The 57,671-nt window shown below is 70.7% G+C and carries 43 protein-coding genes (2 of these 43 only partly in view); 29 read left to right on the top strand and 14 right to left on the bottom strand.

Annotated features, from left to right (window positions below):
• From ACFO6V_RS27415 to ACFO6V_RS27390, 6 genes are all read left to right on the top strand, one after another.
• Nucleotides 1-1,010 carry the 3' portion of an N-acetylglucosamine-6-phosphate deacetylase gene (locus ACFO6V_RS27415; RefSeq protein ID WP_377142165.1) on the top strand. It extends 244 nt beyond the left edge of the window, so the window shows 1,010 of its 1,254 coding nt (coding positions 245-1,254); its start codon lies beyond the left edge, outside the window; the stop codon is at nucleotides 1,008-1,010.
• Between the two features lie 140 nt (nucleotides 1,011-1,150).
• Entirely contained in the window at nucleotides 1,151-1,966 is an 816-nt protein-coding gene (locus ACFO6V_RS27410) for an AAC(3) family N-acetyltransferase (RefSeq protein WP_377142162.1), read from the top strand.
• Nucleotides 1,967-1,990: 24 nt separating this feature from the next.
• Complete coding sequence (locus ACFO6V_RS27405) at nucleotides 1,991-2,608, top strand: ribonuclease FAU-1 family protein (protein ID WP_377142159.1); 618 nt, start codon at nucleotides 1,991-1,993, stop codon at nucleotides 2,606-2,608.
• Between the two features lie 88 nt (nucleotides 2,609-2,696).
• The gene (locus ACFO6V_RS27400; RefSeq protein WP_377142156.1) at nucleotides 2,697-3,287 is read left to right on the top strand and encodes a GNAT family N-acetyltransferase; all 591 of its coding nucleotides are present in this window, start codon (nucleotides 2,697-2,699) and stop codon (nucleotides 3,285-3,287) included.
• A gap of 193 nt (nucleotides 3,288-3,480) precedes the next feature.
• Nucleotides 3,481-6,003 (top strand): glycoside hydrolase family 3 C-terminal domain-containing protein, encoded by a 2,523-nt coding sequence (locus ACFO6V_RS27395; protein WP_377142153.1) that lies wholly within the window; start codon nucleotides 3,481-3,483, stop codon nucleotides 6,001-6,003.
• 30 nt (nucleotides 6,004-6,033) lie between these two features.
• On the top strand, nucleotides 6,034-6,681 hold the full coding sequence (locus ACFO6V_RS27390) for a DUF624 domain-containing protein (protein ID WP_377142150.1): 648 nt from the start codon (nucleotides 6,034-6,036) through the stop codon (nucleotides 6,679-6,681).
• Nucleotides 6,682-6,777: 96 nt separating this feature from the next.
• Here the strand turns inward: ACFO6V_RS27390 and ACFO6V_RS27385 are convergent, their stop codons facing one another.
• The 6 genes from ACFO6V_RS27385 to ACFO6V_RS27360 form a co-directional block, all read right to left on the bottom strand.
• Nucleotides 6,778-9,150 (bottom strand): xyloglucanase, encoded by a 2,373-nt coding sequence (locus tag ACFO6V_RS27385; RefSeq protein WP_377142147.1) that lies wholly within the window; start codon nucleotides 9,148-9,150, stop codon nucleotides 6,778-6,780.
• Between the two features lie 102 nt (nucleotides 9,151-9,252).
• Nucleotides 9,253-11,001, bottom strand: a complete 1,749-nt coding sequence (locus tag ACFO6V_RS27380) for a type 2 periplasmic-binding domain-containing protein (RefSeq protein WP_377142145.1) — start codon at nucleotides 10,999-11,001, stop codon at nucleotides 9,253-9,255.
• A gap of 50 nt (nucleotides 11,002-11,051) precedes the next feature.
• Nucleotides 11,052-12,803 carry a type 2 periplasmic-binding domain-containing protein gene (locus ACFO6V_RS27375; RefSeq protein WP_377142142.1) on the bottom strand — a complete coding sequence of 584 codons (1,752 nt, stop codon included), beginning with the start codon at nucleotides 12,801-12,803 and terminating at the stop codon, nucleotides 11,052-11,054.
• A gap of 60 nt (nucleotides 12,804-12,863) precedes the next feature.
• A complete protein-coding gene (locus tag ACFO6V_RS27370) occupies nucleotides 12,864-13,787 on the bottom strand; it encodes a carbohydrate ABC transporter permease (RefSeq protein WP_377142140.1) in 924 nt (307 codons plus the stop codon).
• Nucleotides 13,788-13,802: 15 nt separating this feature from the next.
• Nucleotides 13,803-14,819, bottom strand: a complete 1,017-nt coding sequence (locus tag ACFO6V_RS27365; protein WP_377142137.1) for an ABC transporter permease — start codon at nucleotides 14,817-14,819, stop codon at nucleotides 13,803-13,805.
• Nucleotides 14,820-15,032: 213 nt separating this feature from the next.
• Nucleotides 15,033-16,049 carry a LacI family DNA-binding transcriptional regulator gene (locus ACFO6V_RS27360; RefSeq protein WP_377142134.1) on the bottom strand — a complete coding sequence of 339 codons (1,017 nt, stop codon included), beginning with the start codon at nucleotides 16,047-16,049 and terminating at the stop codon, nucleotides 15,033-15,035.
• Nucleotides 16,050-16,453: 404 nt separating this feature from the next.
• Here ACFO6V_RS27360 and ACFO6V_RS27355 point away from each other — a divergent pair, with 404 nt between their 5' ends.
• The 9 genes from ACFO6V_RS27355 to nrdF all read left to right on the top strand — a co-directional run bounded on the left by ACFO6V_RS27355 (nucleotide 16,454) and on the right by nrdF (nucleotide 27,843).
• Nucleotides 16,454-17,758, top strand: a complete 1,305-nt coding sequence (locus tag ACFO6V_RS27355) for an ABC transporter substrate-binding protein (protein ID WP_377142131.1) — start codon at nucleotides 16,454-16,456, stop codon at nucleotides 17,756-17,758.
• Nucleotides 17,751-18,731, top strand: a complete 981-nt coding sequence (locus ACFO6V_RS27350) for a carbohydrate ABC transporter permease (RefSeq protein WP_377142128.1) — start codon at nucleotides 17,751-17,753, stop codon at nucleotides 18,729-18,731. The genes ACFO6V_RS27355 and ACFO6V_RS27350 overlap by 8 nt, the downstream gene beginning before the upstream one ends.
• 1 nt (nucleotide 18,732) lies before the next feature.
• The gene (locus tag ACFO6V_RS27345; RefSeq protein ID WP_377142125.1) at nucleotides 18,733-19,629 is read left to right on the top strand and encodes a carbohydrate ABC transporter permease; all 897 of its coding nucleotides are present in this window, start codon (nucleotides 18,733-18,735) and stop codon (nucleotides 19,627-19,629) included.
• Between the two features lie 55 nt (nucleotides 19,630-19,684).
• Entirely contained in the window at nucleotides 19,685-21,952 is a 2,268-nt protein-coding gene (gene yicI, locus ACFO6V_RS27340; protein WP_377142123.1) for an alpha-xylosidase, read from the top strand.
• Entirely contained in the window at nucleotides 21,949-23,385 is a 1,437-nt protein-coding gene (locus ACFO6V_RS27335; protein ID WP_377142120.1) for a GH1 family beta-glucosidase, read from the top strand. Before yicI ends, ACFO6V_RS27335 begins: the two co-directional genes overlap by 4 nt.
• A gap of 548 nt (nucleotides 23,386-23,933) precedes the next feature.
• On the top strand, nucleotides 23,934-24,176 hold the full coding sequence (nrdH, locus tag ACFO6V_RS27330; RefSeq protein WP_020017613.1) for a glutaredoxin-like protein NrdH: 243 nt from the start codon (nucleotides 23,934-23,936) through the stop codon (nucleotides 24,174-24,176).
• A 53-nt stretch (nucleotides 24,177-24,229) separates the two neighbouring features.
• Entirely contained in the window at nucleotides 24,230-24,664 is a 435-nt protein-coding gene (gene nrdI, locus ACFO6V_RS27325) for a class Ib ribonucleoside-diphosphate reductase assembly flavoprotein NrdI (RefSeq protein WP_377142117.1), read from the top strand.
• 41 nt (nucleotides 24,665-24,705) lie between these two features.
• A complete protein-coding gene (gene nrdE, locus ACFO6V_RS27320) occupies nucleotides 24,706-26,811 on the top strand; it encodes a class 1b ribonucleoside-diphosphate reductase subunit alpha (RefSeq protein WP_377142114.1) in 2,106 nt (701 codons plus the stop codon).
• Between the two features lie 51 nt (nucleotides 26,812-26,862).
• Nucleotides 26,863-27,843 carry a class 1b ribonucleoside-diphosphate reductase subunit beta gene (gene nrdF / locus ACFO6V_RS27315; RefSeq protein ID WP_357510839.1) on the top strand — a complete coding sequence of 327 codons (981 nt, stop codon included), beginning with the start codon at nucleotides 26,863-26,865 and terminating at the stop codon, nucleotides 27,841-27,843.
• Nucleotides 27,844-27,941: 98 nt separating this feature from the next.
• Here nrdF and ACFO6V_RS27310 read toward each other — a convergent pair whose 3' ends face one another.
• Nucleotides 27,942-28,469 (bottom strand): phosphoribosyltransferase, encoded by a 528-nt coding sequence (locus ACFO6V_RS27310; RefSeq protein ID WP_377142111.1) that lies wholly within the window; start codon nucleotides 28,467-28,469, stop codon nucleotides 27,942-27,944.
• A 128-nt stretch (nucleotides 28,470-28,597) separates the two neighbouring features.
• On the bottom strand, nucleotides 28,598-29,578 hold the full coding sequence (locus ACFO6V_RS27305; protein WP_377142108.1) for an FKBP-type peptidyl-prolyl cis-trans isomerase: 981 nt from the start codon (nucleotides 29,576-29,578) through the stop codon (nucleotides 28,598-28,600).
• A gap of 154 nt (nucleotides 29,579-29,732) precedes the next feature.
• On the opposite strand from ACFO6V_RS27305, the gene ACFO6V_RS27300 reads away from it, so the two are divergent.
• Genes ACFO6V_RS27300 through ACFO6V_RS27290 form a run of 3 tightly spaced genes read left to right on the top strand, consistent with a single transcriptional unit; the run spans nucleotide 29,733 to nucleotide 31,700 of the window.
• Nucleotides 29,733-30,032, top strand: a complete 300-nt coding sequence (locus tag ACFO6V_RS27300) for a hypothetical protein (RefSeq protein ID WP_377142105.1) — start codon at nucleotides 29,733-29,735, stop codon at nucleotides 30,030-30,032.
• A 35-nt stretch (nucleotides 30,033-30,067) separates the two neighbouring features.
• A complete protein-coding gene (locus ACFO6V_RS27295; protein ID WP_377142103.1) occupies nucleotides 30,068-30,841 on the top strand; it encodes an alpha/beta hydrolase in 774 nt (257 codons plus the stop codon).
• 40 nt (nucleotides 30,842-30,881) lie between these two features.
• Nucleotides 30,882-31,700 carry an alpha/beta fold hydrolase gene (locus ACFO6V_RS27290; RefSeq protein ID WP_377142100.1) on the top strand — a complete coding sequence of 273 codons (819 nt, stop codon included), beginning with the start codon at nucleotides 30,882-30,884 and terminating at the stop codon, nucleotides 31,698-31,700.
• Between the two features lie 106 nt (nucleotides 31,701-31,806).
• Here ACFO6V_RS27290 and ACFO6V_RS27285 read toward each other — a convergent pair whose 3' ends face one another.
• Nucleotides 31,807-33,336, bottom strand: a complete 1,530-nt coding sequence (locus ACFO6V_RS27285; protein ID WP_377142097.1) for a DivIVA domain-containing protein — start codon at nucleotides 33,334-33,336, stop codon at nucleotides 31,807-31,809.
• Nucleotides 33,337-33,696: 360 nt separating this feature from the next.
• On the opposite strand from ACFO6V_RS27285, the gene ACFO6V_RS27280 reads away from it, so the two are divergent.
• The 4 genes from ACFO6V_RS27280 (at nucleotide 33,697) to ACFO6V_RS27265 (ending at nucleotide 38,288) form a co-directional block, all read left to right on the top strand.
• A complete protein-coding gene (locus ACFO6V_RS27280; protein ID WP_377142094.1) occupies nucleotides 33,697-35,124 on the top strand; it encodes a hypothetical protein in 1,428 nt (475 codons plus the stop codon).
• Nucleotides 35,121-36,128, top strand: coding sequence for a DUF8094 domain-containing protein (locus tag ACFO6V_RS27275; RefSeq protein ID WP_377142091.1), 1,008 nt, complete (start codon nucleotides 35,121-35,123; stop codon nucleotides 36,126-36,128). Before ACFO6V_RS27280 ends, ACFO6V_RS27275 begins: the two co-directional genes overlap by 4 nt.
• Nucleotides 36,129-36,193: 65 nt before the next feature.
• Nucleotides 36,194-37,234, top strand: coding sequence for a DUF8094 domain-containing protein (locus tag ACFO6V_RS27270; RefSeq protein WP_377142088.1), 1,041 nt, complete (start codon nucleotides 36,194-36,196; stop codon nucleotides 37,232-37,234).
• A 91-nt stretch (nucleotides 37,235-37,325) separates the two neighbouring features.
• The gene (locus ACFO6V_RS27265; protein ID WP_377142085.1) at nucleotides 37,326-38,288 is read left to right on the top strand and encodes a tetratricopeptide repeat protein; all 963 of its coding nucleotides are present in this window, start codon (nucleotides 37,326-37,328) and stop codon (nucleotides 38,286-38,288) included.
• 96 nt (nucleotides 38,289-38,384) lie between these two features.
• Here ACFO6V_RS27265 and glgB read toward each other — a convergent pair whose 3' ends face one another.
• The 4 genes from glgB to ACFO6V_RS27245 form a co-directional block, all read right to left on the bottom strand.
• On the bottom strand, nucleotides 38,385-40,718 hold the full coding sequence (gene glgB, locus ACFO6V_RS27260; protein ID WP_377142082.1) for a 1,4-alpha-glucan branching protein GlgB: 2,334 nt from the start codon (nucleotides 40,716-40,718) through the stop codon (nucleotides 38,385-38,387).
• A gap of 56 nt (nucleotides 40,719-40,774) precedes the next feature.
• Entirely contained in the window at nucleotides 40,775-42,199 is a 1,425-nt protein-coding gene (locus ACFO6V_RS27255) for a maltokinase N-terminal cap-like domain-containing protein (protein ID WP_377142080.1), read from the bottom strand.
• Complete coding sequence (gene treS / locus ACFO6V_RS27250; RefSeq protein WP_377142346.1) at nucleotides 42,196-43,968, bottom strand: maltose alpha-D-glucosyltransferase; 1,773 nt, start codon at nucleotides 43,966-43,968, stop codon at nucleotides 42,196-42,198. The genes ACFO6V_RS27255 and treS overlap by 4 nt, the downstream gene beginning before the upstream one ends.
• Before the next feature lie 86 nt (nucleotides 43,969-44,054).
• Complete coding sequence (locus ACFO6V_RS27245) at nucleotides 44,055-46,160, bottom strand: alpha-1,4-glucan--maltose-1-phosphate maltosyltransferase (RefSeq protein ID WP_377142077.1); 2,106 nt, start codon at nucleotides 46,158-46,160, stop codon at nucleotides 44,055-44,057.
• Between the two features lie 206 nt (nucleotides 46,161-46,366).
• Between ACFO6V_RS27245 and glgP the strand changes: the two genes are divergently transcribed.
• Together glgP and ACFO6V_RS27235 are read left to right on the top strand one after the other, a co-directional pair.
• Nucleotides 46,367-48,949 (top strand): alpha-glucan family phosphorylase, encoded by a 2,583-nt coding sequence (glgP, locus tag ACFO6V_RS27240; protein WP_377142074.1) that lies wholly within the window; start codon nucleotides 46,367-46,369, stop codon nucleotides 48,947-48,949.
• Nucleotides 48,950-49,094: 145 nt separating this feature from the next.
• A complete protein-coding gene (locus ACFO6V_RS27235; protein ID WP_377142071.1) occupies nucleotides 49,095-49,292 on the top strand; it encodes a ferredoxin in 198 nt (65 codons plus the stop codon).
• On the opposite strand, the gene ACFO6V_RS27230 is transcribed toward ACFO6V_RS27235, so the two are convergent.
• Nucleotides 49,267-49,569, bottom strand: a complete 303-nt coding sequence (locus tag ACFO6V_RS27230) for a hypothetical protein (RefSeq protein WP_377142068.1) — start codon at nucleotides 49,567-49,569, stop codon at nucleotides 49,267-49,269. The two genes, ACFO6V_RS27235 and ACFO6V_RS27230, sit on opposite strands and share 26 nt — an antisense overlap.
• A gap of 139 nt (nucleotides 49,570-49,708) precedes the next feature.
• Between ACFO6V_RS27230 and fdxA the strand changes: the two genes are divergently transcribed.
• From fdxA to ACFO6V_RS27205, 5 genes are all read left to right on the top strand, one after another.
• Entirely contained in the window at nucleotides 49,709-50,026 is a 318-nt protein-coding gene (fdxA, locus tag ACFO6V_RS27225; RefSeq protein WP_020017584.1) for a ferredoxin, read from the top strand.
• 11 nt (nucleotides 50,027-50,037) lie between these two features.
• Nucleotides 50,038-51,156, top strand: a complete 1,119-nt coding sequence (gene dapC, locus ACFO6V_RS27220; RefSeq protein ID WP_377142065.1) for a succinyldiaminopimelate transaminase — start codon at nucleotides 50,038-50,040, stop codon at nucleotides 51,154-51,156.
• Nucleotides 51,157-51,280: 124 nt separating this feature from the next.
• Nucleotides 51,281-52,588, top strand: coding sequence for a citrate synthase (locus tag ACFO6V_RS27215; RefSeq protein WP_377142062.1), 1,308 nt, complete (start codon nucleotides 51,281-51,283; stop codon nucleotides 52,586-52,588).
• 135 nt (nucleotides 52,589-52,723) lie between these two features.
• The gene (locus ACFO6V_RS27210) at nucleotides 52,724-55,993 is read left to right on the top strand and encodes an FtsX-like permease family protein (protein WP_377142059.1); all 3,270 of its coding nucleotides are present in this window, start codon (nucleotides 52,724-52,726) and stop codon (nucleotides 55,991-55,993) included.
• Nucleotides 55,993-57,671 carry the 5' portion of an FtsX-like permease family protein gene (locus tag ACFO6V_RS27205; protein ID WP_377142058.1) on the top strand. The gene runs 1,120 nt beyond the window's last position, so 1,679 of the gene's 2,799 nt are visible here — the first part of the coding sequence; the start codon lies at nucleotides 55,993-55,995; the stop codon falls past the right edge of the window. The genes ACFO6V_RS27210 and ACFO6V_RS27205 overlap by 1 nt, the downstream gene beginning before the upstream one ends.

Below are 57,671 nucleotides of genomic sequence, written 5' to 3'. Positions count from 1 at the left end.
CCACTGCCTCCGAAGCACTGGCGGGCGTGCTGGAGCACCGTCGCCACGGCACCACCACCCTGCTCGCATCGCTCGTGACGGCCCGGCCGGAGGTCCTGCTGGAGCGCGCGTCGGTGCTGGCCGAGCTCGCCGTCGCGGGCGAGATCGAGGGCCTGCACGCGGAGGGGCCGTTTCTCTCGTACCACCGCAGGGGCGCACACAACCCGGCTGACCTGCAAGAAGGCAGCGTGGACCTGGTCAGGGACCTGGCCGAGGCCGCCCGCGGGTACCTGCGCACGATGACCATCGCCCCCGAGGTGCCCGGCGTGACCGGTCCCGGCGGCGTGGCCGAGGCGCTGGTCGAGGCGGGCGTGCTGCCCTCGCTCGGCCACACCGACGGGAGCACCGAGCAGGCTGAGGCGCTGATCGCGCAGGTGACTGCCGCGCTGGCCGCCGCGGGCAGCCCTCTCGGGCCCCTGACCGCGACGCACCTGTTCAACGGGATGCGGCCGCTGCACCATCGCCGGCCGGGCCCGATCGCGGCCTGCCTGGCGGCTGCCGCCCGCGGCGACATGGTCGTCGAGCTCATCGGCGACGGCGTGCACCTCGACCCGGCGACGGTCCGCTCGGTGTTCGACATGGTCGGACCGGACCAGGTGGTGCTGGTCACCGACGCGATGGCGGCGGCGGGCGTCGCCGACGGCCGCTACGAGCTGGGCCCGATGTCCGTGGAGGTGCTGGACGGCGTAGCGCGGGTCGTCCCGGAGGAGGGGAGCCCGGAGGCCGGGGGAGAGGGGCCGATCGCCGGCGGAACCGCGCACCTGATCGACGTCGTGCGGCTGGCCGTGGCCGGTGGCGTCCCCCTGGTCGACGCCGTGCGCTCCGCGACGGCCGTGCCCGCGCGCGTCCTGGGGCTGACCGGCGAGGTCGGCAGCCTGGAACCCGGCGCCCGCGCCGACGTCCTGGTCACGGACGCGACCCTGCGCCCCCTCCGGGTCCTGCGCCAGGGCATCGACGTAGCAGTCGCCTGACCCGTAAGGCGTTGAGCACAGCGGTTGCTGCCAAAAAGGGGGCCCGGATCTGGCAGCGGCTGCTGTGGTCAACTCCTGACGTGGCGGCGGCACCTGGAATTGTCGTGCGGGCGGATCGGTGGCGGGGCTACCGTCCCCGCATGGACCAAGCCCTGCCGCATACGACGGCGACATTGACGAGCGACCTGCTGGCGCTGGGCGTGGTCCCGGGGGACGTGCTCCTGGTGCACTCGTCGATGCGGAGCCTCGGTTTCGTGGCGGGCGGCGTGCAGGCGGTGGTGGACGCGTTGCTGACGGCCGTAGGCCCCGAGGGCACGATCGTCGTCCCGACCCACACGTCGGGGAACACCGACCCGGCAGGCTGGCAGAACCCGCCGGTCCCCGAGCGGTGGTGGCCCGTGCTCCGGTCCGAGACGCCAGGATTCGATCCCGCCCGCACCCCCAGCCGCTGGGTCGGCGTCCTGCCCGAGGCCGTCCGGACCTGGCCCGGTGCCGTGCGCAGCGGGCATCCGCACGTGTCCTGCGCCGCGCTCGGCGCACAGGCCCGGGACGTGGTCGCGGGGCACGACCTCGCCGAGTCCCACGGCGAGAGATCACCGATCGGCGCGGTCTACCGGTTCGGCGGCAAGGTCCTGCTCCTCGGTTGCGGCCATGACTCCAACACGTCCCTGCATCTCGCCGAGCGCCGTCAGGCGTCTCCACCGATGGCAGAGACAGGCGCGGCGATCAGCGCCGGCGACGGGACGAGCCGCTGGGTGACCTGGACGGACCTCGTCACGGGCGAGGACGACTTCGATCAGCTCGGCGCCGCGTTCGAGGAGACCGGCGCGGTCACCGTCGGGCAGGTGGGGTCCGCTGCCGCCCGGCTCATGGACCAGCGGACGCTCGTGGACTTCGGTGTGGACTGGATAGCGCGCAACCGCCACGGAGTTGACGCCGATGTCGCCGGGCCGTAACCGACCGCTGTTAACGTGCCGGGCATGACGCCAGTGTTCCAGCCCGGCCAGACAGTGGTGCGCCGCGAGATCATGCGCGGCGAACCGTGGATCGCGATACCCCAGGTGTGCGTCCAGGACGACGGCGACCTGCTCGTCACCTACACCCCCGGCGGCACCCCGATGGTGTATCCCGAGACCGGCGCGTTCCCGGTGGGGGAGCACCCCTGGAAGCTCGCGGGCAGCACGAGCTGGCGCGGCCACGGCCGGCTCGAGCTGCACTGGACAGGGGTCGAGCACTCCCTCTTCCTGTTCTGGGACGGACCCCAGCGCGCCTTCCAGGGCTGGTACTTCAACCTCGAGGACGCGCCCCGCCGCACGCCCATCGGGTTCGACACGCTCGACCACGAGCTCGACGTCTGGTGGGCCGCCGACGCCGAGACCTACGAGTTCAAGGACGTCCTCGAGTTCGAGGAGACCGGGCCCGCGCGTTATCCCGGCCGGATGGAGCAGATCCGCGCCGAGGGCGACCGGATCGCCGGCCTGCTCGACGCCGGCGAGCTCTGGTGGGACAAGGCCTGGGCCGACTGGACGCCCGACCCGTCGTGGCAGCCCCGCACCATGCCCGCCGGCTGGGCGACCGTGCCGTTCGAGGCGCGCTGAACCGCGACTCGCCGGAGCCGAGTCCGATCCGAAGATCACCGGGGTAAATACCGGTGGCACGGTTGTTGCCGCGCGCTACGGTCGGACCGTGCCCTCTTCGCTGCCTGTCCCCAGACCTGCCGTGCCCGGTCCCGCCGCCCCCGAGTGGCCACTGGTCACCGACCGCCTCCGGCTTCGCCCGGTAGCTCCCGCCGACGCCGAGGCGTTCCTCCGCTGGCGCTCGCGCACCGAGGTGGTGCGGTTCATGTACCAGCCGCCGTGGGACCTGCCCACGGCTCAGGCGAAGCTCAGCACCTGGTCGACGGCGCCGTTCGAGGAGGTCGGCGACGTGCTGGTGCTGGCGATCGAGGCCGACGGCGACGTCGTCGGCGAAGCGATGCTCAAGTGGGCGGCCGGCGCGCGGCAGGCCGAGCTCGGTTACGCCCTGCACCCCGACGTCAGCGGGCGGGGTCTCGCGACCGAGGCCGCCCGCGCCACCCTGGAGCTGGCCTTTGCCACGTACGGCTTCCACCGCGTGTACGCGCGGATCGACGAGGAGAACGTCGCCTCCGTCCGCGTCGCCGAGCGGCTCGGCATGCGCCTCGAGGCCCACCTCCTGGAGAACGACCAGCGCGACGGCGTCTGGTCCAACGAGGTGGTCTACGCGCTCCTCGACCGAGAGCACGCGGAGCTCGCATAGTCCGTCGACAACCCCTCGACGATCCCTCGGCGAGCACCGTCGGCGTTCCTGATTTCGCCGAGCGGGGTAGCGCTTGCCGCCCTCCGCCGGGTACCGTCCATCGAAGCGCTTCGACATTTTGTCGGCAGCGTTGCCCCACCGTGCCTCAGCTGCACACCTGGCCGCACCGCCGCGGCACCCTAAGGAGGAACCCATGGACGTGCCCCCCTTCCGCGACCCCGCGCTGCCCGTGTCCGCGCGCGCCCGCGACCTGCTGGACTCGCTCACCCCGGAAGAGCGGCTGGCGATGCTGCACCAGCACCAGCCGGTCATCGACCGGCTGGGCCTGGGCGCGTTCCACACCGGGGCCGAGGCCCTGCACGGCGTCGCCTGGCTGGGTCGCGCGACGGTGTTCCCGCAGCCGGTCGGCCTGGCCGCGACCTGGGACCCCGAGCTCGTCCGCCGGGTCGGCGAGATCGTCTCCACCGAGGTTCGTGCCAAGCACGCGGCTGACCCGTCCGTGAGCCTCAACGTGTGGGCGCCGGTCGTGAACACGCTCCGGCACCCGGCCTGGGGCCGCAACGAGGAGGGGTACTCCGAGGACCCGCACCTCACCGCCCACCTCGCCACCGCCTACTGCCGCGGCTTGCGCGGGGACCACGAGCGGGTCTGGAAGACCACGCCGACCCTCAAGCACTTCCTCGCCTACAACAACGAGACCGACAGGTCCTCGACGAGCTCGAACCTCACCCCGGTCACGCTGCACGAGGAGGAGCTCCCCGCCTTCCGCGAGCCGATCGAGCAGGGCGTGGCCGCGGGCGTCATGCCGGCGTACAACCAGGTCAACGGCACCCCGGCGCACCTGCAGACCGAGCTCTTCGCCGAGCTGCGGTCCTGGACCGACGACTCGGTAGCGCTCGTCTCCGACGCCGCCGCCCCGATGTTCGTGGTCAAGGTGCAGCGCGCCGCGGCGGACCGCGCGTCCGGCAACGCCGCTCTGGTCCGCGCGGGCGTCGACTCGTTCACCGATGACGACGCCGACTCCGCCCCCACCATCCAGCGCCTCCAGGAGGCCCTCGACCGCGGCCTGCTCACCATGGCCGAGGTCGACCGGTCCGTCCTGCGCATGCTCGAGCTCCGCCTGCGCAGCGGGGAGCTCGACGGCGACGCCGACCCGTACTCGGGCATCACGGCGGACGACATCGACCTGCCCGAGCACCGCGCGCTGGCGCGGGAGGCGACAGCCCGCTCCGTCGTCGTGCTGCGCAACTCCGAGGGGCTGCTGCCGCTGCCGGCGACGGGCTCGGTCGCCGTCGTCGGACCGCTTGCCGAGGCGGTGCTCACCGACTGGTACTCGGGCACACCGCCCTACGCGGTCACCCCGGCGGACGGCCTGCGCGCAGCGTTCGGCGCGGACCGCGTGGTGGTGGCCGACGGCGCCGACGTCGTCGCCCTGCGTGCGGCGAACGGGCGGTACGTCTCCGTCACGGAGGACGGCACGGCGGTCGTCGCGGACTCCGTCGAGGCCGGCAAGGGTACGCACCTCTCCGTCACGGACTGGGGCGGGGGTGTGCTCACGCTGCGTTCGGGCGCCTCTGGCCGCCTGCTCACCGGAGGCGCCTACCCGATGCGTGCGGACGCCGAGCGGGTAGGCGGCTGGGAGGTCCAGGAGAGCTTCCGCAAGCACGTGCACGCCGACGGCTCGTGGTCCCTGCTGCACCTCGGCTCCGGACGCTGGGTACGCGTCCAGCGCGACACCGGCCTGGTGTGCGCCGAAGGGCACACGCTCGCCGACGCCGAGCGGTTCACGGCTCGCGTGCTCGAGTCCGGCGCGGCCCTGGTGGCCCAGGCGGCTGCCTCGTGCGACGCCGTCGTCGTCGCGGTCGGGAACGACCCGCACCTGAACGGTCGCGAGACGCAGGACCGGCCCGACCTGTGGCTGCCCGACGCGGCGGTGGAGACGTGGCGTGCCGCCGTCGAGGCCAACCCCCGGGCCGTGCTGACCATCGTGTCGAGCTACCCGTACGTGCTCGGCCCCGGCGTCGACGACGCCCCCACCGTCGTGTGGAGCAGCCACGGCGGGCAGGAGCTCGGGCACGGGCTCGCCGACGTGCTGACCGGCGCCGTCGAGCCGACCGGGCGGCTCGCCCAGACCTGGCCGGCACGTCCGGAGCAGGCGGGCGACCTCTTCGACTACGACACCCGCCGCCAGCAGGTCACCTACCGGCACCTGCCGGCGGACGAGGCGGGCGTCCCCGCCTTCGCGTTCGGCCACGGCCTGACCTACTCGTCGGTGTCCTACGACGGGCTGTCGCTCTCCGCGGCCGAGGTCGCAGCACCCGCGCCGACCCGCGACCACCCGCCGCTGACGCCGCGCGACCCGGCGGGTCAGGGTGTCGTGACGGCCACCGTCACGGTGCGCAACGCCGGTGCGCGGCCCGCCGAGGAGCTGGTCCAGGTGTACTCGCTCGGTGCCTCCGGCACCGACTCGCCGGTGCGGCTGCTGCTCGGCTACCGTCGCGTCCGGCTCGAACCGGGCGAGACGGCGTCGGTTGCCGTGCCCTTCGACACCGCGCGGCTCGCGCTGTGGCACGCGGCGGCGGCGTCCGGTGCGGCGCCAGGCCTGCTCGACGGCGACCTCCGGGTCCCGGCCGGTGCGTACGCCGTGGCGGCCGGAGCGTCTAGCGTGAGCCTGCCGGTACGCGGCGAGCTGACCGTTACCGGCCCGACCGGGTGAGGATGAGGACGCAGCAATGAGGACGCAGCCATGAGGGTCGACCCCGACAGCCGCAGCGCGCAGGGACTGACGACGTTCCTGCAGTTCGTCGCGCTCAACGTGCTGTACATGGTGGCCTGCGTACCGGTGGTGACGGCGGGGGCGGCGACCGCGGCGCTCTACGAGGTGGCGCTGCGGTACGCCGACGAGGAGCGGGGCTACCTGATCCGGGGCTTCCTCGTCGGCCTCCGCCGCAACCTGTGGCGGGGCACCGCCGTCGGGCTGCTGCTCGGCGTGCCGGCCGCGATGGTGGGCTTCGCCGCGACCTTCTGGCTGGCGCTCGGCAGTGCCCTCGGGACCGCCGTCGGCACGGTAGCGGTGCTGCTCACCGCGTACCTGACCACCGCGCTGCTGTGCGCTCTGGCGCTGGTCGCGCGGTACGCCGACCCGCTGGGCCGGACGGTGCGCAACGCCCTGCTGCTGCCGCTCGCCGAGCCGCTGCGAACGCTCGCCCTGCTGCTGCGGCCCGTCGCTACGGTGAGCCTGCTCTACGTGTACCCACCGGCCGCGGTGCTCGTGCTGACGATCGGTTTCTCGGTGGGGGCCTACGTGGACGCGCTCGTGCTGCACAGCATCTTCCGGCGGCGCGGCGATGATCCGACGGCGCTCGACCCGGTCAGCCCGTTCTCCGGCGAGTAGAGCGAGAAAGGTGCCCCCGATCCCGGGCTGACACGGCGTCGGCACGCCGTGTCGGCCCACGATCGGGGGCACCTTCTGTTCGGGGGCCTGGTGGCCTCAGCGGGCGATGTCGCCGTAGATGATGCCGCGGCCGTTGGTGGTGAGGTAGACGCGGCCGTAGATCCACGGGTCGCCGGTGATCGCGGACCCCGACCAGGCCCACTGGTGGTCGTCGTCGTTGATGCGGACCCAGCGGTTGCCGCCGTCGGTCGAGCGGTAGATGGCGGCCTTGCCGCGGACCTGCGCGGAGCTGTAGATCGTCGGGTAGCTGGACTTCTTGGACGCCTTGCCGAAGCCGACCGACTCCGCCGTGTCGAACGCGGTGATCTGCTTCCAGGTGGCACCGCCGTCCTTGGAGCGCCACATGCCGCCGGTGACGCCCGTCTTCTCGTCGCCGCGCCCCGCCAGCCACACGTGCTTCTTGTGGCGGGGGACGGCGCGGAAATCGTCGACGCCCGCGGTCGGCAGGCCCGTCGCTCCCGTGTCGGCGAACGTCGCGCCGCCGTCGGAGCTGCGGTAGAACGTGCCGCCCGAGAACGCGTACAGGACGGACGGGTCGACGCGGTCGGACCGGATCTTCGCCCCCGCCGGCAGGCCCCGCACCGGGATCCAGGTCGCGCCCAGATCGGTGCTGTACACCGGGGTGACCTCGGAGCTGCCGGGCGTCCAGAAGATCCTGGACCCGTTGGCGCTGATCGCGACGGCGCCGCCGTGGCCGTCACCGGGGACGCCCTCGACGCGAGAAGCGTTCCGCCAGGTCTTGCCGCGGTCGGTGGAGACGCCGACGTGGCCCTTCTCGTTGCCGTGCACGTTGCCGGTGCCGACGATGATGTTCGGGTCGGACTGGGCGAAGTCGACGCTGGTGCCCGTGGACCAGTCGGTGTCGATCATCGGCTCGGCCCGGTCGAGGTTGGTGTGGACGAAGCCGCCGACGTCGCCGACTGCCGAGACGAGGGTTCCGCCGAGAGCGGCGAGGTCGAGGATCGCGCACTCCTCCACGCCTTCGGCGCGGACGGCGACGGTGAACTTCTCGACCGGCAGTGCGACGCGCCGGCCGGCCTCGTCCTGGCCGATGAGCTCGCCCTGTGCGTCCCACCGGGTCAGCTCCTCGGTGCCCCAGATGGTCGCGCCGGTGCCCCACATGATCCGGTCGGAGTTGTGCGGGTCGATCGCGAGGGCGTCGATCATCCACCCGTGCTTGACCGCGTACTGGGGCCCCTGGTTCTCGCCGTTCCACGACAGCCACGGGCTGCCGGCGTTGTCCATGTCGAACCGGTCGTGGCGGTCCTGGCCCTCGGCGTAGTCCCAGCTGAGCTGCCAGGTGGCGCCGGAGTCGGTGGAGCGGTAGAGGATCTCGTCGGGATACCAGTTGTTGCGCGTGGCCGCCATGAGGGTGCCGGGGTTCTGACGGTCGACGGTGATGCCCCCGAAGCCCGGGATCACGCCGCGCGGGTTGTACGCGGGGGTGACGTCGGTCCACTCGCCGGTCCCGGTCGCCAGGCGCTGGATCCTGCCGCCGTCGCCCGAAGCAGGCGCGCCGTTGTAGGGGCCGGGGTCGTGGCTGGTGACGATGTACAGATACCCGTTCAGGTCGTCCACCGCGGACTGGCCGGGGATGGTGCGGTTGCCGTCCGCGGACCCGAGCGCCTCGGCCGCGCCGGGGACTGCCTGCCAGGTCGACCCGCTGTCCTCGGAGACGTACAGCGGGTCGTCCGGGTCGGCCACGCCCACGTAGACCCTGCCGCCGACCTGGTCGAAGTCGATCCAGAGGACGCCCTGGTTGTCGGCGAGGAGCGGGTTCGACGGGTCGACGACGAAGTTGCCGGGGTTCGGGAACTCCTCGACATGTGCCCAGGTGCGGCCGTGGTCGCGCGACCGCCACAGCCCGTTCCCGTTCGGGGTGCCGAGGTAGAGCTCGGTGTTGTCGGCCGGATTGACGACGAGGCGCTCGCCCATGCCGCGGCCGGGCATGTTGCCGCCCTGCTTGAACGGGAGCTCGGCGACGCCCCAGGTGTCGCCCTTGTCGTCGGAGTAGAGCACGGCGCCGTTGTTCGGGTCCCAGTCGATGGTGTAGGTGCCGACGGCGGCGTAGACGCGGTGGGTCTCGACCGGGTCGGTGGCCATGGAGACGACCCCGGAGTAGCCCCACTTGTCGCGGCCTACCCAGTCCAGGAGCGGCTTCCAGGTCCGGGAGTCCTCCTGCCAGCGGTAGCAGCCGCCGATATCGGTGCGGGCGTAGATGAGGTTCGGCTCGGTCTCGTTGAAGAGGATGCCGGGCACGAAGCCGCCGCCGTTGATGACGGCGTTCTTCCAGGTGTAGGTGCACGCGCCGGGCGCGTGGGCCGTGGCCTGCGCAGGCTCGGGCGGGAGGCCGATCGTGGCCGCGGCCGCGGCCGTGCCGATCGACGCGAGGAAAGTGCGTCGTTGCATGATGCTCTCCTTGGGGCTGGTGACGAGGGACTGGGGCCGGGCGGACGTAAGGCCCAAGCGATCGATCGCCTGGGCCTTACGCGTGCTGCTACCGGTTCGGGCTCAGCCGAACTCGTTGGCGACCGCGGTGCGGGCCTCGGTCTGGGACTTGGCGCTCGCCAGGTCGACCTCGAGCACCTTCTCGTAGCCCAGGCCGTTCGCCGTCTCCTGCATCTCGGCGAGCAGGGCGTCGAACTCGGCCTCGTCCTTGGCGAAGGCCATCTTCCAGGAGTGCTCCACGATCGTGGCCTTGACCTGGTTGCGCAGGGTCTCGATCTCGGAGTCGTCCGTCGGGGTGACGAAGCTCGCGCCCGGTGCGACCAGCAGCTGGTCGTTGGACTGCAGGTACTCCATGGTCGTCTTGGCGCCGCCCATCTCCTTGGACCAGTCCTCGATGAGCGGGTTGGCCGATGTCTCCTGGTAGCTCGGCCAGAACTTGTAGTTGTACGGATAGCCCGTCCGCGGGTCCTCGGAGTTGTGCAGGACGCCGCTGACGTTCAGGGCCGAGCCACCGTCCTTGTACTTGCCGCCGCCCCACTCGGCCGGCACGTCCGCGTCGCCCTCCAGGATGGCCTTCTTGCCGAAGTCCGTGAGCACCGGCCCGTCGTCGCCGTCTTCCCAAGTCAGGCCCAGGGGACCGGCGCCGGCGTAGTCGGAGGAGTTGGCCTCGACGCCCTCCGGCGAGTAGAGCCAGTCGATGAACGCCGCCATGCGAGCCGGGTCCTCGGCCTTCGAGCCGATGCCGAAGATCAGGTTGCCGCCGTACACCTCGGCGCCGCGGGACAAGATCTTCTGGTCCTGCATCGGGGCCAGCGCGAAGCCCTTGCCGTCGGCCGTGTTCTGCTCGGTGTTGTACGCCTGCTGGCCCAGCCACGGCCACCAGGACAGCAGGACCTGGCCGGCCTGGTACTTGGCGAACATCGTGTCGTAGTTCTGCGTGGTCGAGTCCGGGTCGACGAGGCCCAGCTTGTTCGCCTCTTGGTAGAACTTCAGCGCGCGCACGTACTGCGAGTCGGCGTCGAGGACGCCGTGGTAGTCGGACCCGTCGGGCTTGGACTCGGCGAAGCCGAGGTGCTCGTACCCGTAGAGAGCCGGCGGCTGCCCCGCCATGACCATCAGGTTGCCGTCCCAGTCCTTGAACAGCGACAAGGCGTACGTCGGCTTGCCGTTGTCGGCCTCCGGGTGCGCGTCCTGCATCTCCTTGAGCACCGGCAGGAGGTCCTCGAGGGTGTCGATCTCGGGGTAGCCGGCCTCGGCGTAGTAGTCCCAGCGCAGGTACGGGCCGAACGTCGGGTCGACGCCCTCGGACGGCTCGGTCGGCTTCATCGAGGACACCACGGTCGGGAAGGCGTAGACGCCGTCCTTGCCCTCATTCAGCTTCTGCACCCCCGTGTCGTACGCGGCCGCGTTCTTCATGGACTCGTAGTAGGGGGACGCGTCGAGCATGAGGCCGCCCTCGACCAGCTCGTCGGCCTGCTTGCCCTTGGCGACGATGATGAGGTCGCCGAGCTCGCCGCCCGCGACGCGGGTGTTGTAGAGCGTGTCACCGCCGCCCGCGACGTTCGGGGCAAGGATGTTCAGCTCGATGTTGAACTTGTCCTTGACGACCTTGCCGAACCAGCCGCCCTGGATGCCCTGGTAGTTGGCCGGGACGTCGAAGACGTCGACGGTCAGCGGCTCGGCCTTGGACCAGTCCTGGTCGATCGACACCGCCTCGACGTCCTCCGGCGTCCCCGACCCCGTACAGGCGGTGAGGGACAACACTCCCAGCAGCGGAGCCACCATCATCGCGATGGCCTTGCGTGATCTCATGACGCTCCCTTGTGGTGCACGGAACTGTGTGGGCACGGAACGGTGAGTGCTCAGCCGAACTCGTTGGCGACCGCGACGCGTGCCTCGTTCTGGGCCTTGGCGTTGGCCATGTCCACCTCGAGGACCTCCGCGTAGCCCAGGCCGTCCACCGTCTCCTGCATCTCTGCCTGCAGGGAGTCGAACTCCGCGTCGTCCTTGGCGAAGGCCATCTTCCAGGAGTACTCGACGATGCTGGCCTTGACCTGGTTGCGGATCGTCTCGATCTGGGACTCGTCCGTCGGGGTGGTGAAGCTCGCGCCCGGCGCGACCGTCAGCATGCCGTTGGACTGCAGGTACTCCATGGTGGTCGTGGGGCCGCCCATGTGCTCGGACCAGTCCTCGGTGAGCGGGTTCGCCACGGTCTCCTGGTAGCTCGGCCAGAGCTTGTAGCTGTACGGGAAGCCCGTGGTCGGGTCCTCGTCGATCGGCAGGACCGCGGAGAAGTTCAGGCTCGAGCCGCCGTCCTTGTACGCGCCGCCGCCCCACTCGGCCGGCACGTCCGCGCCACCCTCGAGGATGGCCTTCCGGCCGAACTCGGTGAGCTCCGGCCCGTCGGTACCCTGCTCCCAGGTCAGCCCTTCAGGACCGGCGGCACCCATGGTCTCCGACGCGTTGGCCTGCACACCCTCGGGCGAGTAGAGCCAGTCGATGAACGCGGCGATACGCGCGGGGTCCTCCGCCTTGGCGCCGATGGACACCACCTGCTTGCCGCCGTACACCTCGGCGCCGTAGGAGAAGACCGTCTGGTCCTTCAGCGGCGCGATCATGAAGCCCTTGCCGTCCTTCATGTTCTGCTCGGTGTTGTACGCCGACTGGCCGAGCCACGGCCACCAGGACAGCAGGACCTGGCCGGCCTGGTACTTGGCGAACATCGTGTCGTAGTTCTGCGTGGTCGAGTCGGGGTCGACGAGGCCCATCTCGTTCGCCTCTTGGTAGAACTTCAGCGCGCGCACGTACTGCGAGTCGGCGTCGACGATGCTCTGGTAGTCCGAGCCGTCAGCCTTGGCGAGCACGAACCCCATCTCGTCGTAGCCGTAGAGGGTGGTCGGCTGCTTGCCCATCACCATCATGTTGCCGTCCCAGTCCTTGAACAGGGAGATGGCGTAGGTCGGCTTGCCGTTGTCGGCCTCGGGGTGGGCGTCCTGCATCTCCTTCAGGACCGGCAGGAGGTCCTCGAGGGTGTCGATCTCGGGGTAGCCGGCCTCGGCGTAGTAGTCCCAGCGCAGGTACGGGCCGAACGTCGGGTCGACACCGTCGTTCGGCTCGGTCGGCTTGACCGACGAGAGCTGGGTCGGGATGCCGAAGACGCCGTCCTTGCCCTCGTTGACGTGCTGGATCGCCGCGTCGTACTTCGGCACGTTCTCCATGGACTCGTAGTACGGCGCCATGTCCTTGAGCAGGCCGCCCTCGGTCAGCTCGTCCATCCGCTCGCCCTTGTCGGTGATGATGAGGTCACCGAGGTCACCGCTGGCTACGCGGGTGTTGTAGAGCGTGTCACCGCCGCCTGCCACGTTGGGCGCGATGATGTTCAGCTCCATGTTGAACTTGTCCTTGACGATCTTGGCGAACCAGCCGCTCTCGATGCCCTGGTAGTTGGCGAGGCCGTCGAAGACGTCGATGGTGATCGGGTCCGCCGCGGCCCAGTCCTGGTCGAGGGACACCGGCTCGGCGTCGTCCGCCGTTCCCGAGCCCGTGCAGGCCGTGAGGGACAGGATTCCCAGCAGCGGAGCCACCAGTACGGCTATGGCCTTGTGTGATCTCATGACACTCCTTTGTGTTTGTCGCACTTGTGTTGTCGAGCTGGTGCTTCTCGCGGAACGCGGTCAGCCCTTGACCGCGCCGAGCATGATGCCCTTGACGAAGTACCGCTGGAACAGCGGGTAGACGAAGATGATCGGCAGCACGACGATCACTGCGACCGTCATCCGGATCGACGTCGGCGTCTGGGTCGTGGCGGCCGAGACGATCGAGCCGAGGTTGCCCTGCGCGTTCTGCGCCGCCGTGGCCAGGCTGTTGGCCTGGTTGAGATAGGTGTAGAGCGTGTACTGCAGCGGGTAGAGCTTCTGGTCCGTGACGTACAGCAGGGTGTCCTGGAACGAGTTCCACTGGGCCACCGCGGAGAAGATCGCGACCGTCGCGAGGATCGGCGTCATGTTCGGGAGGATGATCCGGAAGAAGATCGTCACGATCCCGGCGCCGTCTATCTCGGCGGCCTCCTGCAGCGACTGGGGCAGCGACTCCACGTACGTCTTGACCAGGATGATGTTGAAGGGCTGCACGATCGCCGGGAGGATGTAGACCCAGAAGTTGTTGGTCAGCCCGAGCGTGTGGATCGTGACGTACACCGGGATGAGGCCGGCGTTGAAGTACATCGTGAAGATGATCAGCCGGTACCAGAGCGAGCGGTGCTTCAGGCGTTCCTGCGTGAACATGAAGCCGAGGAACGCCGACGCGAGGACGGTGGTCCCGGTGCCGATCACGGTGCGCGCGATCGAGACCAGCATCGAGCCCGTCAGGCCCGGCAGGCCGAGGACCTGCTCGTAGTTCGACAGGTGGAGGCCGACCGGCCACAGGCGTACGTCACCGAGCGCGCTGATGTCGTTCGCGCTGACGGAGTTGATGATCAGGTAGTAGAACGGGTAACCGCACACCAGCGCGAAGAGCAGGAAGCCGGCGTAGTTGATGAAGGCGAACGGGATGTCGCCGCGGGCGTGGCGCCATGTGGGCCCGGTGTCCGTGGTGGTCACGACGTCGGTCCTTTCCTAGATGATCGACGACCCGCGGGCGCGCTTGGCGATCGCGTTGGCGGCGAGGAGAAGAGCGAGCGAGATGACGCTCTTGAACATGCTGAGGACCGTCGCCAGCGACAGGCTGTTCCCTGTCATGCCCACGTTGTAGACGTACAGGTCGAGCACCTGGATGTGCTCCCTGTTGAAGGCGTTCTGGAAGACGAAGAACTGCTCCATCCCGTTGTTCAGGATGTTGGCGATGGAGAGGACCAGCAGCACCACGTAGGTCGGCATGAGCATCGGGAACGTGATGTAGCGCATGAGCTGGAACCGGCTGGCGCCGTCGATCCGCGCCGACTCGTACAGCGACTGGTCGATACCCGCGATGGCCGCGAGATACATGATCGCGCCCCAGCCCAGGCCCTTCCACAGGCTCCAGGCGAGCATGGTCAGCCAGACGTGCTGGTCGGTGTCCAGGAACTTCATCGGGACGGTGATCAGGCCCCAGTCGTGCAGCGTGGTGTTGACCAGCCCCGACGACGAGAACAGCGAGAACGCGATCATGTACACGAGCACCCACGAGATGAAGTTCGGGAGCGTCGTGAGGGTCTGCACCGCGTTCCGGAACCAGCTGGCGCGGATCTCGTTGAGCAGGATCGCGAAGAAGACCGGTAGCAGCGACGTCGCGATGCCGAGGAAGCTCATGGCGAGGGTGTTCGCCATCACCTGGCCGAGCTGCTTGAGCTGCGTCTCGGACGAGACGAGGACCTCGAACCACTGCAGCCCGACGAACTCGCTCCCGCCCAGGCCGAGGGCCGGCTTGTAGTCGTAGAACGCCGTTACCCAGCCGAGCAGCGGCAGGTAGGAGAACACGAACGCGAGGACGAGGAACGGCAGGACGACGAGGAACATCGTCCTCGAGGACTTGCCGTGGGACGGCGGTTCACGACGTCGGCCGCGACCGCGGCCCTTGCTTGCACCGGCTGGTCCGGTGTCCGGCGGAATGCCCGCGCCGAGCACTTCCGGCCGCGCTCCCTGGGTGAGGCTCACCTGTCACTCCCTCGTGATCGGCCACTTCGTTGTGTGGTGCGAGCGACGAACCGGAGTCGATTCGTCGAAGCGCTTCGACATTAATACCAGACGGATGTCTTGCCATGCAATGACCAGTAGTTCACGGTTCGGCCACGAAAGTCCGGGCGTCCGGGCCTTCGCCTACCCGCGAGGCAGCCGCACCGCAGGCGGGAGACAGCGAAGCGCTTGCCTTCAGTCCAGCGGGTCGCTCGGGCCGCTCACCGAGCTTGCTCGCTCGGTGAGCACGGGGGCGAGCAGCCTCGTCTCGGACGGGTGCTCACCCTCGAGGCGGGCCATGACCATGTCGACGGCGACCTTGCCGATCCCCTCGGCGGGCAGGTCGATGCTGGTCATCGGGATCCGCTGCGAAAGTGCCACGTCGGTGGGGCAGACCGCCACCACGGACATGTCGGTGCCCACCACGATGCCGCGTTCCGCCAGGCGGGACAGCACGTGGGGGAGTGCGCCCTCGTTGTGCACGATGATCCCCGTGGTGTCCGGCGCGGTCGCCAGCAGGGTGTCCACGGCGCTCGCGGCTCCGGACGGCGAGGAGTCGCACGCCTCCACCTCGACCGTCACGCCGGAGAGCTTGGCCTGGCTGCGCAGCCCGCGCATCAGCCGTTCGGCGTAGGACGTGTGCCGCTGCAGCACCTCGGGCGGGGAGCCGATGAGCGCGACGTCGGTATGACCCGCGCCGGCGAGGTGCCGCACGGCGAGCCGGCCGGCCGCCTCGAAGTCGAGGTCGACACAGCTGAGGCCCTCCGGGTCCTGCGGCAGGCCGATGAGCACCGTCGGCTGCTTGGCGGCCGCGACGAGGGGCACGCGCGGGTCGTCCGCCTCGATGTCCATCATCACCAGGGCGTCCACCATGGAGCCGCCGGTCACCCGGTCGAGGCCGCTCACGTCGTCCTGGGTGAGGAGGAGAACGTCGTGGTCGAAGTCTCGTGCGCGCGTCACGACACCTGCCACGAACTGCATGATCACGGGTACGCTGACGCCCACCCGGAGGGGTGCCATGAGTGCTATGACGTTGGTGCGGGACGAGGCCAGCGCCCGCGCCCCGGCATGCGGCCGGTAGCCGAGCTTGTCGATGGCGCGCTCGACACGAGCACGTGTCGGTGCGGAGATCGGTCGCTTGCCCGACAGTACGTAGGACACGGTGGAGGTCGAGACCCCCGCCGCCTTGGCGACGTCGTCGATCGTAGCCACGGTGCTCCTCTCGGATCGATGCCGCAGTGTGCCCTGTGCGGTGGCAGGCGGTGCTCGCAGGCACCGGGCACACCAGTGTGCCGCATGCCAGGCAAGCGCTTCGATAGAAGCCTAGTCCACATGCGGGAGGGCGGGTACTGGACACGAGCCAGCGCCTAGGGTTAGCGTGTTGAAACGCTTCGACGATCCAGACGCAGAGGTCTGGGCGCGGCCGAGAGGGTAAGGATGCCGAGGACCAATCGATGTGGGGCGCTGGTCGCGACCACCGGACGACCGTCCCCCGAGGGTGCTTCGACGATCACGCTCCGCCGTCCGACGGCCCGGCCGGAGGTACCACGTGGTACCGCGGCACCGAGCCCTCGTCGCCCACTGCCTCAGCGGCTGAGCGAAACCAAGGAGATGCGATGACGCACAAGCGGACCATGACTGCCGTAGCGGCCGCGATGGCCGGTGCGCTGGCCCTGACCGGCTGCACCGGGCAGAGCGGTGGCGGTGGCGACACCGACGACAGCACGCTGACGATCTGGCACTACGAGAACGAGGACTCGGCGATGGGCAAGGCCTGGGCCGAGGCCATCAAGATCTTCGAGGAGGAGAACCCCGACGTCACCGTCGACGTCGAGAAGCAGACGTTCGAGCAGATCCAGAAGAACGCCAAGATCGTGCTCACCGGCGACGACGTGCCCGACGTCATGGAGTTCAACAAGGGCAACGCGACGGCGGGCCAGCTCGCGGCGCAGGGCCTGCTGACACCGCTGACAGACGCCGCCACCGAACGCGGCTGGGACGAGAAGCTCACCGGCTCGCTGGCCACCACCGCCACGTACGACGAGCAGGGCCGCATGGGCTCCGGCGAGTGGTACGGGGTGCCGAACTACGGCGAGTTCGTCGGCGTCTACTACAACAAGGACATGTTCGCCGAGCACGGTCTGGAGGTGCCGACGAACCTCGACGAGCTCGAGGACGTCCTGGCCGCCTTCAAGGAGGAGGGCATCACGCCACTGGCCGAGGCCGGCGCCGAGTACCCGCTCGGCCAGCTCTGGTACGAGCTCGTCCTCGCCTACGGCGACCGCGCCCTGGTGGACGACTACCAGCTCTTCGCGAACGACGTCAACTTCCACAACGACGCGATGACCAAGGCCACGGAGAAGCTCGACGAGTGGATCGAGAAGGGCTACATCGCCTCCGACTCGGCAGCCCTCACCGCCGAGGACATGGGCGTCTCGTTCATCGACGGCACCTACCCGCTCATGGTCAGCGGGTCCTGGTGGTTCGGCCGGCTCGCGACCGAGGTCGAGGCCGACTGGGGCCAGTTCAACTTCCCGGGCAACACGCTCCACACGGGTTCGTCGGGCAACCTCTGGGTGGTCCCGGCCAACGCCGACTCCCCGAGCCTCGCCGAGGAGTTCATCGACATCACCCTGCGCCCCGAGGTGCAGAACGTGCTGGCGGCCGAGGGCGGCCTGCCCGTGGCGGGCGACGCCTCGGTCATCGAGGACGAGCGCACGCGCGAGCTGACCGAGAACTTCCAGGCGATCCTCGACGCGGACGGCCTGGCGTTCTACCCCGACTGGCCGGTGGCCGGCTATTACGACGTGATCGTCAGCGAGCTGCAGTCGCTGGTCAACCGGTCCAAGACGCCGTCCGAGGTGCTGGACGGGCTCCAGAGCTCGTACGACGAGGGCAAGGCCGACCTGCTCGATGGCTGACAGCACCCTGACCGAACGGCGCTCGCGGTCGGTCGGGCGCCCACGAGCCCCGCGCGAGACGCGCCGCCGTCGTCGGCCGGAATGGGTGGCGTACTTGCCGTACCTCCTGCCCGGCGCGATCGCCTTCGTCGTGGTGATCGGGTACCCGCTCGTGACGAACGTGTACTTCAGCCTGTTCAAGTGGCGCGGTGGCATGGCGCCGCTGCGCTGGAACGGTCTCGGCAACTACGCGGACCTGATGGGCGACGACAAGTTCTGGACGTCGTTCGGCAACTCGCTGGCGATGATCGTCGCGATGGTCCTGGTGCCCACGCTCCTCGGGCTGGTCCTCGCGGCGGTGCTGTTCGACTACCTCGGACGGCGGTTCGGCGCGCAGGTCTCCTCGGTGCTGCGGGCCACCTACTACCTGCCGCAGATCCTGCCCGTCGCCGTGGCGGGTGTGCTCTGGAACTGGATCCTGAACTCCCAGACCGGTGCGCTGAACCAGATCCTGCGCGGGATGGGCATCGCCGCGCCGCCCAACTGGCTCGGGGATCCGACCACGGCGCTGCCGTCGGTGATGCTCGTGCTGATCTGGGTGCAGATGGGCTACCCCGTGGTCATCTTCATGGCCGCGCTGCAGCGGGTGGACCCGGAGCTCTACGAGGCGGCCGAGCTCGACGGCGCCGGCTGGTGGGACCGGTTCCGGGCCATCACGGTGCCCCAGATCCGGCCTGAGACCTTCGTGGTCACGCTGACCTGCACGGTCGCGGCGCTCAAGGTGTTCGGGCCCATCTACGTGCTGACGCGCGGCGGGCCCGAGAGCTCGACCCTCGTGCCCAGCTACTACTCGTACCTGAGCTTCTTCGACAAGTCCCAGGTCGGCTACGGCTCGGCGATCGCCACCGTGCTGACCCTCGTGATCGTCGTCGTCGCCGTGATCATCCTCGGCCTGCAGAACCGGGCCGAACGACGTGAGAGGGAGGGGATCTGACATGGCTGTCGCCACGGACGTGCGACCGCCCGCGCGGCCCGCGCAGGTGCGCACCACCGCCGTCGACTCCCGCTATCGCCGCGGCGCGGGCCGCTGGCTCGTGCTGGCCGCCGCGGTGCTCGTCGGTCTCGCGGTCCTCGCGCCGTTCGGGATCATGCTGCTGAACGCCTTCAAGTCGCCGCAGGACTACGCGGCGAACGGGCCGCTGTCCTGGCCGTCCTCGCTCTACCTCGACGGGGTGGTGGCGTTCTGGGAGCGCACCGAGTTTCCGGTGAAGCTCTGGAACTCGGTGTTCATCGCAGGCATAGTCGCCGTGCTCGGGGCGCTGCTCTCGCTGCTCAACGCGTACGCGATAGGCATCGGCCGGGTGAAGGGGCGGCTGTGGATCGTCGCACTGTTCCTGCTGGCAAACATGCTGCCGCAGGAGGCGCTGATCTACCCGCTGTTCACCATGGCGCAGTCGGTGGGCCTGTCCAACTCGCAGTGGTCGGTGATCATCATCTTCACCGTCATCCAGTCGGCGTTCGGCACCTACCTGCTCTCCTCGGTGCTGGGCACCTTCCCGCCCGCGCTGCTGGAGGCCGCGGCGCTCGACGGCGCGAGCCGGTGGCGCATCCTCTGGCAGGTCGTCTTCCCGATCGTGCGGCCGACGCTCTCGGTCCTGATGATCTTCTTCTTCATCTGGACCTGGAACGAGTTCTTCATCCCGCTGGTCATGCTGACCAGCAACGACACCCAGACCATCCCCATCGCCCTGGCGTCGCTGCAGGGCGATCGCATGATGGACGCGCCGACGATCAACGCGGGTTCGCTCGTCTCGCTCGTGCCCGCTGTCGTGTTCTTCCTCATCTTCCAGCGCACCCTGACCCGGGGCGTGACCGCCGGGGCGGTCAAGTGACCGCGCTCCACACCACGAACCCTTACGCCCTACAGAGACGAGTGAGGCCCCAGCCATGAGATTCACCGACGGCTACTGGCAGCTGCGCCCCGGCGTCGAGATGCTCCGTCCCCAGGACGTCGACTCGGTCGAGGTCGGCGACGAGACCATGACGGTCTACGCGCCCACCGTGCCGATCACCAAGCGCGGCGACACCCTGAACCGTCCGCTCGTGACGGTCACGTTCAACGCTCCGGCGGACGACGTCATCGGCGTCCGCATCGAGCACCACCAGGGCCGCCGCGACCCCGGCCCGCACTTCGGGGTCAACGCTGAGCCCGGTGCGGTCAAGGTCGTCGTGCCCGAGAGCGGCCCCGCCGAGCTCACGTCCGGCGGCCTCACCGCGCGCGTCGCCACCGACGGCCCGTGGCACGTCGACTTCATCGCCGACGGCGAGGTGCTCACCTCGTCGTCGGACCGGAGCATCGGGATCGCGAGCACGCCCGACGGGGACTTCGTGCACGAGCAGCTCGCGCTCGGCGTGGGCGAGCACGTCTACGGCCTGGGCGAGCGGTTCGGGGCGTTCGTGAAGAACGGCCAGAGCGTCGACATCTGGAACGAGGACGGCGGCACCGCGAGCGAGCAGGCCTACAAGAACGTGCCGTTCTACCTGACCGACCGTGGGTACGGCGTGTTCGTCGCCCACCCCGAGCGGGTCTCGTTCGAGGTCGGTTCCGAGGTCGTCAGCCGCACCCAGTTCTCGGTGGCCGGGCAGTCGCTCCAGTACTTCGTCATCCACGGGCCCACGCCCGCCGACATCCTGCGCCGGTACACGGCCCTGACCGGGCGGCCCGCGGTCGTTCCCGCGTGGTCCTACGGACTGTGGTTGTCGACGTCCTTCACCACGAGCTACGACGAGGAGACCGTCAACAGCTTCATCGACGGCATGGCCGAGCGGGACATCCCGCTCTCGGTCTTTCACTTCGACTGCTTCTGGATGCGGCAGTTCCACTGGTGCGACTTCGTGTGGGACCCGGCGACGTTCCCGGACCCCGAGGGCATGCTGGCCCGCCTGCACGACAAGGGCCTGAAGGTCTGCGTGTGGATCAACCCGTACATCGCCCAGCGTTCGCACCTGTTCCGTGAGGGCCAGGAGAAGGGCTACCTGGTCACCACGCCCGAGGGTGATGTATGGCAGTGGGACAAGTGGCAGGCCGGCATGGGCCTCGTCGACTTCACCAACCCCGACGCCGCCGCGTGGTACCAGGACAAGCTGCGCGTGCTCCTGGGCCAGGGCGTCGACGCCTTCAAGACCGACTTCGGCGAGCGCATCCCCACCGACGTCGTCTGGCACGACGGGTCCGACCCGCAGGGCATGCACAACTACTACACCGCCCTGTTCAACAAGACGGTCTTCGACCTGCTCGAGGAGGAGCGCGGGCACGGCGAGGCAGTGCTGTTCGCCCGGTCCGCGACCGCGGGCACGCAGGCCTTCCCGGTGCACTGGGGCGGCGACTGCGAGTCCACGTTCGTCTCGATGGCGGAGTCCCTGCGCGGCGGTCTGTCGCTGTCGCTGTCCGGGTTCGGCTACTGGAGCCACGACATCGGCGGCTTCGAGGGCACGCCCGACCCCGCGGTCTTCAAGCGGTGGGCCGCGTTCGGCCTGCTGTCCTCGCACTCACGGCTGCACGGGTCCAGCTCCTACCGCGTGCCGTGGGCCTTCGACGACGAGGCGGTCGACGTCACCCGGAAGTTCACGAAGCTGAAGCTGCGGCTCATGCCGTACCTCGGCCGGCTCGGCCACGTGGCGGCCGAGGAGGGCATGCCCGTCATGCGCCCCATGGTGCTCCAGTTCCCCGAGGACCGGACTGCCGCCTCCGTCGACACCCAGTACATGCTGGGGCCGTCGCTGCTCGTGGCACCGGTCTTCCACGAGTCGCGCGCGGAGTACTACCTGCCGGAGGGCGAGTGGACCCGCCTGCCCGACGTCGCAGTGGCCGGGCTGGCACCTACCGTCACCGGGCCGCGCTGGGTGACCGAGGAGCACGGCTTCGACAGCCTCCCGCTGTTCGTCCGGCCCGGCACGGTGCTGCCCGTCGGCGCTCGCGACGACCGGCCCGACTACGCCTGGGCCGAGGGCGTGACGTTACGCTGCACCCGTCTGCCCGAGGGGTTCGACGAAGAGGTAGTGGTACCCGGTGGCACCGGCGCCCCCGCGACGTTCCGCGTGCGGTACGCGTCCGGCGTCGTGCAGGTGACCAGTGAGGACGCCCCCGGCGAGTGGGGCGTCGAGTACGAAGGACGGACAGCACGGGCCACCGGCCCGGGAGAGGTGGCAGTGTGAGTGCACGGAGTTTCCCCCCGGAGTTTCTCTGGGGATCCGCGACGGCGTCGTACCAGATCGAGGGTGGCGCGACAGAGGGCGGGCGCGGCCCGTCCATCTGGGACACGTTCTCGCACACGCCCGGCAAGACGCTGAACGGCGACACGGGCGACGTCGCGGACGACCACTACCACCGGTGGCAGGAGGACGTCGAGCACATCAAGAACCTGGGGCTCGGCGCCTACCGGTTCTCCATCGCGTGGCCGCGGGTGCAGCCGGGCGGCTCCGGCGAGTTCAACGCCGAGGGCATCCGGTTCTACTCGGACCTCGTGGACGGGCTGATCGCCGCCGGCGTGAAGCCGGTCGTCACGCTCTACCACTGGGACCTCCCGCAGGAGCTCGAGGACGCCGGCGGCTGGACCAACCGCGAGACGGCCTACGCCTTCGCGCGGTACGCCCGGAAGATGGCCGAGGAGCTCGGCGACCGCATCGACGTCTGGACCACGCTCAACGAGCCGTGGTGCACGGCGTACCTGGGCTACGGCTCGGGCGTGCACGCGCCGGGCCGCACGGAGGACCTTGCCGCGCTGCAGGCCGTGCACCACCTGAACCTCGCGCACGGCCTCGCCGTCCAGCAGATCCGCGAGGTGCTCGGCGACGCCGCCAAGACGTCGATCACGCTGAACCTGCACGTCTTCCGGCCGGACGACCCGTCGTCCGAGGCCGACCAGGGTGCCGTCCGCAAGGTCGACGCGCTGGCCAACCGGGCGTTCCTGGCGCCGGTGCTGGAGGGTGTCTACCCGGCGGACCTGCTGGAGAACACCGCATCGGTCACCGACTGGTCGTTCGTGCTCGACGGCGACCTGGAGATCACCAAGCAGCCGCTCGACGTGCTGGGCGTCAACTACTACTCGACGGCGCGGGTGCGTCACTTCGCCGGCGAGGGCGAGCGCCAGCAGGCCGACGGGCACAAGGACTCCGCCGGCACACCCTGGCCCGCGGCCGACGACGTCGAGTTCCTGCCGCAGCCCGGTCCGTACACCGCCATGGGCTGGAACATCGAGCCGGCGGGCCTCACCGACCTGCTGGTCTCGCTGCGCGACTCCTACCCGGACCAGCCGCTCATGGTCACGGAGAACGGCGCCGCGTTCGAGGACACGGTGGTGACCGAGGACGGCGTGGCACGCGTGCACGACGTCGACCGGGTCGCGTACCTGCACGACCACGTCGAGGCGCTCGGTCAGGCCCGCGACAAGGGCGTGGACGTGCGTGGCTACTTCGCCTGGTCGCTGCTCGACAACTTCGAGTGGGCCTACGGGTACGACCGTCGCTTCGGCATCATCCGGGTCGACTACGACACGCTGGAGCGCACCTGGAAGGACTCCGCGCACTGGTACCGCCGTCTGGCCACGACGAACACCCTCCCGGGCGTGGACGAGGTCTCCCCGGCCTGACCAGTGGTCTGACTCTGGTGGGTTGCTGGCGGGGGTTCTCGTCACTTCGGTCGGTTGCCTTGAGATCGGTCGTTCGATTGACCGATCTCAAGGCAACCGACCGAAGTCATGGGTGGGCACGACCACGCCGGCTGGCACGCCCGCTGAGGGGTCCGCTGTGAGCCGGATCACCGTCCCGGTCGGCGCTCGCGGGACACGCCGAACGGTCGCGACACGCCGCGAACTGAGATCACTTTTTTGGGGCTCCGAGACCCTCTGCAGGCGTGTGAGGTGCCGGTTCTCGGGGTCCGGGGAGCCCGGCCGGGAGGCGCGGCGGCAGGCCGCGCGTGCGGCCTACCGGGCGGTGTCAGAGGGTCGTGGCAGCATGGTCCCTGGGCGTCGCGAGCGGTTCCGGTGTAGTGCGCCGCTCGGCCTCAACCACAACATGTCGTGACCGGGCGGGTGTCAGACACTAGGTGTAGTGTTTGGTTCAGCGGGAGACGCAGACCCGCTCACAAAGCACATCGGTGTAAGTTCACAGATGTCCTTCGAGGTCAGAGGAGGCGGACATGAGCGTCACTGTCTACAGCAAGCCGGCATGCGTCCAGTGCGATGCGACGTACCGGGCACTGGATCGCAAGGGTGTCGAGTACACGGTCGTCGACATCACTCAGGACGCCGAGGCGCTCGAGATGGTCCGCGGCCTCGGGTACCTCCAGGCGCCGGTCGTCGTCGCCGGCGACACCCACTGGTCGGGCTTCCGCCCGGACCAGATCAGCGCGGTCGCCGCGCTTCAGGCCGCTTCGGCCTGACCTGCACCACCGCAACACCTTGTACTACCGCAACGTCGGCAAGGAGGCGTGACGTGGGCTCACTCGTCTACTTCTCCAGCGTGTCAGAGAACACGCACCGGTTCGTCGAGAAGCTTGGTCTCGAAGAGCTGGGGATGTCGGTGCACCGGATCCCGCTGCGCCCCGCCGACGGCTTTCTGCACGTGGACGAGCCCTACGTCCTCCTGGCCCCCACCTACGGTGGCGGCAACGAGGGCGGGGCCGTCCCGCGGCAGGTGAGGAAGTTCCTCAACGACGAACACAACCGGTCGCTCATTCGCGGCGTCATCGCTGCGGGGAACACCAACTTCGGGGCTGCGTACTGCATCACCGGGGACATCATCGCTGCGAAGTGTGATGTCCCGTATCTGTACGCCTTCGAGCTACTGGGAACTGCGCAGGACGTCGCGCGCGTCCGCAACGGATTGGGACGATTTTGGCAGCAACAACTACAGAGCCTCTCCGCCTGAACGGTGAAGGCCTGAGCGAGATCCCCCTGGAGAGCATCCAGATGGACTACCACTCGCTCAACGCGATGCTGAACCTGTACGGGCCGGACGGGAAGATCCAGTTCGAGAAGGACCGCGAGGCGGCCCGCCAGTACTTCCTGCAGCACGTGAACCCGAACACCGTCGAGTTCGAGTCGCTCGAAGCCAAGCTTGAGCACCTCGTCGAGGCCAAGTACTACGACCCCACCGTGCTCGAGAAGTACTCAGGTGCGTTCGTCAAGGAGCTCTTCCAGCTCGCGTACTCGAAGAAGTTCCGCTTCGAGACGTTCCTGGGCGCCTTCAAGTACTACACCTCGTACACGCTCAAGACGTTCGACGGCAAGAAGTACCTGGAGCGCTTCGAGGACCGCGTCGCCATGGTCGCGCTCGGCCTGGCCGACGGCGTCGAGCAGACTGCGCGCGACATCGTCGAGGAGGTCGTCGCCGGGCGGTTCCAGCCGGCGACGCCGACCTTCCTCAACGTCGGCAAGGCGCAGCGCGGCGAGCCCGTGTCCTGCTTCCTGCTGCGCATCGAGGACAACATGGAGTCCATCGCGCGCAGCATCAACTCCGCGCTGCAGCTCTCCAAGCGCGGCGGCGGCGTCGCACTGCTCCTGAGCAACATCCGCGAGCACGGTGCGCCGATCAAGCACATCGAGAACCAGTCCTCGGGCGTCATCCCCGTGATGAAGCTCCTGGAGGACTCCTTCTCCTACGCGAACCAGCTCGGTGCGCGTCAGGGCGCCGGCGCCGTGTACCTGCACGCGCACCACCCCGACATCATGCGGTTCCTCGACACCAAGCGGGAGAACGCGGACGAGAAGATCCGCATCAAGACGCTCTCGCTCGGCGTGGTCATCCCGGACATCACGTTCGAGCTGGCCAAGAAGAACGCTGACATGCACCTGTTCAGCCCGTACGACGTCGAGCGGATCTACGGCGTGCCGTTCGCCGACATCTCCATCTCGGAGAAGTACGACGAGCTCGTGGCCGACGACCGCATCCGCAAGACGACGATCAGCGCACGCGACTTCTTCCAGACGCTCGCGGAGCTGCAGTTCGAGTCCGGCTACCCGTACATCATGTTCGAGGACACGGTGAACGCGGCGAACCCGATCAAGGGCCGCATCACGCACTCCAACCTCTGCTCGGAGATCCTGCAGGTGTCGACCCCGTCGACGTTCAACGAGGACCTCTCGTACAGCGAGGTCGGCCGGGACATCTCCTGCAACCTGGGCTCGCTGAACATCGCCAAGGCGATGGACTCGCCGGACTTCGGCCGCACGATCGACACCGCTATCCGCGCGCTGACCGCGGTGAGCGACCAGACGTCGATCGAGTCGGTCCCGTCGATCAAGCTGGCCAACCAGCAGGGGCACGCCATCGGCCTCGGCCAGATGAACCTGCACGGCTACCTCGCTCGTGAGCGCATCCACTACGGCTCCGAAGAGGGCATCGACTTCACCAACATCTACTTCTACACCGTCGCGTACCACGCGATCAGGGCGTCCAACCGCCTGTCGATCGAGCGCAACAAGAAGTTCGGTGGGTTCGCGGACTCGAAGTACGCCACGGGCGAGTACTTCGACAAGTACGTCGAGCAGGAGTGGAAGCCGGCCACTGAGCGCGTCGCGCGCCTGTTCTCCGACGCCGGGGTGTCGATCCCGACGCAGGACGACTGGCGTGAGCTGCGTGCCTCGGTCATCGAGCACGGCATCTACAACCAGAACCTCCAGGCCGTGCCGCCGACGGGTTCGATCAGCTACATCAACAACTCGACGTCGTCGATCCACCCGGTCCCGGCCAAGATCGAGATCCGCAAGGAAGGCAAGCTCGGCCGCGTCTACTACCCGGCGCCGTACATGACGAACGACAACCTGGACTACTACCAGGACGCGTACGAGATCGGCTACGAGAAGATCATCGACACGTACGCCGCCGCGACGCAGCACGTGGACCAGGGCCTGAGCCTCACGCTGTTCTTCCCGGACACCGCCACCACGCGCGACGTCAACAAGGCGCAGATCTACGCGTGGCGCAAGGGCATCAAGACCCTGTACTACATCCGCCTGCGTCAGCTGGCACTGGAGGGCACCGAGATCGAGGGCTGCGTCTCCTGCATGCTCTGACCGGTTCCCGCCGCCAGTCTCGCCCGTCCCGCTGCTCCTGAAGGAACTCCCATGTCGCCAACCGGCAAGCTCAAGCTCATCGATCGCGTGACAGCGATCAACTGGAACCGCCTCGAGGACGAGAAGGACGCCGAGGTCTGGGACCGTCTGGTCGGCAACTTCTGGCTGCCGGAGAAGGTTCCGGTCTCCAACGACATCCAGTCGTGGAACACCCTCTCGGAGCACGAGAAGACCATGACCTCGCGGGTGTTCACCGGACTGACGCTCCTGGACACCATCCAGGGCACGGTCGGCGCGGTGTCCCTGATCCCGGACGCGATCACTCCGCACGAGGAGGCGGTGTACACCAACATCGCCTTCATGGAGAGCGTGCACGCGAAGAGCTACTCGTCGATCTTCTCGACCCTGCTGTCGACGCCGGAGATCGACGCGGCGTTCGAGTGGTCCGAGAACAACGCGAACCTGCAGAAGAAGGCAGAGATCGTCCTCGACTACTACCGGGGCGACGACCCGCTGAAGCGGAAGGTCGCCTCGACGATGCTCGAGTCGTTCCTGTTCTACTCCGGCTTCTACGCGCCGATGTACTGGTCCTCGCGGGCGAAGCTCACGAACACCGCCGACCTGATCCGCCTCATCATCCGTGACGAGGCGGTCCACGGGTACTACATCGGCTACAAGTACCAGAAGGGCCTCGCGAAGCTGACCCAGGCCGAGCAGGCAGACCTCAAGGACTACACGTTCGGCCTGCTCTTCGAGCTGTACGAGAACGAGGAGGAGTACACCGACTCCCTCTACGGCGAGCTGGGGCTGACCGACGACGTCAAGAAGTTCCTGCGGTACAACGGCAACAAGGCCCTGATGAACCTGGGCTACGAGGCGTTGTTCCCGAAGGAGGACACCGACGTCAACCCGGCCATCCTCGCGGCGCTCTCGCCGAACGCGGACGAGAACCACGACTTCTTCTCGGGGTCCGGCTCGTCGTACGTGATCGGCAAGGCAGTGGAGACCGAGGACGACGACTGGGACTTCTGACCTCGTGTCGGGAGGCCGTCGCCAGTAGCGGCTGACAGAGGCCCGGAACCGCAGACTTCTGCGGTTCCGGGCCTCTTTGCGCGCCGGCGTTCAGCGGTTCACGCGTCGATCGACCGCGCGCCGGTCACCGGCGGCTCGGCGGACCACGGGAAGGTGATCCACAGATCGGTGTCCTTCCACGAGTAGTCGGGCTGGATGATCGTGCGGGGCTTGGTGAACAGCACGGCGGAGCGAGCCTCGGCGCCCTGCTTCTCCAGGAGGTCCATGACGAGGGCCAGGGTGCGGCCGGAGTCGGCGACGTCGTCCACCACCAGGACCTTGGCGCCCGGGAGCTCGGACGTGTCCATGAGGGGCGGCAGCACACGAGGGTCGTCCAGCGTCTGGCCGATGTCCGTGTAGAACTCGACGTTCAGCGTGCCGACGCCCTTGGTGCCGAGCGCGTACGCCATGGCACCGCCGGGCACCAGGCCGCCGCGCGCGACGGCGACCACCACGTCGGGCACGAACCCGCTGTCGACGACCTTGTGGGCGAGGTCGCGCACCGCGTCGGGGAAGGTCTCCCAGGTGAGCACCTCGCGCTCCGGCACGGGAGCGGGCTCAGCGGCGGGAAGGTCTGTCGAGGTCATGGGAAGACACTACGAGATGTGGCGGGCACCCGGTTCGGGTACCCGCCACGTCCAGGCCGTGACCAGCGGCGATGCGCACGCGGAGTGCGCGAGGTCTCAGACCGTCCGCGCGCGGACGGGCCGGGAGGTCAGGCGGCCTTGGCCTCGAGGATGTCGACGACGAACACGAGGGTCGAGTTCGCGGGGATGGCGCCGTTCTCCTGGTCGCCGTAGCCCTGGTCCGCCGGGACGACGAGCAGCACCTGGCTGCCGACCTTCTGGCCGGCGATGCCGTTGGTCCAGCCCGGGATCACGCCGTTCAGCGGGAACGACGTCGGGGTGCCGCGGCTCCACGAGGAGTCGAACGACGTGCCGTCGAGCAGGCAGCCCGCATACTGGACGGTGACCGTCTGGTCCTTGGTGACCTCTGCGCCGTCACCCTCGACGAGAGGCTGGACCACCAGCTCGGTGGGTGCCTCGTAGTTCTTCGGGATGGTGACGGTCGGCTGGCCGTTGTCAGCGAGCGCGACGGTGGGCAGGCCGTCCTTCGGGGCGACCTCGGTGCCCTCGGCGCGCGTCGGGATCTCCTTGACCTCGGCGACCTCGACCATCGTGACCTGGATGGTCTGGTCCATCGCGGTGCTCGCCATGACGAGGCGCGTGCCGACCTTCTGGCCGATCAGGCGGTCGTTGAGCAGGTCGTACTGCGGGTCGCCGAGCGTGAACGTCTCAGGCTTCTTGGTCTCCCACGTCGAGCCGCTCGTCTTGCCGTCCTTGCCCGCGATCACCACGTAGTTGATGGTCACCTGGGCGCCCTCGACGAGCTCCTCGCCGGTGCCCTCGTCGACCACGCGGGACGTCGGGCCGGCGACCTTCAGCGGTGCCTTGAACGTGACCTTCGGCTCCTTGCCGACGGGGCCGGCGACCTTGATCGCGTCGACGGCCTTGACGTCGGCCTCGGACGGGCTGGGGGCGGGCGAGGGCTCAGGCGCGGCCTTCACCTCGCAGACGTTTCCGTTGGAGGCGGCAGCGTTGCCGCCGTCCCCGGAGCCGTCTTGGCTTGCGCAGCCGGTGAGCGCGATAGTTGCCAGCGCGACGGCTGCCAGGCCGGCAGTTGTGCGGTGCTTCACAAGTAGTCCTTCGGTCGGGTTTGCGCCTTGCTGGGGACCGCCACACTCTAGCGGGCGGAGTTGGGTGGGGCTCCCAGGCAGTGTGATGCGCGATGCAAGCAGTTCTTGGGCGGGGTTCGAGCGATCCGCTCCGCCCTGCGGAAGAATAGTTGCCATGCCGTCGAACCGCCGCTCCAGCAAGCGTCCGTATGCCGCGGACCACGTCCCCCTCGATGTCGATCGGGCTACGGGTGGCCGTCGCAGCGAGTCGGCGGCGGACGGCGAGTGGGTGGTGCAGCGCATCCGTTCGTCCGACAAGACGTACGTCTGCCCTGCTTGCCGCCAGGAGGTAACGCCAGGGACCGCGCACGTCGTCGCGTGGAAGACGGACGTCCTCGGCGGTCCCGAAGCGGGTCTGGACGGTCGCCGGCACTGGCACAGCAGCTGCTGGCAGCGCCGCGCGAACCTGCGGTGAGCCCACGGACGGGTAGCGGGGCGACAATGGGATCGATGACCACCGAAGCGACGCCGGACGAGGCTTCCGGCCAGACGACCCACCAGATCCGCTCGCTCACCGTCCTGCCCGCGCAGCGGGAGGACGTCGAGCTGCACACCGCCGATGGCCTGACGCTCGTGGGCGAGCTGGCGCTGCCCGCGGACAGCGAGCCGTCGGCCAGCCTGCTGACGTTCCACCCGCTGCCCACGCACGGCGGGTTCATGGACTCCCACGTGTACCGCAAGGCCGCCTGGCGCCTGCCCGCCCTGGCGAACCTCGCCGTCCTGCGGTTCAACACGCGCGGCACCTCGTCCCCGCGCGGTACGAGCGAGGGCGCGTTCGACGGCGGCGACGCCGAGCGGTACGACGTCGCGGCGGCGATCGAGCTCGCCGAGTTCCGGGGGCTGCCGCGGCCGTGGCTGGTCGGCTGGTCCTTCGGCACCGAGCTGGTGCTCAAGCACGGCACCGACCCGAGCATCGAGGGCGCGATCCTCCTGTCGCCGCCGCTGCACCGCGCGACCGACGAGGACCTGGACCGCTGGGCCGCGTTCGGGAAGCCCCTCGTGGTCCTCGTGCCGGAGCTCGACGACTACCTCCGGCCGGAGGAGGCTCGCCGCCGCTTCGCGCGCGTGCCGCAGGCCGAGGTGATCGGCGTCGACGGAGCCAAGCACCTGTGGGTGGGGGAGCCGGCAGTCGCCCGCGCGCTGAACGAGATAGTGGCGCACGTGCTGCCCGACCATCCGCTGCCGCTGCCGACGCACTGGGACGGACCCGTAGGGGCTTCTTGAGCGGCCTCACCACTACAGCACCCACCACAGGAGGACGACGATGACCTCACAGACCCTGGCCACCTTCACGCTGCACGACGGCGGCGGAGTGCCGCTCGTGCTGCTGCACGGCTTCCCGCTCGACCACCGCATGTGGGCGGCCTGTGCCGCGTTCCTTCCTCCGGGTACCCGGGCCATCGGCGTCGACCTGCCGGGCGCGGGGCACAGCGACCTCGACGGATTCCAGCCGAGCATCGACCACACGGCCGACTGGGTTCACCGGACCATGGTCGAGGCCGGTGAGGGAAACGCGGTGGTCGTCGGGCACTCGATGGGCGGGTACGTGGCGCTCGCCCTTGCCGAGCGGCACCCAGGGTTCGTCGCGGGACTCGGGCTCGTGAGCACCAAGTCGACGGCGGACACCGAGGAGGCGCGTGCCAAGCGCCTCCGGATCGCCGCCGCGGTAGAAGCCAGCCAGACGGTCGACGCCGTCCTCAGCATGCCCGCCGCCCTGGTGGGTGCGACGACCACCGAACGCCGGCGGCACCTCTTCCCGGTGCTGGACTTGTGGATCCGCGCGCAGTCGCCCGCAGGTGTCGCCTGGGCACAGCGCGCGATGGCGGCCCGCCCGGACCGGACGGCGGTGCTCGAGCGGTTCGACGCGCCGGTCTCCGTGGTGGTGGGAGCGGAGGACACCATCACGCCGCTCGCCGAGGCGGAGCACATGGTCAAGGCAGCCGGTACGTCCGCCAGGCTCTCCGCCGGTGACGGATCGCTCACCCTCGTGCCCGGCGTCGGCCACATGAGCGTCGTCGAGGACCCACAGGCCGTCGCCGCGGCCCTGGGGCTGCTGCACGGCCATGTGGTGGCGCACCGCTGACCAGCACGCCGAGCTCCGCGAAGTAGAGCGCCTGTCCGGGTGTCCCTGGTGTTGCCAGGGACACCCGGACAGGCGCTCTACTTCGCGGAACAACCTCAGCAGGCGGCTACTTCGAGGCGCCGGCCTTCTCGGCGACCGACTCCTCGGCGTCCGCGCTCTCGGCGGGCTGGCCGGCCTTCGTGCTCGCCTTGGTGCCCTTGACCGACGGGATGACCACGGTCGCCGTGCCGACGGGCACGGGCGTCGGGTTGCTCGGCGGGATCGACGCGGGCATCGAGCCCGTGTCGGTGGACTCGGCGAGCTCGGGCTCGGCCTCGGTGCCGTCGCCGACGACGGCGAAGCGGGCCTGCTGTGCCGGGGTCGCCCCGGACATGCCCTTCGGCTTCGACGGCAGGGCGGGCTTGGCCGGAGCGGCCTCGGTCGGCGTACCGAGCATGCCGCGCAGCTCGTCCAGGTACGAGTTGATCGAGTCGTGCTGACGGGTCAGGTCCTCGAGCTGGTGCTGCGCGGCCGACCGGCTCGACTCCGCCTCGGCGCGAGCGTCGTCGATCGTCTGCTCCGCGAACTCCCTGGCCTCGGCCACGATGCGGTCCGCGGACTTGCGGGCGTCTGCCACGAGGTCCTTGACGTAGACGTCGGACTCCGAGCGGATCTTCTCCGACTGCTCGAGCGCCACCGCCACGCGCTTCTCGGCCTCTGCGGCGTGCTCCTCGGCAGTGCTGACCAGCTTGGCCATCTCGGACTTCGCCGTCTCGTGCCGCTCGGCGAGCTCCTTCTCGACGCTCTCCTTGCGGGTGGCGATGTCGAGCTCGGCCTGGGCGAGTGCCGCACGGGCCTGCTCGCGCAGCTCCTCCATCTCGGTGGTGACCGCGTTGGCCGCCTCGGCCGCCTGGCGGCGTGCCTCCGAGAGGATCTGCTCGGACTCGGCCCGGGCGCTGGACAGCATCGCGGAGGAGTCGCGCTCGGCGGACTCGCGCTGCTCGCTCGTCTGGGCGGCGACCTCGGAGCGGAGCTTGGCGGCGTCCGCCTCGGTCTTGACGCGCAGCTCGGTGGTCTCGCGCTCGACGGTCGAACGCAGGGTGCCGAGCTCGCGCTCGAGGCTGGCCCGGCGCTCGCTCTCCTCGGCGTTGATGGCGCTGGCGATCTGCGCGGACTCGCGCTCGGCGGAACCCACGAGCTCCTCGGCGCGGCGCTGTGCGGCCAGCAGGTGACCCTCGGCCTCCGCCGCCATCGTGGTGCGGATCTCCTCGGCCTCGCGGCGGGCGCTGGCGAGCATCTCGGCGACCTCGGACTCGGCGCGCGAGCGCACCTGCCCTGCGGACAGCTTCGCCCGCGCCATGATGTCCGCGGCCTGCTGGTTGGCCTGGTTGATGATGTCGGTCGACTGGTCCTCGGCCGAACGCAGCAGCAGCTCGATGCGGGAGCCGAGGCCGGCGTACGAAGGCTTCTCGGTCTCGCGCAGATTGCGCTTGGCGTCGGTGAGGTCCTGCGTGAGCTGCATGGCGCGGCCGTCAGAGGCCTCGACCTGGCGCCGTGCCTCTTCGAGGGCGTGATTCAACCGGTCCAGGTGCGCATGCACCTGATCGCGGTCGTATCCGCGCATTGCAGTCGGAAAGAGCGAGCGCTCGTCGGACACGGTGCAGACCTCCAGTGTCGGAACTTGGTGAGGCGCGGGTCAGGCTCCCCCCTGGGACGCGGCTTATACCGGCCGTCCGGCGCCCAGGATACGTGCCTTGTGCGGATGTGGATACTCCCGCTAGCGGATGCAATGTACGTATTGCATGGAATACTCTCGCTGGCCCGCGCGGCCTGGCCCGCGCGATCCAGCTCGCGAGACCCGGTAGCGGTTCAGGCGCGCTCAGTGAAGGAAGGGTGAGAATCCCGACCGAACCGCACAAGCACGCCCGTCATTGGACAGGGCTCCTCGTTCGGTCCCTATGCTGGAACATCCACCTGATCGACGGGCCGCGCGCCCAAAATTCGAAGGGAATCGGTGGTGCAACGCTTTCTGGCAATCCTCCTGATCCTTGCCGGACTCGGCGGGATCGGTTATGGGGTTGCGACGGCAACCGTCCTGCGTGAGTCCGACACAGTTGTCGCGACCGCGACCCCCAGCGGCGACGGAACCATGGTCGTGACCGAGCCCGGCGTACTTGGCCTGGTCGACGACCAGGTGACCGTGCGAGCCACTGTCCCGGAGGGGCAGAAGGTCACGCTCGCGCTCGGGTCCGACGTCGACGTGCTCGGCTGGGTGGGCCAGGACCCCTACGACTCGGTGACTGGCCTGTCCTCCTGGGAGACGCTGAGCGTCGCCCCGGGTACCGGTGCCGCCCCCGAGGGGGAAGCGGCAGAGGGCGAAGAGGCAGAGGAGCCGGGCGAGAAGCCGGGCACCGGTCCTGATCCCGCTGGATCCGACATGTGGATCTCCGAGGTGAGTGGCGAGACCTCCGTCCAGATGCGCTGGACCGAGCAGCCCGGCCGCACGGTCCTGCTGGCCGCAGGCGTCGGCGAGGGTGCACAGGCGCCCACGCTGGAGTTCACCTGGCCGCGTCCCGTGAACACTCCGTTCCTGTGGCCGGGTGTTCTGGGCGGTGGCTTCCTCCTGATCCTCGGCGTCTTCCTGGCGATCGGCGCACGTCGTAAGAACCGCGGCTCCGGCAAGGGACGTTCGTCGTCCGCCGGCCGTACCCGGAAGGCCGACTCGGAGCTGTCGCGCCGGGACACGGTCTTCGAGGTGGACGGCGACCAGTCGAGCCCTGCCGCGCACGAGCCGCCCGCAGGCTTCCCGCCCGCACTGGGCAACCCTGCCGACGGCGGTACGGCGGTCTACCCGCCGGCCGGCCAGGAGCCGCCGGGCCGCGACAGGCCCGAGCGCGGCAGGCCCGAGCGCAGCAGGCCCGGGCGCGAACCCGTACGGCCTCCGGAACGGGGTCTGCCCGAACCCGAACAGGACCACACGCGCACCTGGGGTGCACCGGCCCCGTTCGGCGGAGCGGCTCCCATCACTCCGCCCCCGGTTCCCGAGCAGGCTCCCGAACCGGTCGCCGCCCCTGCGGCGTCCGTCCGCGGGATCCGGCGTCGCCGGGGCCAGGCACCCGGAGCGCCCGTGCCTACCGGACAGCCCCCGGCAGAGCGGACGCCGTTCGGCGGCGCAGCGCCCGAACAGGCACCGGCGTCGCCCCAGGCGCCGGCCGCCGCACGGGCCGAGCCGGCCGCTCCCGCGACGTCGGGCAAGCCACTGACCCGACGCGAGATGCGCCTGCGCGAGCAGGCGCAGCTCAGGGCCGCGACGGGCGCCATGCCCACCGTGCCCGCGTCCGAACCTGAACCGGAGCCCGAGCCCGAGCCGGAGACCCCGAACAGCCGGGCCGCCGCGTGGCGCCAGACCTGGGGCGTCACCGGGAACGACGGAGGTAACTCATGAGACGCACCACGACCCGCGTCACGGCCGTGGTGGCAACCGTGCTCGCCACGGGTCTGCTCACCGGCTGCGCCGAGGAGCTGCCGACCCCGACGCCGGAAGCACCCGTCGCGCAGGCGGTCGTCACGGAGTCCCAGGAGCGCAAGATCCTGGACGACGTGGCGAGCGTCGTCGGCAAGGTGACCAAGTCCAGCGAGGCGAAGTCCCTCAGCTCGCGTCTGACCGGGCCCGCGCTCGACATCCGTGAGACGCAGCTCAAGGTCGCCGGCGCCCGCAAGGACAGCGAGCCGCTGACCGACCTGAGCATGGAGATGCAGCAGGTCATCCTGCCGTCGGACCAGGAATGGCCGCGCAGCAGCTTCGCCATCACGGTGCAGCCCAAGGACCTCACGACGCCGGTGCTCATGGCCTTCGACCAGGCCACCGCGCGCGACCAGTACAAGCTGTGGGGCTGGGTGCGCCTGCTGCCCGGCGTGACCATGCCGCGGTTCGCCGAGGCCCAGCTGGGCAGTCCCGCCGTCCCGCCGGACGACACGAGCCTCAAGGTGACACCTGCCGACGCGATCAAGCAGTACGCGTCGGTGCTCACGGTCGACAAGGACTCGAAGTACGCCGACACCTTCACCGACGACGACCTGCGCCAGTTCTTCCGGGACTACGGCAAGCTCCAGGTCGACGCCATCAACAAGGAGAAGTGCGGTGGCGACTTCAAGGTGGAGTACGAGCCGACGAAGGATCCGGTGAAGTCGGTCCGCACGGCGGACGGCGGTGCTCTCGTGATGGCGGCGATGATCAGCCAGGAGACGATCACCGCCAAGGAGGAGGGCTGCGAGATCGGCCCGCCGACCGAGACGACCCAGGCGCTCTGGGGCGACGCCGACGTGAGCAACGTCGTCGAGGTCAACTACAAGGACATCGTCGCGATGTACGTGCCGCCCAAGGACTCGGACGACCAGGTCAGCCTGGTCGGCTACGAGCACGTGCCGAGCTCGGTCTCGAACGGCTGATCAGGCCGGCGAGCCGATCAGCCGCCGCCGCTAGGGTGGCCTCCGTGAACCTACGGAGGCCACCCTTGCCGCTTTCCGAAGCTCTTTCCACGACCCGTCAGCAGGGCGCCCGACGGCGGGGCGCCGCCCACCTGGCCGTGGCCGGCGCCGTCGCGGTGCTGGTCGCCGGCTGCACGACCGAGCCCCCCACGCCCGAGGCCGACGCGCCGGTGGTCGCGGCGGTGGTCAGCGAGACCCAGGAGCTGAAGATCCTGGACCGGGTCTCGACCGTCGTGGCGGAGGCGGACCAGGCCGACGAGGCGAGCTCGCTGGCCGCACGCCTGTCCGGGCCTGCGCTCGCCCTGCGCGAGGCCGAGCTGGAGCTCGCCGCGGCCCGTGGCGACGACAAGCTGCTGACCAACCTGTCGCTGGAGATGCAGCAGGTGGTGCTGCCCTCCGAGCAGGGCTGGCCGCGCAGCAGCTACGGCATCGGGGTCACGCCGAAGGGCAAGGGCACGCCGGTCCTCGCGGCCTTCGAGCAGGCATCCGCACGAGAGCAGTACAAGCTCTGGGGCTACGTCCAGCTCCTGCCGGACATCACCATGCCCCGCTTCGCGGAGGCTGCCCTCGGCAGCCCGGCGGTAGCGGTGGACGACACGACGCTCAAGGCGACGCCCGAGGCGGCAGTCGCGCAGTACGCGTCGGTGCTGACGCACGACGAGCGCTCGCGGTACGCCGAGGGCTTCGCCGACGACTACGTCCGCCGGCTGATCCGGTCGTACGGCAAGCTCCAGGTCGACGCCATCGAGGAGAAGGACGGCAGGGGCACCTTCGAGATCGAGTACGAGCGCACGAACGACCCGGTCAAGGCGGTCCGTACGGTCGACGGCGGCGCACTGGTCCTCGGGGCTCTGGCCAGCCAGGAGACGGTCCGGGCGGAGGAGAACTGGCAGCTCGGCCCGCCCACGCCGTCGGCCAGGGCGCTGTGGGGCTCCGCCGAGCGGACCAACGTGGTGCGGATCGCCTACCGGGACATGGTGGCCCTGTACGTGCCGCCCAAGGATTCGGATGTCCAGATCACCGCGGTCGGCCACCACCGGGTGCCCTACGACGTCTCGAACGACTGACCGCAAGAACCAGGTCGGGACGCCGCTCGCCGATTCTCGCTGAGAGCGGAGTCGGCGGGTGAGCGCCGACACGGTCATTAGGATTGCCCCCATGAGCAGTCCGTCCCCTCAGCCCGGGCCCGCCCGGAGCGCACAGCCCGAGTTCGCGGTGCGCGGCGCCGTCGACCTGTCCGCCCTCAACCGACCCCAGGCACCGCCGCCCGGTGAACCAGGCGGCGCGCCCGAAGCCGGCGGCTTCGTCGTGGACGTCAGCGAGGCGAACTTCGAGCAGCTGGTTCGTGACTCGTCCACCTATCCGGTGGTGATGCTGATCTGGATCCCGACCGACCAGGCGAACGCCGAGCTGGGCGTCACGCTGGGCCGCCTCGCCGACGAGTACGGCGGACGGTTCCTCCTCGGCCGCGTCGACGCGCAGGCCTACCCGCAGGTCGCCGCCGCGTTCCAGGTGCAGGGTGTGCCGACGGTGGTGGCCGTCCTGCAGGGCCAGCCCCTGCCGCTGTTCCAGGGCGCCGCGGAGGAGCAGCAGATCCGCGGTGTGCTGGACCAGGTCCTGGCGGCCGCCGAGCAGAACGGCGTCAACGGCCGGGTCCCGGGCGCCGCACCCGCGGCGGCCGAGGCCGAGGCCGAGCAGCTGCCCCCGCTTCCGCCGCTCCACCAGGAGGCGTACGACGCGATCGAGCGCGACGACCTCGACGCCGCCGTGGCCGCCTACGAGAAGGCCCTGCGGCAGGACCCCAAGGACTCGGACGCGACGGCCGGCCTCGCGCAGGTGCGCCTCATGCAGCGCACCCGGGACGCCGACCTCGCCGCGGCGCGCAAGGCCGCGGCGGACGCGCCGTCCGACGTCGACGCAGCGCTCGCCGTCGCCGACCTGGACATGCTGGGCGGCAAGGTGGACGACGCGTTCGCCCGCCTGCTCGACCTGCTGCCCGGCGCCGACGCCGACGACAAGGAGAAGCTCCGCGTTCGACTGCTGGAGCTCTTCGAGCTCGCCGGCACGGGGGACCCGCGGGTGAGCAAGGCGCGCAAGCGCCTGGCGATCAGCCTCTACTGAGGGGCTGAGGGGCCACCGGCGGGGAGACAGTTAGTCCGCTGAGCGTGTTGCGGTGAGTAGACGATGTCTACTCACCGCAACACAGTCCCCGGGGTATCAGTCTCCGCGGGGGGTGGACTGTGCCGCGGCCACCACATCGTCGCCGACAGGTTCGGGCCGGGCGGGGACAAGAACGAGGGCGCCGAGCGGAGGGACTCGCACCGAGGCCGACCAGTTTCGGCCGTGGTGGGGGATCGGCTCCGCCTGGACCTGACCCATGTTGCCCACGCCCGAACCGCCGTACACCGTCGCGTCAGTGTTGAGAGCCTCGCGCCACACCGGGTGCTCCGGATCACCCGAGCTCGCCTGGACCTCGGCCTCGGCCTCGGCCTGTGTGCCGAGCGTGGTCCGGGGGATCGTCGGCAGCGGCAGCCGGTAGCCCTCGTGGGGTACTCCCGCGAAGTTCACGACCACCACCACCGGGTCGCCCGAGCGTGACCGGCGTACGTAGGCCAGCACGTTGTGGTCGGCGTCGTCACCCTCGAGCCACTCGAACCCGGTGTGGTCGAAGTCCAGCTCCCACAGCGCCGGCGTCGCGCGGTAGAGCGCGTTCAGGTCCCGGACCAGGTGCTGCACGCCCGCGTGCCCGGCGTCGCCGAGCAGGTGCCACGGCAGCCCGTCCGACTCGGACCACTCGGTCTCCTGCGCGAACTCGCACCCCATGAACAGCAGTTGCTTGCCCGGATGGGTCCACTGGTAGGCGAGGAAGGACCGCACGCCCGCGAGCTGCTGCCACCGGTCGCCCGGCATCTTCCCGAGCAGCGACCCCTTGCCGTGGACGACCTCGTCGTGGCTGATCGGGAGCACGAACTGCTCGGTGAACGCGTACACCAGCGAGAACGTGAGCTCGCCGTGGTGGTAGCGCCGGTTGTACGGGTCCTCGGCCAGGTAGCGGAGGGTGTCGTTCATCCAGCCCATGTTCCACTTCAGGCCGAAGCCCAGCCCTCCGCTGGAGGTGGGGCCGGTGACCTGGGGGAACGCCGTCGACTCCTCGGCGATCATCATGACGCCAGGCGTGCGCCGGTAGGCCGTCGCGTTGGTCTCCTGCAGGAACGCTATGGCCTCGAGGTTCTCCCGCCCGCCGTGCACGTTGGGGGCCCACTCGCCTTCGTTGCGGGAGTAGTCGAGGTAGAGCATCGAGGCGACGGCGTCCACGCGCAGCGCGTCGACGTGGAACTCCTCGAACCAGTAGGTCGCGTTCGCCACCAGGAAGTTGCGCACCTCCCGCCGGCCGAAGTCGAAGATCAGCGTGCCCCAGTCCTGCTGCTCGCCGCGCCGGGGGTCGGGGTGCTCGTACAGGGGCGAGCCGTCGAAGCGGGCGAGGGCGAACTCGTCGCGCGGGAAGTGCGCGGGCACCCAGTCGAGGATGATGCCGATCCCCGCCTGGTGGAGCCGGTCCACGAGGTGGCGGAAGTCGTCGGGCGAGCCGAACCGCGAGGTCGGCGCGTAGTAGCTGGTGACCTGGTAGCCCCACGAGCCTCCGTACGGGTGCTCCGCGACGGGCAGCAGCTCGACGTGCGTGAACCCCTGCTCGCTCACGTAGGCGGTCAGCTGCTCCGCGAGCTCGCGGTAGCCGAGGCCGGGCCGCCACGAGCCCAGGTGCACCTCGTACACGCTCAGCGGCGCGGAGTGCGGGTCGGTCGCCGTCCGCGCGGCGATCCACGCGTCGTCGTGCCACTCGTGGCTCGAGGCGGTCACGACGCTCGCCGTCGCGGGCGGCAGCTCCGTCGCCTTGGCGAGGGGGTCCGCCTTGGCGCGCCAGACGCCGTCGGCCCCCAGGATCTCGTACTTGTACCGCAGGCCTGGGCCGACGTCGGGCACGAAGAGCTCCCAGACACCTGTGGACCCGAGCGACCGCATGGGGTGCGTGCCGCCCCAGCCGTTGTGGTCGCCCACGAGCCGTACGCCGCGGGCGTTGGGCGCCCACACGGCGAAGGCGACGCCGGCGATATCGCCCGTCGCGCTCGGGTACCGGTGCAGGTTGGCGCCGAGCACCTGCCAGAGCTGCTCGTGCCGGCCCTCGCCGATCAGGTGCAGGTCCACCTCGCCGAGGGTGGGCAGGAACCGGTACGGGTCGTCGGAGGTCCAGGTGTCCGTGCCCGACCGGGTGCGGATGCGGTAGTCGGGAGCGTGTCCGCTCCCGTCCGGGCCCTCGGTCGTGGGCACGACGGCGGTCCACACCCCCGCGCCCTGGTGCGTCGCGGCCACCTCCGTGTCACCGGCCGGGCCGGAGGTGGTCACCACCACCTCGTCGGCAAGCGGCCGTAAGGCGCGGACCACCGCCCGGGACCCATCGAGCAGATGGGGGCCGAGCACGGTGTGCGGATCGTGGTGGGTTCCGGACGCGATAGCGGTCAGGACCTCGAGGTCGACGTCGGGCAGATCTGCCATGGGTTCACCTTTCCATGGGGAGCAGGTGACGTGCGACACGTCTGGGCTGGTAGGGGTCACGAAGCGAGGACGCGTTCCACAGCGGTCAGCGGGATGTGCATCCACGCGGGCCGGTGCCGGAACTCGTAGACCACCTCGTACAGCGCCTTGTCCAGGACGAGCGCGCGCAGCAGCAGCTCGGCGGTGGCGACGGAGAGCTCGCTGCCCGACGTCGCGGGCACCGCTCCCTCGTGCGCTTCGCGGTACCCCTCGAGAAAGCTGATCTGGGCGTGCCCCGCCCAGTGGGGGTCGGTCGCCTGCCCGACGGCCGCCGCGTAGTCGAGCGACCGGAGCAGCCCGGCGACGTCGCGCAGCGGCAGGTCGGGCGCCACCCGTTCGGCCACGGGGCGCTGCGGCTCGCCCTCGAAGTCGAGCACCTTCCAGCCGCCCGGCGAGTAGAGCGCCTGGCCGAGGTGCAGGTCGCCGTGGATGGACTGCAGGGGCACGAGCCCGCCGGTGCGCTCGACGACGGCGGACAGGCGGTCGCTCACGGCGTCGAACAGCGCGGCGACGCCCGCGCGGTGCGGGGCCAGGTCCGGTACGTCGGCGAACGCCTCGGCGGCGCGGCGCCGCAGCACCCCCATGAAGCTCGCGGGCTCGAGCCCGGGGCCCGGGCCGAGCGCCTCGAGCAGCACTGCGTGCAGCTGTGCGACGACGGCCCCGAGCTCAGCGGCCCGCTCCCCGAAGTCCTCGTCGCGCGAGGCGTACGCGCAGGCGAGCTCGAAGCCGTCGGTGGCGTCGGTGACCAGCTCGGAGAGCACGGCGAGGTGGGCGAGCGGCTCGGCGTCGAGGTCGTCCGGCACGGGCAGGGGGACGGCGCCGAGGTACCGGGGCACGCCGTCCCAGCCGGCCCGGGTCAGGGCCTCCGGGATCACGACGTCGGGATGTGGGCCCAGCGCGACGGTCCGGAGGATCTTGAGCATCCCGCCGCGACCACCGTGCGCGGACAGCGCGGGAAGCATCACCGACGTGTTCGACTGCTCGCCGGAGATGCGTCTCGCGCCCGCCATCTCCGCGCAGTCCGCCGGCTCGCAGGCCTCGGGGAGGGCGGTGGCGAGGTAGGCGTGCCAGGCGGTCGGGTGGGCCCCGCCGTCGTGCACGGTGGCCGTGCCCGACGCCGTCGTCACCGTGCCGATCAGGCCCGCCGCCTCGGTCTCGGCGGTGTCGGCCTCCGGCTCCGCTGTGGGGGTCAGGACCAGCGGGACCTGGATCACCAGCGAGTCGGAGCCCGCGGCGAGGCCGGGGCCGGCCAGCCGCAGGAGGGCGACGACGACGTCGGCGACCCCCGGGAAGGTGACGGTGAGCCAGGGCTCGTGCGTCACCCCCTCGGCGGGCACCGGGTACCAGCGCTGCTGGGGCAGCCACGTGTCGAGCAGCCGCAGCACCTCCGGGGGGAGGTGCGCGGCGCCGGGGGAGACGCTGACGTGTCGCGCCGCGCTCACACCGCTCCCGCCTGCCCTGCCGGCTCCGCCGATCCAGCACGCGCCGGTGGCGCCAGCACCAGCCAGTAGAAGTCGCGCGCACCCCACGTCATGGTCAGGATCCCGTCGTCGCCGACGCTCGGGAACCCGGCCCCGCCGAACACGTCCGTGAGCGTCCAGCCGGCGTATCCGGGCAGCTTGATGGTCGACGAGCGCGCCGTGGCGGACAGGTTGGCGGCCACCAGGATGGTCTCCTCGGCGGAGGACCTGGTGAACGCGATGACCGACTCGTCGTTGCAGTCGAGCGCCGTGAAGTCGCCGGTCCCGAACGTGGGGTGCAGGCGCCGGAACGCCAGCATGTTGTGCATCCAGTGCAGCAGCGACGTCGGCTGCGCGAGCTGCGCCTCGACGTTCGTGTGCTGGTAGTGGTGCACGAGCGACTGGACGAGCGGCAGGTAGAGCTTGCCCGGGTCGGCGGTGGAGAAGCCGGCGTTGCGGTCCGGCGTCCACTGCATGGGGGTGCGTACCGCGTCACGGTCGGGCAGCCAGATGTTGTCGCCCATGCCGATCTCGTCGCCGTAGTACAGGCACGGGGTGCCGGGCAGCGAGAGCAGCAGCGCGTTGGCCAGCTCGATCTCCTTGCGGGCGTTGTCCAGCAGCGGCGCGAGCCGCCGCCGGATCCCCACGTTGGCCCGCATCCGCGGGTCGGGGGCGTACCAGCCGTACATGCTCGCGCGCTCCTCCGTGGACACCATCTCCAGGGTGAGCTCGTCGTGGTTGCGCAGGAACGTGCTCCACTGCCCGCCCGCCGGGATGGCCGGCGTGTCCGCGAGGATCTCCAGCAGCTGACGGGCCCGCTGGTCGCGGATCGCGTAGAAGATGCGGGGCATCACGGGGAAGTGGAAGCACATGTGGCACTCGGGCTCGTCGTCCGTGCCGAAGTACTCGACGACGTCCGCCGGCCACTGGTTGGCCTCGGCGAGCAAGATGCGGCCGGGGAACTCCGTGTCCACCATGCGCCGCACCGTGCGCAGGAACCCGTGCGTCTCGGGCAGGTTCTCGCAGTTGGTGCCCTCTGACTCGAACAGGTACGGCACCGCGTCCAGGCGGAAGCCGTCCACGCCCAGCTGCAGCCAGAACCGCGCGACGTCGAGCATCGCCTCGACCACGCGCGGGTTCTCGAAGTTCAGGTCGGGCTGGTGGCTGAAGAACCGGTGCCAGAAGTACTGCCGCCGCACCGGGTCGAACGTCCAGTTCGACGTCTCCGTGTCCACGAAGATGATGCGCGCGCCCTCGTACCGCGTGGGGTCGTCGCTCCACACGTAGAAGTCGCCGTACGGGCCCTCGGGGTCGGCGCGCGAGGCCTGGAACCACGGGTGGGCGTCGCTGGTGTGGTTCATGACCAGGTCGATCACCACGCGGATGCCGCGCTCGTGCGCGGCGGCGATCAGGTCGCTGAAGTCCGAGATGGTGCCGAACTGCGGCGAGACGGCCGTGAAGTCCGCGACGTCGTACCCGCCGTCGCGCAGCGGCGACGGGAAGAACGGCGGCAGCCACAGGCAGTCGATGCCGAGCCACTCCAGGTAGTCGAGCCGCTCCACGAGGCCGCGCAGGTCGCCCGTGCCGTTGTCTCCCGAGTCCGAGAACGACCGGATCATCACCTCGTAGAAGACTGCCTTCTTGTACCACTCGGGGTCGTGCGCCAGGCCCTTGCGCCGGGCGTCCAGGCGCGGCTGCCGCCGGGGTGGCAGCGCCTGGACCGGCACGGGCACCGACGGCGGGTTCGGCATGCTGGGCCGCTCGGGCTGTGCGCCCTCGGCGCCGAGCGGATAACCCTCTGGCGGCCCGACGGCGGGGCCACCCGGTCCGAAGGTCGTCATGCCGGACCCACCTGGAGGACGTGTGCCACGCGGACCTGCGGGTCGAGCCGGACCCAGGGATGGGCTCCCCAGCCGTAGGTCTCGCCGGACAACAGGTCGTGCGCCACGAAGAAGGGTGCGCTGTCATCGCCCTCGGGAGCACGGAGGCCGAGGGCGGAAAGGTTCAGGTCCACTACAGACTCCTGTGCGTTCCGGGGGTCCAGGTTCAGCACGACCACGACCACGTCGTCGTGCCGCGGGGCACGCCGATCGTTGCCCCCTGCACTCATGGTGCGGCCCTGGGGCTTCGCTGTCGCGCGCGGGAGACGATCAGCGGGGATCCGGCGCGAGAACGCCACCACGTTGCTGTTCGTCGTCGGATGGATCGTCAGGTTTCGCAGCTGCTGGAGCGCGGGGTGCGCCCGGCGGATCTCGTTGAGCTTGCCCAGCAGCAGCGCGATCCCGTACTCGTCGGCGCGCTCCCAGTCCCTGGGCCGGTACTCGTACTTCTCGTTGTCTATCTGCTCCTCGGCGCCGGGCCGCGGGGTGCTCTCCACGAGCTCGTAGCCCGAGTAGATGCCCCAGGTGGGCGAGCCCGTGGCGGCCAGCACCGCGCGCACGGCGAAGGCCGCGACGCCGCCCTCGCTCAGGTAGGGCGGCAGGATGTCGTGGGTGGTGGGCCAGAAGGACGGGCGCAGCACCGAGCCCTGCGGCCCGCTGACCTCGGCCAGGTACTCCTCGATCTCCTCCTTCGTGTTGCGCCAGGTGAAGTAGGAGTACGACTGGTGGAAGCCGACCCGCGCCAGCGTCTGCATCATCGCCGGCTTGGTGAACGCCTCCGACAGGAAGATGACCTCGGGGTTCGTCGCGTGCACCTCCGCGAGGAGCCACTCCCAGAAGTTGACCGGCTTGGTGTGCGGGTTGTCGATCCGGAACAGGGTGACGCCCCGGTCGATCCACGTGCGGAAGACGTCCAGCATCGCCGCGTACAGACCATCGGGGTCGGTGTCGAAGCTGAGCGGGTAGATGTCCTGATACTTCTTGGGCGGGTTCTCCGCGTAGGCGATGGACCCGTCGGCGCGGATGACGAACCACTCGGGATGCTCGGTGATCCAGGGGTGCTCGGGTGACGCGTTGAGGGCGATGTCGAGCGCCACCTCCAGCCCCTGGGCGCGGGCCGCCGCGACGAAGGCCTTGAAGTCCTTCTCCGTCCCCAGGTCCGGGTGGATGGCGTCGTGCCCGCCGTCCGCCGACCCGATCGCGTACGGGCTGCCCGGGTCGCCGGGCTCAGCCTCCAGCGAGTTGTTGCGGCCCTTGCGGAACGTGGTGCCGATGGGGGAGATAGGCGTCAGGTAGACGACGTCGAACCCCATCGCCGCGATGGCGGGCAGCCGCTTGGCAGCGGTCCTGAACGTGCCGGACACCCACGTGCCGTCCTTCTTCTGGTACGCCCCCTCCGACCGGGGGAACATCTCGTACCAGGCCCCGGCCAGCGCCAGCTGCCGGGACACCCGCAGCGGGTAGGTGTCCGACGCCGAGACCAGCTCACGCAGGGGCGCCCGCCGCAGGGCCTCGGTGACCTCGGGCGACGTCGCCACGGCGAACCGGGCCTCCGCCGGCCGGGAGGCGTCGCCCAGCGCCCGCCGTGCCGCAGTCAGGGCCCGCGCGGCACGAGTGGTGCGGCCCCGGGCGACCAGTGCGTCCTCCGGCACCAGGCGGCAGATCCTGTCGAACAGCCGCACGCCCTCCGCGAGCATCAGCTCGACGTCGATGCCCGCGGCGATCTTGATTCCAGCGGAGTGCACCCAGGTCGCGTACGGGTCCGACCACCCCTCCACCCGGAACGACCAGTCGCCCTCGGCATCGGGCTGCAGGAAACCGCGGAAGCGGTCCAGGCCGGGGGAGACGTCGACCATCGGGGCCCACGAGTGGTCGGTTCCGTCCGGGGCGACCAGCACCGCCGTCGCGGCGACGGCGTCGTGCCCCTCGCGGAAGACCGTCGCCTCGATCGGGACCACCTCCCCGACCACGGCTTTCGCCGGCCACCGTCCGGCCTCGACGACGGGGGAGACCTCGAGGACGGGGATTCGGCCGATCCGGCCGGGAGTCGAGTACGGGCTCACCGGAACACGCTATCGACCGATACGGGGGACTCGCCTTTCGGGCGCGCCGGGTTTCGAAACTGTCCTGTGGAGGTCCGCGGCGATGCCGTGCTGACGACGCCGTGACGACGCCGTGACGACGCCGTCGTGAGGACGTCGCGCAGACCGGATCGCATATCCCACCAGGCGGGATGTGCTCGCCCGGACATGTGCGTAGTCTTCGTCCAGTGAGAGCGATCCGCAGATTCACCGTCCGCACGGTCCTCCCCGAGCAGCTCGCGGCGCTCGACGAGCTGGCCCAGAACCTTCGCTGGTCCTGGCACGCGCCGACGCGCGAGCTGTTCGCGAGCATCGACCCAGAGCTCTGGTCCGACGTCCGGGGCGATCCCGTGGCGCTGCTCGCCGCGCTCGGCTCCGAACGGCTGTCGGCGCTCGCCGCCGACGAGTCGTTCACCGGCCGGGTACGCGCGGCGTCGGACGACCTCCACCGCTACCTGCGGGACCCGCAGTGGTACCAGGGCCAGACGGCGACGTCGGGCGGCGAGCTGCCGCGCGCCATCGCCTACTTCTCGCCGGAGTTCGGCATCACCTCGGTCCTGCCGCAGTACTCGGGCGGCCTCGGCATCCTGGCGGGCGACCACCTGAAGAGCGCCTCCGACATGGGCGTGCCCATCGTCGGCGTCGGCCTGCTGTACGGGGCCGGCTACTTCCGGCAGTCGCTGACCCGTGACGCGTGGCAGGTGGAGACGTACCCGCTGCTCGACCCGGACGGCCTGCCGCTCGCGGTCCTGCGCGAGGAGGACGGCACGCCCGCACTCATCTCGCTCGACCTGCCCGGCGGCCGCAAGCTGCACGCGCACATCTGGGTCGCAGCCGTCGGCCGCGTGCCGCTGCTGCTGCTCGACTCGAACGTGCCCGAGAACGACGACACGTCCCGCAAGGTCACCGACCGCCTCTACGGCGGCGGCGGCGAGCACCGCCTGCAGCAGGAGCTGCTGCTCGGCGTGGGCGGCGTGCGCGCGCTGCGTGCCTGGTCGCGCCTCACCGGGGCGCCGGACCCGGAGGTCTACCACACCAACGAGGGCCACGCCGGCTTCCTCGGGGTGGAGCGCATCCGCGAGCTCGTCGGGTCCGGCCTGAGTGTCGGCGAGGCGCACGAGGCGGTTCGCGCCGCGACGGTGTTCACCACGCACACGCCCGTCCCCGCCGGTATCGACCGGTTCCCGAAGGACCTGGTCAGCACCTACTTCGGCGGCGACAACGCGATGGACGGCGTGCCGCTGGAGAGCGTCCTGGCGCTCGGCTCCGAGGACTACGACGGCGGCGACCCGACGGTGTTCAACATGGCGGTGATGGGCCTGCGGCTCGGCGGCCGGGCGAACGGCGTCTCGCTGCTGCACGGCCAGGTCTCCCGGGAGATGTTCGAGGGGCTCTGGCCGGGGTTCGACGCGCGGGAGGTGCCGATCAGGTCGGTCACCAACGGCGTGCACTCGCCCACCTGGGTCGCGCCACGGCTGGCCGCCGTGGAGGCGGAGCGGATGGGGCTGGACCAGATCACGGCGCCCGAGGCGTCGGCCGGCTGGCTCGACCCGAGCAGGGTGTCCGACGCCGAGCTGTGGGCCCTGCGCGGTGAGCTGCGCGGCGAGCTCGTGGCCGAGGCCCGGCGCCGGGTGCGCAAGTCCTGGCGCGAGCGCGGGGCGTCCCCGGCCGAGCTCGGCTGGGTCGACGACATCCTGTCGCCCGACGTGCTCACCATCGGCTTCGCGCGCCGCGTGCCCACCTACAAGCGGCTCACGCTCATGCTGCGCGACCAGGACCGGCTCAAGGCGCTCCTGCTGCACCCCGAGCGGCCCGTGCAGCTCGTCGTGGCGGGCAAGTCGCACCCGGCCGACGACTCGGGCAAGCGGCTCATCCAGCAGCTCGTCCGGTTCGCCGACGACCCCGAGGTGCGGCACCGCATCGTCTTCCTGCCGAACTACGACATCGGCATGGCGCAGTCGCTGTACCCGGGCTGCGACGTCTGGCTGAACAACCCGCTGCGGCCGCTGGAGGCCTCCGGGACCTCCGGCATGAAGAGCGCGCTCAACGGCGGCCTGAACCTCTCCATCGAGGACGGCTGGTGGGCCGAGTGGTACGACGGCGAGAACGGCTGGGGCATCCCGACCGCCGACGGCGTCGAGGACGCCGACCGCCGGGACGACCTGGAGGCCGCCGCGCTGTACGACCTGGTCGAGTCCCAGGTGGCGCCCGCGTTCTACGACCGGACCGACGGCGTGCCGGGCCGCTGGCTCGAGATGGTGCGGCACACGCTCGCCACGCTCGGCCCGAAGGTGCAGGCCACGCGCATGGTCTCCGAGTACGTGCACGGCCTGTACGCCCCGGCCGCCGAGGCCGGCCGGCTGCTCGCCACCGACGGGTTCGCCACTGCGAAGGACCTGGCGGGCTGGAAGGAGCACGTGCGGAGCTCGTGGTCCCAGGTGCGGGTGGACCACGTGGAGTCCGCGGGGATCGGCGAGGCGGTGCAGGTCGGCGACCGGCTCACCGTGCGGGCGTACGTGTCGCTGGGCGCGCTGTCGCCCGACGACGTGGACGTCCAGGTGGTGCACGGCCGCGTCACGGAGGCCGACGTCATCGAGGAGTTCGCCGCCGAGCCGCTCGCGCTCACCGAGTCCTACGAGGCCGGGCGCCACGCGTTCGGCGGCGAGGTGGACCTGGACACGTCCGGCCCGTTCGGCTACACGGTCCGGATAGTGCCCAAGCACGCGCACCTCACAAGCGTTGCTGAGCTGGGCTTGGTGGCCAACGCCTGACGGCGCCTTTGATCCGTCGAACATAGGAGTGGTCGCCTTCTCGGCAGCGAGAGGGCGGCTACTCCTACGTTCGGCGCCTGTGATGTGCCCGGGTTTCCCGGCCGCCGATTAGGCGAAGTGGGTGTCGGGTAGGGAGAGTGTTCCCATGAAGATCAACGTGGACCAGGACGCCTGCTGCGGCGCCGGCCAGTGTGTGCTGCTCGCCCCCGAGGTGTTCGGTCAGGACGACGACGACCGGGTCATCCTGCTGGACGAGCGCCCGGGCCCGGAGCTCGACTTCGCCGTGCAGGAGGCAGTGAGCATGTGCCCGACGGGCGTCATCTGGGTGGACCAGAACGCCTGACGGGCCGCGGCGGGATCGGCTTGGCGGTCTCGATGTCGGCGGCCGCGACGGTGACCTCTTCCGGCTCCCCGCGGCCGGGCACCGGATCGGTGCGGAGCCGCAGGCCGGCGTCGGACACCTCGACGACGAAGCCGATCAGATCCGTCCAGCGGTGTGCCGTTCCGCCGTCGGACACCACGGGGCCCGAGGGCGTGAGCCGGCGCCGCACGACCGCCCGGGTGCCGGGTCGGAGTGCGCGCCAGCCGCCCGTCGGAGGCGGCGGTGTAGCGAATGTCACTCAGGTTCCCTTTCCGCTGCGTGAGACCGGTGGGGATCTGCGGGTCTCCCGGGAGATACTAGGATCGCGCCGCCGGGTTCGTACCGCGGTCCGCATCGTGCATGATCCTTAAGTCCGGAAGTGGAAGGACACCCTCGAAGTGACCTACGTGATCGCTCAGCCATGCGTCGACGTCAAGGACCGGGCATGCATCGAGGAGTGTCCCGTGGACTGCATCTACGAGGGCAGCCGCTCCCTGTACATCCACCCCGACGAGTGCGTGGACTGCGGTGCCTGCGAGCCGGTCTGCCCGGTGGAGGCCATCTACTACGAGGACGACGTCCCCGATGAGTGGAAGGACTACTACCGCGCGAACGTCGAGTTCTTCGACGACCTCGGCTCGCCCGGTGGTGCCGCGAAGATGGGCGTCATCGAGAAGGACGACCCGATGATCGCGGCCCTTCCGCCCCAGGCCTGACGGCCCGCGACATGGGGCTGCACGACCTCTCCGGCCTGCCGTACCCCTGGGACTCGATCGCCGGCATCACGGCGACCGCCGGGGCCTACCCCGGCGGTCTGGTCGATCTCTCCATGGGCACGCCCGTGGACCCGACGCCCGAGGTCGTGCGGCACGCGCTCGAGGCGGCGTCCGACGCGCCGGGCTACCCGATGACGGCGGGCACGCCCGCGCTGCGCCAGGCCGTCGCCGACTGGTTCGCCAGACGCCGGGGCGTGCCCGGCCTCGACCCCGTCGCCGTGGTGCCGACCATCGGCTCCAAGGAGCTCGTGGGCCTGCTGCCCTCGCTGCTCCGCCTCGGACCGGGCGACGTCGTCGTGCACCCGGCCGTCGCCTATCCGACCTACGTGGCGGGCATTCGCGCGGCGGGCGCCACGCCGCTGGCGACCGACGACATCGCCGACTGGGCCGGCCGGGACGACGTCCGCATGGTGTGGGTCAACTCGCCAGGGAACCCGACGGGCCGGGTGCTGGACGTCGAGGCCCTGCGTGCCGTGGTGGCGGCGGCGCGCGCCATCGGCGCCGTCGTCGTCTCCGACGAGTGCTACGCGGAGCTGGCGTGGGAGGCCCCCTGGGTGGAGGACGGCGTCCCGTCGATCCTCGACCCGCGCGTGTGTGACGGTTCCCACGACGGGCTGCTCGCGGCGTACTCCCTGTCCAAGCAGTCCAGCATCGCGGGCTACCGGGCGGCGTTCCTCGCGGGCGACGCGGCGCTGATCGCCGACCTCACGCAGACCCGCAAGCATCTCGGCCTCATCGTGCCCGCTCCGGTGCAGGCCGCGATGACTGCCGCGCTGTCCGACGACGAGCACGTCGCCGCGCAGCGCGAGGTCTACGGCGCCCGGCGCCGGGCGCTGACCGCCGCGGTCGTCGCGGCAGGGCTCGTCGTGGAGGAATCGGGAGCGGGCCTGTACCTCTGGGTGGCGGCGCCGGACGGGCGTTCCGGCCTGCAGATCGCCGAATGGTTCGCGGATCGCGGCATCCTCACCGCGCCCGGCCACCTCTACGGCGACGACGAGCACACGCGAGTGGCGTTGACCTCCACTGACGCGCAGATTGCCGACGCTGTGGCACGCCTCACAGAGGCTTGACCGATGGATTGGAAAAAAAAGAGCAGGGCGCGATACTGTCGTGCCCCAGGTCGACGCTGCCCGTGAATTTCCTTCACCGCAGTTTCACAGCAGCGTCCCTCGTGCGCCATTCAGGAAGGAAGACATGACCTCCACACCGGTGGACGGCTCGAGCCGCGTCGAGCTCGCCGTCAACGGAACCTCTCACACCCTGCCTGTCGTCGCCGCGAGCGAGGGGAACGACGGCATAGTCGTGTCGTCGCTGCTCAAGGACACGGGCCTGGTCACGGTCGATCCGGGCTTCATGAACACGGCGTCGTGCGAGTCGTCGATCACGTACATCGACGGCGATGCGGGCATCCTGCGCTACCGCGGCTACCCGATCGACCAGCTCGCCTCGGGCTCGGGCTTCCTCGAGGTGGCCTACCTGCTCATCTACGGCGAGCTACCGAGCGCCGCGGAGCTGGACTCGTTCACGGAGCGGGTCAACCGCCACACGCTCGTGCACGAGGACTTCCGCACGTTCATGGGCACCTTCCCCCGGAACGCGCACCCGATGGCGGTGCTCGCGTCCGCGGTGAACGCGCTGGGCACGTTCTACCCCGAGTCGCTGGACCCCGCGGACGACGACCAGGTCGACCTGGCCACGGTGCTGCTGCTCGCCAAGACGCGCACCATCACGTCCTACCTGCACCGTCGCCGGGTGGGCGAGCCGCTGCTGTACCCGGACTACTCGCGCGGGTACGTCGAGGACTTCCTGCGGATGACGTTCGCGACGCCGTACGAGGCCTACGAGGCCGACCCGATGATCGTGGACGCCCTGGAGAAGCTGCTCGTGCTGCACGCGGACCACGAGCAGAACTGCTCGACGTCCACGGTGCGCGTCGTCGGCTCGTCCAACGCGACCCTCTACGCATCGGTGGCCGCGGGCGTGAACGCCCTGTCCGGTCCGGCGCACGGCGGCGCCAACGAGGCGGTGCTGACCATGCTCGAGAAGATCCGCTCGGGCGGCGAGACCGTCGAGACCTTCATGGACAAGGTCAAGAACAAGCAGGACGGCGTGCGCCTGATGGGCTTCGGCCACCGGGTCTACAAGTCCTACGACCCGCGCGCCGCGATCGTGAAGAAGTCGGCCGACGAGGTGCTCGACAAGCTCGGCGCCAAGGACGAGCTGCTCGACATCGCGCGCGGCCTCGAGGAGATCGCCCTCTCGGACGACTACTTCGTGGAGCGCAAGCTCTACCCGAACGTGGACTTCTACACGGGCCTCATCTACAAGGCGATGGGCTTCGAGCCCGCCATGTTCACGCCGCTGTTCGCGCTGGGCCGCATGCCCGGCTGGATCGCCCAGTGGCGCGAGATGATCAAGGACCCGCAGACGAAGATCGGCCGCCCGCGCCAGGTGTACACCGGTGCGACGGAGCGCCCGTACATCCCGGCCGGTATGCGCTGACCCGCCTGGTACGCCGAAGTAGAGTGTTTGTCCGGACAGGCGCTCTACTTCGGCCGCTGGGGGCGTGATCGGATCGTTGCCTTGAGCACCAGCACTTTAGTCGTCCGTGTCACAGGGCGCGGCTAGTTTGGCTCCGTGAGTCGAGCCACCCTCCTTGCCCGCCGGTCCACGGCGCACCGTGGGCTGCTCGCGCTCGTCTGGCTGCTGGTGGCGGTGCTCACCGGTGCCCTCGGTGTGACCGTCGGCTGGACGCAGGCCGCCGCCACCGCCGGTGCCCGCGACGGGCTCGCGGCGGCAGAGCCGTCCGGCCGCGCGCTGCAGCTCGCCACCCGGATGGCGGACGGCGGCGCCGCCGACGCGCAGGACGTCAAGGTCCGGCAGGCGCTCGAGGGCCTGCTCGACGGCGTACCGCACCAGGTCGCCTACGACGTGCGGACCGAGCCGCAGTACACGCGGGGCAGCGAGGGTCAGGACCTGGGCCGCTGGTCGGTGGCACTGCTCCCGGCCTCGTCGCGCGCTGAGACGCTGGCCGGCGCGGGCGCCTCGGGTGTCACCCTGACGGACGGCGCCTGGCCCGCCGGTCGCGACGAGGCGGCCGTGCAGGCCGACGCCGCGGAGGCTGCGGGCCTGAGCGTCGGCGACACCGTCCGCCTCGGCGTCGACGCGGACAGCCCCACCGTTACCGGCACGCCGGTCACCATCACGGCGACCTGGCGGGTCACCGACCCCGACGCCGCGGTCTGGCTCGGCGATCCCGCGATGCTGACGGGCTCGGACGGCGCCTACCCCGGCCCGGTGGTGGTGAGCCAGGAGACCTTGGCCGACCTGGACACCGACCCGTTCGCCCGCTGGACGGTGGTGCCCGACGGCGCCGCGATCACCCCTGCGCACCTGCCCGCCCTCGCCGCGCTCGGCGCCGGGATCGAGCGAGGTCTGGGCGAGGACACGTCCGTCGCACCGCGCGGCCTGACCGTCGCCGGAACGCTCGACACGCTCGCCGCCGACCTCGCGGCCGCGCTGGACGCGGCGGACGCCGTCGCCCTGGTGCCGCTCTGCCTGCTGGCGCTCGTGGGCCTGGTCGCGCTCGTGCAGGTGGCGCGGCTGCTGGCCGCTACCCGCGAGGGAGAGGTGGCGCTGCTCGTCTCGCGCGGGGCCTCGCCCGGGACGGTGACGGCTGCCGCCGTCGTGGAGGGTGTGCTGCTCGCGCTGACCGCCGCGGCGGCGGGCGGGACCGCGGCGTGGGCCGCGCTGGGGATCGTCGCAGCGGAGGGCGCCGGGGCTGCTGCCCCCGCGACGACGCCGGTGGCGGTAGCGCTCGCCGTGGCCGTCGTGGCGGCCGCGACGCTCACGCTGGTGGCGGCGCTGCAGGTGCAGGCGGCGGTACGGCGACAGGTGACGGACCGCTCGGGACGCGTACGCCAGGTGGCCGCGCTGGGCACGGTGGTGCTGACGGTGGCCGCCGCTGCGGTGAGCGTCACCCAGCTGCTGCGCTACGGCTCCCCGCTCCTGACCACCCCCGACGGCGCGCGCACCGACCTCACGGCGGCCGCGGCCCCGGCCCTCGCACTGGCCGCGCTCGCCGTGGCGGCGATGGCCGTGCTCGGCCCGGCCACGCGGCTGTGGGCGGCGCTCGCCGGCCGGTCGCGTGGCATCGTCGGTCCGCTTGCCGCCCGGCAGGTCGCCCGGCGGCTCGTCGTCTACGTGGTGCCGGTGGTCCTGCTCGTGCTCGCGGGCGGTGCCGCCACCCTGGCCGGCGGGTACACCGGCACCGCCGAGCGGCTGCGGGCCGACGTCGACGTGCTCGCCAACGGCGCGGACGTGCGGGTCACGGCCCCGGAGAACGGGCCTCTCGATCCGGCGCCGTACCTGCCGGGCGGGCCGGGCACCGACGCCTCGGGCCCGGACGCCGTCGCCGCGGCGCCCGCGCTGGCCACCACCGGATACTCCGACGGGCGCCCGGTCACGATGCTCGCGCTGCCCGCGGCCGCGCTGCCCGCGGTGATGCGCGCACCGGCCGAGGTGCTCGACGTCGACCGGACAGCCGACACCCTGGCCGGCGACCCGTTCGCGACGGCGCCCGCCCTGCCCGACGACGCCCGCGACGTCAGCGTCACCGTCAGCGGTTGGATCCGTCCGCTCACGGGCGTGGCCACGATGACGGGCGGGCCCCCGCACGAGCTCGAGATGTCGATGGTGCTCGCCGCACCCGACGGGACGCTCGCCACGATCGAGCTGGGACAGCTCGTCGAGGGCGATGGGACAGGCAGCACCCTCGGCCCGGACCTCACCACGCACGAGCTGTCCGCGGAGGTGCCCCCGCCGCCGGCGGGCCAGGCATGGCGCGTCGCCGCCCTCGACCTGGACACCCGGCCCGGCTGGTGGCTCGCCGACGCGAGGCTGGCCGTCGTCGGGCTCACGGCGGGCGGGGAACCGCTGGAGGTCTCCGAGTGGACACGGTCCGAGACGCTCGACGGTGCCGAGGGGCTGGAGCTGAGCCCCGACGCGCCGCCCGGCGAGGTCGAGCTCAGCATGCCGCTCGGCGACGGCGCGGCGGCGGCCAGCAGGCTGCGCCTCCTGACCACGCCCGAACCGGAACCCGTCCCGCTGCTCGTCTCGTCCTCCCTGACGGAGGCGCTGAGCATCGAGGCGGGGGACCCGTTCGAGCTGACCCTCGGCGGGGCACGTCTGATGGTCGTGTCCGTCGCGTCGTCGGGCACGGTGCCCGGCGCGCTCGAGCCGTACGCCGCCCTGCTCGACCGGGGTACGCTCGCCGCCGCGCTGGTCCGCGAGGTCGACGAACCGGCGCTGACGAGCGAGGTCTGGCTGGCCGCGGGGCCGCCCGGCGCCACCGCGCCCGCCGACGCCGTGGCGCGCCTGGCCCAGGAGGTGACCGCCGAGGCCGAGGCCAGCAGCGCGAGCGTCCGCGACCGGCCGGACGTCACGACGCCCGGCCACGGCACCACGGCCACGGCCGTACCCGTCCGGGTCTCGTTCTGGCTCGCCGCCGCGGGAGCGACGGTGCTCGCCCTCGCGGGAGTGCTGGCCGTCGCCGTGGCGACGCTGCGCCAGCGACGCGGCGAGGTCATCGTGCTGCGCGCGGTCGGGCTCGGCCCGGTGGCGCAGGCCCGGGCGCGGTCCGCCGAGCTGATCTCCGTCGGTCTGGTGGCGCTCGCGGTGGGCGCCGTCGCCGGCTGGTGGGTCGCCCGGTTCGTGGTCGGCGGCCTCGCGGCCGCGACGCTCACCGGCATCGACGCGGCACCGCCGGCCCGGTTCGTCCTGGAGACCGCGGGAACCGGCCTGGTGCTGGCCGCCGCGGTGGCCGGCCTCGTCCTGGTGGCGGCCGGGGTGGGCGGGCGCGTCGCCGGGCAGGCCCGCGACACCACCTACCGCGAGGAGGTCCGCTGATGGGCGCACTGTCCGGACTGGGTCTGCTCGCGCGGCGGCAGCTGCGCACGTCCTGGGGGGCCACGGCGACGCTCGGCGTCGTCGCGTTCCTCGCGGCCGGGGTGCTGTCGACCGCACCGCGCGCCGTCGCCACCATGCACGGGGACCAGGTGGCCTACGAGACGGCCGCGGCCTCGGGCCTCTCCCGGGACGTGATCTCCGTGGTCGGAGCGGTGCCCGGGGTGCCGCCGCCCGAGATGTACTACGTCGACGAGCCCGTCGAGGGCACCCCCGCCGAACCCGACTGGTCACCGTTCCTCGCCAACCTCGACGCCGTGCGCGGCGAGATACCGGAGCCGTTGCGCTCGGCGATGGGCATGCCCCAGTTCCATGTGAGCGCTGCCGACCTCACCTACACCGACCCGGTACCGGCCTCGGAGCTGGCAGAGGCCAAGGTCCTGCTCCGCACGGCTCCCGGCCTGGCGGACCATGCGGAGCTCGTCGAGGGGAGCTGGCCTGCGGCGACGCCGGCCGGCGGTACCCACCCGGTCGAGGTGGCGGTCTCGCGCGCCGTCGCCGACGCCTACGGCTGGGAGCTCGGCGGCCAGTACGGCACGCTCGGCTCGGGTGCCGGCGCCGTTGCGGACCGCTACCCGAGCCTGGTCGTGACGGGCATCTTCGAGACCGGTGACCCCGACGCCGACTACTGGTTGCACAACAGTCTCGGCGCACGGGCCTCCGTGATCGCCGACCCCAACCGCGGCCTGCTCGGTACTGCCTCCGTCTATGTCAGTCCGGCGATGATCGTGCCCCTGACCCGGGGCTACGCCGAGACCCGCGTCTGGTACCCGGTCAGCACCGACGACGTGACGGCGGCCGCTGTGCCGGACCTCCTGTCCCAGGTCAACGGGCTCTCGACCAAGGTGATCCCCGTCCCGGCCGGACCCGACGACCCCACGCCGATCCAGCTGCGGCCCGACAGCCGGCTCAGCGAGATCCTGGACCGCCTGCTCGCGCAGCGCACCGGTGTCGACGCGATCGTCGCGGTCCTCGCCGTCGGGCCGCTCGGCGCGACCGTCGCTGTGCTGGCCCTGGGCGCTCGCCTCGTCGTGGACCGGCGCCGTTCGGCCCTCGCCCTGCTGCGCGCCCGCGGAGCGTCAGGGGGCCAGCTCCGCCTGCTCATGGGAGGCGAAGGGCTCGTCGTCGGGCTCGGCTCGGCAGCCGTCGGGTTCGGGGCGGGCCTCGCCCTCTCGACCTGGCTCGGCATGGACGCACCGGTGACCGTGAGCCAGGTGGGGCTCGCCCTCGCGGCGGGGCTCGCCCCGGCGGTCGCTCTCGCGCTCGCCACGTCGCCCGCCGGGCTCCGGACCACCCGGGCGGACCTCGCGCCCCGCTCGCGCAGCCGCGTGCGCTGGGTGCTCGAGGTGCTCGTCGTCGCGGGCGCGGCACTCGCGACCTGGCTGCTGCTCTCCCGCGGGGTCGTGGCCGGCTCGGGTGCGGGCTCCGGCGTCGACCCGCTGGTGGCAGCCGCGCCGCTCCTGGTGTCCCTCGCGCTCACCCTGCTCGCGGTACGTGCCTACCCCTGGATCGCGCTGGCGGTCGAACGCGCGCTCGCGCCGCGCCGCGACCTGGTGCCGTTCCTCGGGGCCGCCCGCGCCACGCGTGACCCGGCGGGCGGACCCGTGCCCGCGGTAGCGCT

It is taken from the genome of Promicromonospora alba (assembly GCF_042654905.1).
GTDB classification, from domain to species: Bacteria; Actinomycetota; Actinomycetes; order Actinomycetales; family Cellulomonadaceae; genus Promicromonospora; species Promicromonospora alba.
Note: the sequence above shows the minus strand (reverse complement) of the source record. Positions and strands in the feature narration are given on the sequence as shown.

Bases quoted from the DNA above. Each gene is read 5' to 3' on its own strand.
- ACFO6V_RS27410 (WP_377142162.1), top strand. From the start codon at position 1,151: ATGGACCAAGCCCTGCCGCATACGACGGCGACATTGACGAGCGACCTG.
- ACFO6V_RS27405 (WP_377142159.1), top strand. From the start codon at position 1,991: ATGACGCCAGTGTTCCAGCCCGGCCAGACAGTGGTGCGCCGCGAGATC.
- ACFO6V_RS27395 (WP_377142153.1), top strand. From the start codon at position 3,481: ATGGACGTGCCCCCCTTCCGCGACCCCGCGCTGCCCGTGTCCGCGCGC.
- ACFO6V_RS27390 (WP_377142150.1), top strand. From the start codon at position 6,034: ATGAGGGTCGACCCCGACAGCCGCAGCGCGCAGGGACTGACGACGTTC.
- ACFO6V_RS27385 (WP_377142147.1), bottom strand. From the start codon at position 9,150: ATGCAACGACGCACTTTCCTCGCGTCGATCGGCACGGCCGCGGCCGCG.
- ACFO6V_RS27380 (WP_377142145.1), bottom strand. From the start codon at position 11,001: ATGAGATCACGCAAGGCCATCGCGATGATGGTGGCTCCGCTGCTGGGA.
- ACFO6V_RS27375 (WP_377142142.1), bottom strand. From the start codon at position 12,803: ATGAGATCACACAAGGCCATAGCCGTACTGGTGGCTCCGCTGCTGGGA.
- ACFO6V_RS27355 (WP_377142131.1), top strand. From the start codon at position 16,454: ATGACGCACAAGCGGACCATGACTGCCGTAGCGGCCGCGATGGCCGGT.
- ACFO6V_RS27350 (WP_377142128.1), top strand. From the start codon at position 17,751: ATGGCTGACAGCACCCTGACCGAACGGCGCTCGCGGTCGGTCGGGCGC.
- ACFO6V_RS27345 (WP_377142125.1), top strand. From the start codon at position 18,733: ATGGCTGTCGCCACGGACGTGCGACCGCCCGCGCGGCCCGCGCAGGTG.
- yicI (WP_377142123.1), top strand. From the start codon at position 19,685: ATGAGATTCACCGACGGCTACTGGCAGCTGCGCCCCGGCGTCGAGATG.
- nrdH (WP_020017613.1), top strand. From the start codon at position 23,934: ATGAGCGTCACTGTCTACAGCAAGCCGGCATGCGTCCAGTGCGATGCG.
- nrdE (WP_377142114.1), top strand. From the start codon at position 24,706: ATGGACTACCACTCGCTCAACGCGATGCTGAACCTGTACGGGCCGGAC.
- nrdF (WP_357510839.1), top strand. From the start codon at position 26,863: ATGTCGCCAACCGGCAAGCTCAAGCTCATCGATCGCGTGACAGCGATC.
- ACFO6V_RS27310 (WP_377142111.1), bottom strand. From the start codon at position 28,469: ATGACCTCGACAGACCTTCCCGCCGCTGAGCCCGCTCCCGTGCCGGAG.
- ACFO6V_RS27300 (WP_377142105.1), top strand. From the start codon at position 29,733: ATGCCGTCGAACCGCCGCTCCAGCAAGCGTCCGTATGCCGCGGACCAC.
- ACFO6V_RS27295 (WP_377142103.1), top strand. From the start codon at position 30,068: ATGACCACCGAAGCGACGCCGGACGAGGCTTCCGGCCAGACGACCCAC.
- ACFO6V_RS27290 (WP_377142100.1), top strand. From the start codon at position 30,882: ATGACCTCACAGACCCTGGCCACCTTCACGCTGCACGACGGCGGCGGA.
- ACFO6V_RS27275 (WP_377142091.1), top strand. From the start codon at position 35,121: ATGAGACGCACCACGACCCGCGTCACGGCCGTGGTGGCAACCGTGCTC.
- ACFO6V_RS27265 (WP_377142085.1), top strand. From the start codon at position 37,326: ATGAGCAGTCCGTCCCCTCAGCCCGGGCCCGCCCGGAGCGCACAGCCC.
- glgB (WP_377142082.1), bottom strand. From the start codon at position 40,718: ATGGCAGATCTGCCCGACGTCGACCTCGAGGTCCTGACCGCTATCGCG.
- treS (WP_377142346.1), bottom strand. From the start codon at position 43,968: ATGCCGAACCCGCCGTCGGTGCCCGTGCCGGTCCAGGCGCTGCCACCC.
- ACFO6V_RS27235 (WP_377142071.1), top strand. From the start codon at position 49,095: ATGAAGATCAACGTGGACCAGGACGCCTGCTGCGGCGCCGGCCAGTGT.
- dapC (WP_377142065.1), top strand. From the start codon at position 50,038: ATGGGGCTGCACGACCTCTCCGGCCTGCCGTACCCCTGGGACTCGATC.
- ACFO6V_RS27215 (WP_377142062.1), top strand. From the start codon at position 51,281: ATGACCTCCACACCGGTGGACGGCTCGAGCCGCGTCGAGCTCGCCGTC.